We start from the raw sequence: 57,671 nt of genomic DNA, 5'->3' as shown, positions 1-57,671 counted from the left end.
CCGGAACCATAACAACCAATATCCCCATACCCTAAATCGTCCATGATAATATAGATGATATTGGGTTGAGATTCTTTAACCTGACTTTTTGCCGATAAAGCAAATACGGATAGTCCGATATAGATTTCTATTCTTTTCATGCTAAGTTTCTTTTTTTAATCCCATTTATAATTTACGTCTACCTCCTTTTTCAGGGCAGGGCCGAATGAATACCCCTGTTGTTCGAACCATGGTTGCTTCAGAAGAACTTTACCGTAAAACTCATCGAAACTCAACGGTTTGCCGGAATACCACATTTGTTCGGCAAGCGCAAGAATACGCGGAAAGACACGACGGTCGATCCTATCTTCCGTTACTCCATCGTCTGTCCACAGTGCAGAACTCATTCCGAGGATAAGCGGGTTTTCTTCCCGTGGCCTGTAAGAGGGATTATGCAGATACACATCTTCCAGATCGAAAGTGCGGTCTTTGGCATATCCCCTCCAAGGAGTGAGCGGGAAGTTCAGATAGGTGTAATAGTTCGTACCGCAAATCACCGGGTAATTATGCCTGACAGCGTTCTTCAAAGCCAGATCCTTGTGCCCTCTCCAGTTCCACCACTGTATAACCACATTATCCGGCAACGGATAACCGTCCTTATAAATCACATCGCCCCAAAAGATAGCCTTCCGTCCTTTCTGTTTCAGGTAATTTGCCATTCGGGCCGAAAACCATAATTGCAGGTCATGGCTGTCCTTCAGTTTTTCTTTCGCAATCCGTGCCTGACAATCCGTACATTTATCCCAGTTTCCCTTAGGAGCCTCATCACCTCCGAGATGAATATAAGCGGATGGAAACATCCGGCACACTTCGTCCAGTACATTCTGCAGGAAGGTGAGTGTACTGTCTTTGCCGGCGCAAAAAATATTCTGTGTAAAACCGCTTTGGGGCACTTTCACCGGAATGTTGAAACATCCCAACCGCGGATACGAATTAAGTGCGGCCTCCGCATGTCCGGGCATGTCGATCTCGGGAACAACCGTGATACCGAGGTCTGCCGCATAGCTGACAATCTCCTTTACCTCTTCCTGGGAATAAAATCCCTGTTGCTCCGGTCCCTGTCCTACGAAAGCTCCGATCCGTGTCAAAAGCGGATAGCGTTTTATCTCAATACGCCAACCGAGACCCTCGGTCAGATGCCAATGAAAATAATTCATTTTCAGCATCGAAGCCATATCGATATATTTCTTGATGGTAGAGACCTTTTGATACTGGCGTCCCGAATCCAGCATAAAGCTACGCCATTTCACTCGCGGAAAGTCAGTGATTTCCGCACAAGGAAATATAAGTTTGTCCCCTTCCCGTGTACCCCATTGTCTCAGGCTCTGAACGGCATAAATAAAACCGGCGTTATCTGCCGCACGAACAGTCATTTTCTCGGGAGTAACAAGAATGCGATAACCCTCTGCGGGAAGTGTGGCATCTTTCTCCCAGGAGATTTGGCTGTGCCCCTTTTCACTACACCATTCCACAGCACTTTTCGGTATCAGTTTTTCATAAAACAAATGCAGGAAAGAAGCGGAAGCATCTTGAGCATGCATCCGTATCTTGCCTTGGAGTTGCAACTGTCCATTGGCTTTTTCGAGGTAATCAGGTGTAGGTAAGATCGTTTGTCCGCACAGACGGACGGCGTGCGAACCGAGGAAAAGCAGTATTAAAATCAAGTATTTCATTTAAACATAGTATTTATAGTGTGACAAGAAACTGTCCAAAGATAAGAATTTCTCGGGACAGTTTCTTATCACACGGTTAAAACCATTTATCAATCAGGAAGGGGCTACTCTACTCCGTCATCCCAACCCGGATTTTGAGCAAGCTGAGGATTCAGCACCCTTTCATTACGTGGAATAGGATTCAGGTAATAATATTCTGGCCAAGTATGGGTTTGTACAGGATGGAATTCAAGATATCCCTCTGCACCACCTCCGTCAATCGTCACCTTCGTTCCGGCGGGAAAGTCCGATGTCTTAACATACATACCCAACTTCTTCTTTAACGCGTAATGGCATTTCTTCCATCTCCGCAGATCGTCGAACCTGAACCCTTCGGAGAATAACTCGATACGCCGTTCGCGGCGAATCTCCCATAACAAAGGATTGACAGCATAGTCACCCGGATAAGCAGGATCGCCCAGATCGCGTTTAGGATCGAAAGCGGCGTTGATTTCCGCCACTTTCATAGGTGCCACGTTAGCACGGATACGCAGTTTATTAATTGTCTGATCGGCTGCGGACTGATCGAATTCACCCAACTCACACGTTGCTTCAGCATAATTCAGCATCACCTCTTCTACCCGGAAGATGGGCATATCAGTCTCTTCATTTCGCTGCGATCCCATCGACAAATAAGTACAATAATACTTCCAGTTATTATACCCGAAAGCCGACTTGTACCAAGGCTGATTTTCCAAATAGAAATCGAAATGCGGAACTGCCCCCAAAATACCTCCGTCATAACCCTGGCGGAAAGGTAACGTCTTCTGTCTCTCTTTGCCGCTTCCATACCCAATTCCCAACCGGATATTCAGGCTATCGATAAAGCTCCTGTCCTTAGCGACATCGGTAAACTCCCACTTATTCCCCCAGGCATCGGTAGAAGCCGATCGGTCAATTCTGTATGGAGGAGTCACTTGCAGCCAGAGTCGATGATCCCGGCAACTGAACTCACTGTACATATCCTTATCTCCCTGGAACAGCGGACTGTTCCAGCGGGTTTTACCATCCGAACAGAGATAGCTGTCCACCAAGTCACGAGTCGGGTTATAGTAGGACGATCCGGTTGTTCCTCCGATACTGACAGCATGTACTACGTTTTCCGCATTCGAGAACTCCCGATAAAGTATGACTCCCGGTACATCTTTCAGGTCGAGTGAACAAAACAGATCATCGTAGTTACTGCAAATTTCAGGATAACTGCTCATAACCTCGGCAGACACCCGTTTACATTCTTTCAGATAAGTTTCGGCATCATTCAACCCATGATATTTTCTCCATGTTCCTTCAAAAAGACAGAAACGGGACATAAATGCCTGTACGACGGCTCTGTTAATCGTATTACTGCCATCACCATTGACGTTGATATGCTGCTCGGCATATTGCAAATCTTCAAGAATATGCTTCGCGATTTCGTCTCTGGAAGCACGGGGACCGTTGATCAACTCTGTATCATTATCACTTAATACTCGGTCTATCCAAGGTACTCCGCCGTAAGCAGACAGTAATGAAAAATAGCGGTATGAACGAAAGAAGTATCCGACACTTTTCCAATGCGCCTTCTCAGTCTCAGTCATCTGGGAACCGTCTATCCGTCCCAACATCAGATTGACACGACGGATAAAACCATAATAATCCCAAGTCGTATTATTCCTCTTATCAGGCACAGTGACCAGTCCCCTGATCCAGTTGCTTTCGCTGCTTCCCCGCGTCTGATTATACGAGATATCGTCTGTTGAAGTATCACCGTATCCTAATTTCGGAAGTGTTTCATACAATCCCCAGGCATATGCCTTAAAGTTATCATACGTCACAAAGGCCGTCTCTTCCGTCGGATTGCCCAACGGATACCTTTCCATAAAATCATTGTTCAGGCAACCGGTAAAAGCGATCGCACTGAGTATAAACAAGGCAAATGTATATTTCTTCATACTATTTCGGTTATTTAGAATGTGACATTAAATCCAAGTGAAAATTTCTTCATAAACGGATACTCCCATGCTCCTTTTGAAAGCATATCCGACTCCAGACCTTCCGGTAAATGATCCCATGTATGAAGGTTTTCCCCACTGAAGAAGACCTTGACTTCGTCAAAGTAAACTTGTTTAGACCACGCTTTAGGCAATGTATAAGACAAGGTGATATTTTGCAGTTTCACATAAGCCGCATTGGCCAGATACTTGGTTTGCTTCCAGCGATTCGAACCGGTATTCACACCATTGTTTGCATATACTCTCGGAAAATAAGCATCTGTATGCTCCGGTGTCCAGAAGTTAAGGGTTTCTTTAAACAAACTTCCCCATGTGCCTGTAGGCCATGCAATCTGGTCAGTACGCCAAAAGTCACGCTTACCCACACCACGAAGAAAAATGGAAAGATCGAATCCCTTCCAGCTCAAGCCTGCATTGATTCCGTAATGGAAACGCGGTGTAGAATTACCGATAATACGTTGGTCACCCGGATCGTCTGCTGTCCCTTTTCCAGTCCAGATGGTACTGGCATCATCATCAAAATTCTTATAAAGCACATCCCCCGGATACACTTTTCCAACTCCCTTCGGGATAGGAATACCTTCTTTAAGGGTTCCGTCGGCATTGAAATCGTCTTCTTTATAAAAACGGTCGGTTACATATCCCCAGATCTCACCAATCTTCTGTCCTTTCCGATAAGTACCCAACAAATTGGTTTCATTGTTAAACTTAGTAATCTCACTCTGTGAATCATAGAGATTAAATCCGATACGGTAACTGAAATCTTTGATACGGTCTCTCCAGTTGAGTTCCAGTTCCCAGCCATAGGTCTTCAGATCCGCGGCATTTTGCTTGGCGGCAGCTACTCCCACCACCCAAGGCAAATCCATACCCGGTGCCAGCATACCTTTCGTATCACGCCGGTACCAGTCGAAAGTTCCGTTCAGCCTGTTATCAAAAAATCCGAAGTCGACACCGAAGTCAAGCGTATATACTTTCTCCCAGGTAAACGCATTGCTGACCATAGCCGGCGTAGACAGAGTCGTAGGTCTTTTGCCGTCTACCAGCCAATTGGTTAGTCCCGGAGCCATTTCCGGTATATACGGATAATTGTCCGGTGTACCGTCAGACAGCAAAATGATCTGATTTCCTATCGATCCCCAGGACGCACGAAACTTTAAATTAGACAGAACACTCCGGGTTCCTGTCATAAAAGGCTCTTCCGAAATGCGCCACCCTCCCGAGAAAGAAGGGAAAAAACCGAAACGATTGTTTTTAGGGAAACGTGAAGTTCCGTCATAACGTCCGTTAGCTTCGACCATGTACCGATCCTTGTACGAATAATTAACGCGGTAAAAGAGTCCCCTAAGGGCATATTCATTGAATGTGTCTGTAGCCGTTGTAGTTCCGGTAGCTCCCGATATGGACGGCAGGTTGCTCAACAACACATCTTTTCTTTCCGTCCACTGTGATTCAGCATGATTCTCTTCCTGGTTGAATCCACCCATCACCCCTATATTATGATTACCTATTGAAAAGTCGTAATTTGCAAAAACGTTGATCGCATTGTAGTTGTTAAATCCCTGAGTCAGTGCATACCGCGTGTTCTCCGTATTATTCAGGACACCGGTAAAATTCATTCCGATGTATTTATACTGGTTCACATACATGCGGTTGTAATTCGTCACCCTGTTATATGTGTATTCACCTGTTATCTTCAGGTTCTTCAGAGGTGAAATAATAATACGTCCCAAAGCTCTGAAGTCAGTTTTTTTAACGATGCGCGGTTCTCCATAACGGATGTAAGTGGCAGAAGTTTCAGCGGGATAAGTAATCCCATCCTCTTCATAAGGCGAAATATTCTGATAAGAAGGGAGTTGCATGGCACTTCCCCAAATTCCGTTCCTTCCGCCTTGTTCCACTTTGTTCTGGGTAGAATTGGCATACCGTATATCCAATTGGGTCGTCAGCCATTTGTTGACCTCCACACTAAGGAAGCTCGACAGATTGGCACGTTCATATCGGTCCTTATCGGTAATCAGGATTCCGTCTTCGTTGGTATATCCCAAACCGATGCGGTAATTCGTTCTGGACCCTCCTCCCGAAACCGAGAAGCTATGGTTTTGCATAAAGCCATAATTGTCCATCATATCCGCAAACATGTCGTTTTCTCTCATCAGGAACAGATTCCCGTTTTCGTCGAAAACATACCCTTGAGGATATTTGGAAGGATTATCCATATAATCACGTATATACGTTTCCCACTGAGGTATATTCTTACCATCCACATACGTATCATTAGGCCATCCCATTTCCTTATATGCCAATATGGACTCCAGCGGGTTCGCCTTTTGCGGTAATTCCAATGCCTTGGAGAACGAGAAATTGTTATTATAATTAAACTTAGGCGCCATGTCCTTTTTTCCCTGCTTAGTGGTGATAAGAATCACTCCAAACGCTGCACGCGCCCCGTAAATGGCTGCAGAAGCCGCATCCTTCAAGACAGAGACCGATTCAATATCCTGCGGATCGATCATATTGATATCCATCGGAACATTATTAACCAATACCAGAGGACCGCCACCATTGATAGAAGTAGTTCCACGGATGTTATACGACAAATTGTCACCGGGTGTACCGGTTGTACCTTCAATTTTTAATCCCGGAACAACTCCCTGCAGAGCTGCCGTAACATTCGTTATCGGACGGTCACCCAGTGTCTCCTGTATATTGACGGAGGTAACGGCTCCCGTCAGATTGACTTTCTTTTGTGTTCCAAAGCCGACCACTACCACTTCATCCATCAACTTTGAATCCTCTTTCAACTGAATGACGAGTTGGGTTTTCCCATTGGTACTGACCTCTTGTGGCAGATAACCGATATACGTAACCTGCAGTTTGCCGTCCGCAGGAACTTCTAACGTGAACTCTCCGTTGAGATTCGTGATCGTAGCCTGCTTACTGCCTATGGCAAGTACATTGGCCCCTATGAGAGGTTCACCGGTAATGCCGGTTACCTTACCCGTTATTTTTTTCATCTGGACAGTTTGTTTGGCAGCAGCTTTCTCTTTTGGCTGCACAGAAGGAGTAATAACTATATGTTCAGGTTCATAGTTACAAGTAAACCCGGTATTCTTCAAAAGAGCATCCATCACAAAAGAAAGCTTTTTGTCTATAAAGTTTTCCTTAATTTTCTTGTTTACATCCAGCTTGGTCTGATTGTATGTCACACTTAACTTGGTTTGCTGCTCTATCTGTTCGAATACTTTTTGCAAAGATTGATTGTTACCATATACACTTATTCGCTGATTCTGCCCGTAAGCAGTGTTATAAATGCATAAAGCGAGAAGTAAAAGGACTATTTTATGAATTTTTACGGATAGAATATTCCTTAAATTGATTTTTAATTTCATAATTTTGTGAGTTAATCAATTAATACTGTTTAAAGTCTCTAAAGGTTAAAAAGTTTTTGATTGATTTCGGGGATCGGAAATGGGTGTGGTAATTTGTTTCCGGTTCCCTTTTTTTCATATGGCAGCTCTCCTTTCTTTTATTTTAGCGGACAAATAGATATGGTTTCGTCCTTCTCCACTTTATAGGTGATACCTCCTACAGTTTTTGTCACAATGTCCAAAACATGAGAGATACTATCACGATACTTAAACTTTATTGTATAAAGATCCGAATTGATACGGTCCGATTCTGTCAGATCGGATGATAACCGGATGGATACGGCATATCTTCTTTCCAGCGTTTTCAGGATTTCCCTAAATGATTGAGAGACAAAATTCATTTCACCCTTAGTCCAGCCCGAATAGACGGAGGCGTCTATATTCCTTTTATAAAACTTTCCATCCCGGTTTTCATACTCCAGTTGCTGGTTGGGTTCCAAAGTAACAAAACAATCCGTCTGATTCTTCTTCCTAACGGCAACAGAACCGGTCTCCAATGTGGTAATCGTTCTCTTATCCAAAGGATACGCCTGCACATTAAACTGAGTACCCAGCACACAGACATCCAGGTGATTAGTCTCTACCACAAAAGGAAGTTTCTTGTCTGGTGCAACCTTAAAATGCCCCTCGCCCGAAAGATATACGGAACGAGTGTCGCCTGTAAAATGTGTGGGATATAAAAATACAGACCCGGAATTCAGGGTGATGACCGAACCATCGGGAAGTGTGACCTCTTTTTGTTCACCCTTGGGGACAATACATTCGACAAAACGGACATCGTGCGTATGCAGCCTGACATATACATAGGCAGTAGCAATGGACACCAACGGAATAAGTAGAAAAGCTGCTATGCGTGCCCACCGATAAAGGTTTGACGGCTTACATAAAGGAAAGCCTGCTTTTTTTTGAAACTTCCGTAAAGAATGTCGGGTACAGGCATCTGCCGCAGGATGATAATCATCCCATATCTGATGGAGTGCTTTTTCTTTCCGTTCCTTGCCGGACGAATCAAGAAGCCATGTCCAGACTTTGCTTTTAAGATCCGAACTGGCTGTAAAAGCCATAAAGTTGCGTATAATTTTGTATGCGTCAGACATAGTATATTTTATGGGTTATGTATATAAGATACGTAACCCGCCAAACACACACAGTCCGAAAGAGATTTTTTTTATATAAACTACTAAGTTTATACGATAGTAGCCATAATAACCAAGAGCAATATTTTGCGTATATCGGCCAGAGCCTGGGTCAGATGATTTTCAACCGTACGCTTACTAATGTTTAATTCACGGGCTATTTTCTCATTACTCAGTCCCTGTTCGCGACTCATCCGGTAGATCTTCTTCCTTTGGGCAGGCATTCTCTCCACAGCGATGGCTATGATCAGTTCCAACTCCTTTGCATCAAGTTCCGCCTCTGTTTCACAATGTTCCGGATGATCATCCGATGTTTGCCAGGATTGATAATTCTGAAATAGCAGGGAGCGTTCGATATGCCGGAAAACCGCATTCCGGGCAATACGGAACAGGTATGCATCCAGATTGTCTATCAATTTCAAGTTTCCCCGATTTTGCCACAATAATGCAAAAATATCCTGAGAGATATCTTCCGCCTCTTCAGCATTCTGCAACAAGCCATTAATGAACCCTTTTATTCGAGGGTAATAATCCAGAAAAAAAGCCTCAAACTTTTGAGGACTTTCCAGATTATCCGTATCGGCCGGAGACTTCTTTATAAATTTCATCATACAGATATTTTAAGATTGCTCTATGCACACATATCCCACAAATCAAGACAGTTTTTTAGAGATAATCCACTTAGGTTAACTTTATATTTGTTTTTTATGCCCTTATAATTTTTTTATTATCAGCATTTACAAAGTTAAGCCCGGATTATCTCCGGGCTTTCTCCATATGACTGATACTACTGGTGGATGATCAGTGCCGACTGTGCCGGAACCATTATCTCCGGACCGTACAACAGCCCCAAACCTCGCTCATCAATTACCCCATCTTTGCAGACAACGGTGTATTTGCCTTCAGGTATTGTCAGTTTGGCCGGAACGGAACGAGCATTGAGCACTACGATTATATTGTCCCAAGAGTCTCCGTTCGCACGATCTTTCAAACGAAAAGCTATCAGATTAGTGCCCTCCACTGGAAGAAATTCCAGATATTTACGCACCATCTCCGCATCGCCCATACGGAAAGCGGGATGTGCCTTACGAAGACTGATCAGACGTTTATAGTAAGTGAATACATCTTCATGGAGGGTTTTGCGGTTCCAATCGATGGCATTAATGGAATCGGGACTTTCAAAACTGTTATGCACCCCTTTCTTATCGCGCATCACCTCTTCACCGGCATAAATGAACGGAATACCTTGCGAGGTAAACACCGCCGTTTGTGCCAGTTTATCGAGCCGTGCAAGCTGTTCGGGAGTAATATCGGGAATACTTGACTTCAGACGATCCACCAGGCACATATCATCATGGCAGGATACGTAACTGATCATTTGAGTCGGCTGGGCAGCCCAAGGAGCTTTGCTGTAATTCACAGAGTCGTTGTTGACTTGAGGATGCTGGATAGTTCCGACAATTCCGAATTTAATGCTTTCTTCTCCACCGGGAATTCCGGCGAGAAAAGCTCCTTTATGATTATCATTGAAAGGACCACGCAACGCATCACGCAGTTCGTCGGAGAAAGCAGCAATACCGGGCATCTCGAAAGTATTGGCCTTCATAGCCAGCGAATCTCCCGGATACTGTGGTGCCTCCGCAGCCCAACCTTCACCATAAATAATGATAGAAGGATCAATGGCATTGACTGCCTTGCGGATTTCATTCATTGTCTCGATGTCGTGAATGCCCATCAGATCAAAGCGAAAGCCGTCTATATGGTATTCTTTAATCCAGTGGAGCACAGATTCGATCATATACTTACGCATCATGGGACGGTTGCTTGCCGTTTCGTTGCCGCAAGCCGAACCATTTGCCAGCGAACCATCGGGTTTCTGACGGTAGAAATATCCCGGCACCGTACGCTCAAAGTTGCTTCCGTCAGTATTGTACGTGTGATTGTACACCACGTCGAGTACTACCCGAATACCGGCTTTGTGGAGCGCCTGCACCATCTGTTTGAATTCACGGATGCGAACAGCCGGATCATAAGGATCAGTAGAATACGAACCATCGGGCACATTGTAATTTTGCGGATCATATCCCCAATTGTATTTATTTTCATTCAGTTTGGTTTCATCCACTGAGGCATAGTCATAAGATGGCAGGAGATGTACATGGGTGACTCCCAGTTCCACCAGATGGTCAATACCGGTAAGCAACTTGGCAGGATTCAGTGTCCCATGTTCGGTCAGAGCCAGAAACTTCCCTTTGTTCCGAATGCCCGACGTGGAGTCAACAGAAAAATCACGATGGTGCATCTCGTAGATGACTGCATCCGCAGGTGATTTCAACGGCGGACGCTGATCGTTTTCCCACCCCTGCGGATCGGTGGATTTCAGGTCGATAATGGCGGCACGCTTTCCGTTTACCCCCACCGCTTTGGCATTGATACCCGGCGTATCTCCCATCCATTTATCGTTTACCTTGACATTGAATGTATAGAATTTCCCCATCAGATCTTTACTGACCGTTGCTGTCCAAGTGCCTTCTTCCCCCGGCTCCATAGGAATTGTTTTGTAAGCATGCCCTCCTTCACCCGAATCAAACAACATCAGACGAACTTCATCGGCGGTAGGTGCCCAAAGGATAAACTTAGTAGCCTCCGGTGAATACTCCATCTCCGTGAGACTGCCCGAACGCACCGGATACAGCTCGTAAGACGCATATTCTTTCTTGGCAGGAGTACAACTGACTACAGCCGTGGCCGCAGTCACTCCAATAAAGGCAAGATAGTTCATTTTCATGGTTTTTCTCTCTATTAAATTATTATCTGATTAATTAAGTAGCCCGCGGCTACTTCACCCTTTCCGGGTTCTTGGCTATAAAATCTTTCCAACCGCTATACCCTTTCTCCATCACAGGACGCCCCATCTGCAGGAAATGACAATAGGCAGCTGCCAGTCCGTCGGTAGCATCCATAAAGACAGGCATGTCTTCTTTGGCAAAATGCAGCATGCGTTGCAGCATGTCGGCCACTTGCTCTTTTGAAGCCTGCCCGTTACCGGTAATAGCCATTTTTATTTTAAGCGGAGCATATTCGGTAATAGGAATATCTCGACTCAGCGCGGCAGCCATTGCCACTCCTTGTGCACGTCCGAGTTTCAGCATAGACTGCACGTTTTTCCCGAAGAAAGGGGCTTCAATCGCCAGTTCATCCGGCAAGTAGCTTTCAATGATGCTCAGTACCCGTTCATGTATATGGCGCAGTTTAAGGTAATGATCGCCGAATTTACGCAGGTCGATAATCCCCATAGCAATCATCTCCGGCTTAGTCCCCCGGACACGCAGCACTCCGTATCCCATGATCGTTGTACCGGGATCGATGCCCAGAATAATCTTCTCTTTAACCGGCTGAATCACTCCAATACCTCCATCAATGTCGGAAATCCGACTACTTTATCCTTGAATATCTTTACCAACTCTTGGTTAAGCCGTGCACCTTGTTCCTGATGCCAGCGATGCAAAAGGCTGGAATTATCCACCTCCCATTGGAGTGAATAAGAAGTGCCCTCGTCACGATGGCTCAACACACGGCAGATACGTGGTGTACGGAGTGCTCCGTGTTTCTCTACTTCAGGGATATAACTTTCTTTGATCCAGATCAGAAAATTGTCATGAACCTCGTCATCCACCTGAAAAGTGGTATTGTATATCAGCATATTTTTTATCTTTTGATGATTATTTCCGCAAACATAGCAATTATTTCAGAATAATGCATTATATTTGCCGCATCAAAACAGATAAACGTTCGCAAACGTTATCATGAAAACAACGGGGGGTTAGCTCATCTGGCTAGAGCGTAACACTGGCAGTGTTAAGGTGATCGGTTCGAGTCCGATACTCTCCACACCCAATTAATAAAAATAGTAAATATTTCATCATTAAAATGGGGAAATCCGTGAGGACTTCCCCATTTTGTTTTTTATCCAGTTCTACATCAGTTTGCCATAGATCATGGACCAATGTTCCTTCCACACTCGATAGCCTCTCCCCTATCTCTACAACACGAAAAGTTTTCGTTTTATTCGGAACTGAGGATCAAGGGGAAAAAAGAGCAACTACACAATTAATGACCGAACCGGAAACGAAGTTTATGCCAAAAGCCATCTTCTTTCTTTTTTCCTTCCACCGATGCAACCTCGGAGTCTGTATGTGTCGTGGTCTCTGCTTCCACTTCTGTTACCACTTCTTGTATAGAGACCTTCACCTTTTTCTCAAAATTCCTTTTAATCCAAACTTCAAGGACTATTCCGGCATAATCCCAACTGCGTATAATTTTCAAATGATTTTCCAATAGCTGTATCTCCCACTCGATTTTTCTTACCTCTTCACGCAAACTAATGATCCGGTCATACAGCTTTGATTTGCAGCATTGCAATTTCCCCACTTCAGAACGTTGACTGCGCAGGTCTGTCGGCACCTCCGATGTCTCTACAAGCGCTTCTCCGGAGCTTGCGGCATCTTCGTCCTTTTCCGGCCCGGCTATTTTTATACGCTCCCGTCCGCCAAGTACCTCTTCCAGTGTTTTTAGACGATTAGACAATTCATCTTTCTCTTTCTCCAAGCATCTATTCTGCTTGGACAGACTCTCATTTCTGTTCCACAAATCGGTATTACGTCTGCGCGCAGCTTCTATCATTTGCCACTCTTCCATCTGTTGCTTCTTGAACCACTCAACGCTCTTCCGACTTCTGGAAAGTTCTGATTGAAGCCCATTGATGATTTCGTTTGTACTTGCAGGCAGATCACTCAACGTCTTCCTGAATTCCTTGATGTATTCGCATACAGAATCGAATCCCATTCTGGCGGCCACCTTTGAAAGAGGAGAGGCGGCAAAGGCACTATTAAACAGTTTTTGCTCTTCGGTACTCAAGCCACCCACCACCATAGACAATATCCGGCGCACGATGGGCGCAAAGTCATCAAAGAGGCGCATCTTAAGCGCGGCATCTTCGTCCTTCTCAAGTTCCGCCTCGATGCGCCGTTCAAACTTCCCACAAAGTTGTTCGTAATTAGTGGTCAGGCGCGCCAACCGCTTCTCGTTTCCGATCAATCTCTGCACACTCTCGTCGTCAATCAACACCACGCTGCCCACAGTCGAAGAGGTTATCTCACACTCCCGTATCCATCCGAGCACCCGCGATTCGCTGATCCCATACTTATCAGATATACTTTTTACTGACATCCAATCGGCCATATCCATACAATTTAAGGTCTGCAAGATTGTACATAAGATCCGAAGCATCCGTAATTCACCTTATGACGAAAAGAATAGCTATCGTGCCCAATCACTCCCTCGCATCGGCTAAAATAATCATTTTTCACAGAACAACCTATTATTTGTAAAAAAAAGAAAGTTATTTTTATTTTATCTCTTATATATGTCAATATGGTAGCGGTTGGAAAACCATTGAAAGGCATGCACGTTACCGACTCACTGCCCGAACTTATCTTGAAGTATCAACAAACCGAAAAAAGAAAGAAAAACATCTCTACCCTTCTGATTATTATACACCAATGAAAAACTGAAAAGCCACAGAAGTCATAAAGTAATTACCAAAGAAACATCTTTTTCCTTTATCATAGAGTTTCACTTCTTTGTTTCTCCTTTGTGTACCCCAAGTACTCTGTGATGAATTCAGCCGACTGACACATTTTATTTCTTTCTATCTCCTTTGATTGCAATATTATTGTTACTTTTGCAGCAATTTAAAGAAAAACCGAATAACAATAAATCGCAAGATATGATAGCTAAGATTAATCAACTTCTTGAAGAGGTAGCAGCCTTGAAGGCTGCCAATGCCGAAGAACTCGAAGCTCTCCGCATCAAATACCTTAGCAAGAAAGGAGCCATCAACGACTTGATGGCAGATTTCCGTAACGTGGCTGCCGAACAGAAAAAAGAAGTCGGCATGAGGCTCAACGAGCTGAAAACTAAAGCACAAGAGAAAATCAACGCACTGAAAGAACAGTTCGACAACCAAGACAACGGACAGGACGATCTGGACCTGACCCGTTCGGCTTACCCTGTGGAACTGGGCACACGTCACCCGCTCTCCATTGTACGCAATGAAATCATCGATATCTTTGCCCGTCTGGGATTCAACATCGCCGAGGGTCCGGAAATCGAAGATGACTGGCACGTGTTCTCAGCACTTAACTTTGCCGAAGATCATCCGGCACGCGACATGCAGGATACATTCTTCATCGAATCACACCCCGACGTGCTACTACGCACACACACTTCGTCGGTGCAGAGTCGCGTAATGGAAGTTTCACAACCACCTATCCGCATCATCTGCCCGGGACGCGTTTACCGTAACGAAGCCATCAGCTATCGTGCACACTGCTTCTTCCACCAGGTGGAGGCACTGTATGTGGACAAAGATGTTTCTTTCACCGACCTGAAACAGGTGTTGCTTCTCTTCGCCCAGGAGATGTTCGGTGCCGATACAAAAATCCGCCTGCGTCCATCCTACTTCCCGTTCACAGAACCCAGTGCTGAGATGGACATCAGCTGTAACATCTGCGGCGGAAAAGGTTGCCCTTTCTGCAAACATACCGGATGGGTGGAAATCCTGGGATGCGGCATGGTAGACCCCAATGTGCTTGATGCCAACGGAATTGACAGCAAAGTCTACAGTGGCTATGCCTTAGGTATGGGTATCGAACGTATCACAAACTTGAAATATCAGGTGAAGGACCTCCGGATGTTCTCCGAAAACGATACCCGTTTCCTAAAGGAATTCGAAGCGGCATATTGATTTACGATCAGGCGATTTACAATTTACAATTGAAATTACTTCCCGACATGAAGGAGGTAAGAAAGATGTGTAGAGAGTAAATCGTCTAATTCGCTTCAAACTTCGTGTTCTTCACAGGATGAAGTGGCTTCCAATCGCAAATCGTCCAACTGTTAATTATGAAACCATAATGAAAGATAGGCTTGTCACTCCCGGTTATGTCTTGATACTGGCAGCAAACTTCCTTTTGTACTTTGCCTTCTACTTGATTCTGCCTGTACTGCCTTTCTATCTGACTGAAGTTTTCCAAACCGGAAATGCGGCAGTAGGCGTTATTTTATCATGCTACACTGTGGCCTCGCTCTGTATTCGCCCCTTTTCAGGCTATCTACTGGACACACTGGCACGCAAACCGCTCTATCTGATCGCTTATTTCGTGTTCATAACCGTGTTCGCGGGATACATCCTGGCGGGAATACTGTCATTATTCATTATGCTCCGTGTAGTGCACGGACTGGCCTTCGGTATGGTGACCGTAGCAGGAAACACCATTGTAATCGACATCACTCCTTCTTCACGACGAGGAGAAGCAGTAGGCTACTACGGACTGATGAACAACACCGCCATGAGTTTCGGACCGATGATCGGGCTTTTCATGCACGACACTTGTTCATTCGAAACCATCTTCCTCTGCTCACTCCTCTCCGGCACAGCCGGTTTTGTAGCTGCATGTCTGGTGAAGACTCCTGTCAAGCAACCGGTCAAGCGGGAGCCAATCTCACTTGACCGCTTCGTTTTAATAAAAGGTATACCGGCCGGCGTTGCCCTGCTCTTGCTATCTATCCCCTATGGCATGACAAGCACTTACATAGCCATGTATGCCAAAGAAATAGGAATCACACTCAGCTCCGGTCTGTTCTTTACGTTCATGGCAATAGGCATGGCCGTCTCACGTATGTTCTCCGGACGGCAGGTGGACAAGGGACACATCACGCAGGTTATCACTCTGGGACTTTATCTGGTGTGCATTTGTTTCTTCACTCTTTCTGCCTGTGACAAACTGATGCAGATAAATCCCGAACTAACCGATGTGCTTTTCTTCATGGTAGCACTGCTGCTGGGAGTCGGGTTTGGCACCATGTTTCCAGCCTTCAACACGCTGTTTGTCAACTTGGCTCCGAACAGCCAACGCGGCACAGCCACTTCCACCTATCTCACCTCGTGGGATGTAGGCATCGGAATCGGTCTGGTTCTGGGCGGCTATATCGCCCAATTTACCTCGTTTGACATGGCCTATCTCTTCGGAGCCTGCCTGACAGTGATCTCCACCTTCTATTTTAACTTGAAAGTCGCACCTCATTATCATAAGAACAAATTAAGATGACAAAGAAAGAACGTTATGAAAAAGTAATCGCCTGGTTTCAGGAGAATGTACCCGTAGCCGAAACGGAACTGCATTACAACAACCCGTACGAACTGCTGATTGCCGTTATCCTCTCCGCACAATGTACTGACAAGCGGGTGAACATGATCACCCCGAAAATCTATCAAGACTTCCCCACCCCGGAAGCACTGGCCGCTACTACTCCGGAAGTGATATTCGAGTACATCCGCAGTGTCTCTTACCCTAACAATAAGTCAAAACACTTGGTAGGCATGGCACGAATGCTGGTGAGTGACTTTAACAGCGAAGTGCCCGGTACCCTTGAAGAACTGATCAAACTGCCCGGAGTGGGACGCAAAACAGCCAACGTCATCCAGTCTGTCGTATTCAACAAGGCGGCCATGGCTGTAGACACACATGTATTCCGAGTGAGCCACCGCATCGGACTCGTGGGTGATGCCTGCACGACTCCTTTCAGTGTAGAAAAAGAACTGACGAAAAACATCCCCAACGAATTGATTCCCATCGCTCACCACTGGCTTATTCTACACGGACGTTATGTCTGCCAGGCACGTACACCCAAATGTGAAACCTGTGGTTTGCAATTAATGTGTAAATATTACTGTGAGAAGTATAAAGTTAGCAAAGACACACCGAAGAGGAAGAATAAATAACGATTTCATAGCAAAAAAGAGAAATTAATACTAACTTTGCGGTCATCATAAAAGAAACTAACACTTTTAAAGTAAATAAATAAAGTATTATGCAGACAATTGACAATTTCAATTTTGCCGGTAAAAAGGCATTCGTTCGCGTGGACTTCAATGTACCCTTGGACGAAAACTTCAACATTACAGACGACACTCGTATCCGTGCTGCACTTCCTACGCTAAAGAAGATTCTGGCAGACGGTGGCAGCATCATCATCGGCTCTCACCTGGGCCGCCCGAAAGGCGTTGCCGACAAATTCTCTCTGAAACATATCGTTAAGCACGTGTCAGAACTGCTGGGCGTTGAAGTTCAGTTTGCTAACGACTGCATGGGCGAAGAAGCTGCCGTGAAAGCTGCCGCTTTACAACCGGGCGAAGTGCTGTTGCTCGAAAATCTCCGTTTCTACGCTGAGGAAGAAGGCAAACCGAGAGGACTGGCTGAAGACGCAACCGACGAAGAAAAAGCTGCTGCCAAGAAAGCCGTGAAAGAAAGCCAGAAAGAATTTACAAAGAAACTGGCTTCATACGCTGACTGCTACGTAAACGACGCATTCGGTACAGCTCACCGTGCACACGCTTCTACGGCGTTGATCGCCAAATACTTCGATGTGAACAATAAGATGTTCGGTTACTTGATGGAGAAAGAAGTGAAGGCCGTTGACAAGATATTGAACGATATCAAACGTCCGTTTACAGCCATCATGGGTGGTTCTAAAGTGTCTTCTAAGATCGAAATCATCGAAAACCTGCTGAACAAGGTAGACAACCTGATCATCACAGGCGGTATGACATATACTTTCACCAAAGCTATGGGTGGACAGATCGGTCTGTCTATCTGCGAAGATGACAAACTGGATCTCGCCCGCGAACTGATGCAAAAGGCTAAAGACAAAGGTGTAAATCTGGTATTGGCTGTTGACGCTAAGATCGCCGACTCTTTCTCTAACGATGCCAACACTAAATTCTGTCCTGTGAATGAAATTCCTGACGGATGGGAAGGTCTTGACATCGGTCCTAAATCAGAAGAAATCTTTGCCGAAGTGATCAAGAATTCCAAGACTATCCTTTGGAACGGTCCGACAGGCGTATTCGAATTCGAAAACTTCACTCACGGTTCACGCTCGGTAGGCGAAGCTATCGTAGAGGCTACTAAGAACGGGGCTTTCTCACTCGTCGGCGGTGGCGACTCTGTAGCTTGTGTCAACAAGTTCGGTCTGGCAAACGGTGTATCTTATGTTTCTACCGGCGGTGGAGCATTGCTTGAAGCAATCGAAGGAAAAGTTCTTCCGGGTATTGCCGCTATTCAGGAATAAGACTAAAGTGAATCACTATAAAACAGAAAAGGCAGCCCCTCACGGAGTTGCCTTTTTTAAAAGGAAAAAGTCAAGAGTGAAACCCTTTTTCAGCATCATACTACTGCTTCTTTTATCAGCCTGTGCAGACAAAAAAGAGGGACATACACTGTCATCCGAACTTCAGCCTCTGACTTTCGGACTAATGCCTTCTTTCGACGGACTGTCTCATCTGATTGCCGCCCGTTACGGTGTTTATGATTCGCTGGATATAAAAGTCAACTTCATCACTTATGCCTCGGCAACCGATCGTGACGCTGCTTTCTTATCGGGCAAACTGGATGGTATGCTCACCGACTATCCGTGTGCCGCCCTTTTACAGACCAAAGGAGCCCGTTTGCGTCTGGTTATGGAAAATGATGGCTGCCTTAGCCTGATAACAAGCAAAAAATATGATGTCAGGAATCCGGAAGACCTAAAAGGGAAAAACATTGCCATCTCTTGCAATACCCTGATAGAGTATGCCACCGACGAAGTAATGAAACAGGCCCGTCTTACTCCCGGTGAAGCGAACAAACCCGAAATCAACAACATTTTTTTGAGGCTGATGATGTTGGAAAACGGACAGATCACAGCATCTTTCTTGCCCGGTCCGGCAACGGCAATCGCGGTAAACGACGGACACACAGTATTGCTAAATACAGTCCAAATGGGGATACATTCCGCCGGAACGGCCTTCACAGAAGAGGCCATCAAAGAAAAAAACGAAGAAATAAGGAGGTTTATCACCGGATACAATCTAGGCGTGAAATACCTGCAAACCTATCCCCGGGATAAATGGGGGGAGATATTAACACAAGAATTCGGACTGCCGGAAACAGTGGCTGCCCAGGTGGACTTGCCCGATTATCGACCTGCCATGTGTCCGTCTTCTCACGACATAGAAAAAGCTATTGCCTGGCTGAAGAACAAAGGAGCAATCCCCGGTAACTATCAGGGTGAAAACTTAGTAGATACGACCTTCATTCCCGGCCAATTCAAACCATAATAAATACAACAAAGTAAAGATGAAAAACACATTCCTATTAACACTTGTGCTGCTGCTACTGGCAAGCGGCAACCTGAATGCACAGGAAAAAAAAGAGGGTATGACGGTAAACAAAGTCGTCAATACGCTAAAAGAACGGATCACCCTTGCCGGATATGCGCAACTGGGATATACTTATGACGATGCAGCGAAGAAAACCAATACATTCGACATCAAACGAATCATCTTCATGGCTCACGGACGAATCACCGACCGTTGGACCTGCGATTTCATGTACGACTTTTACAATGGAGGTATGCTGCTCGAGGTTTATACCGATTATCAGATTCTACCCGGACTGAAAGCCCGCATCGGAGAATTTAAAGTCCCTTATACGATCGAGAACGAATTATCACCCACGACAGTGGAACTGATTAACTGCTACTCACAATCTGTGTGTTATCTGGCAGGGGTAAGCGGCAGTGACGTAGCTTGTGGCATGACATCGGGACGCGACATCGGTGCGATGATCCACGGAGGATTACTGAACGACCTGCTATACTACAAACTGGCGGTGATGAACGGACAAGGACTCAATATCAAAGATAAAAACAATCAAAAAGATATCATCGGCAATCTGATGGTAAATCCACTGAAATGGCTGTCGGTAGGCGGTTCGTTTATAAAAGGAACAGGACATGCCGTCGCCGATTCGGAAATAACCGGTATCCCGGCAGGGGAAAACTACACCAAAAACCGCTGGAGTATAGGAGGTATCATCACGGCAAGCCCGTTCAGCCTCCGTTCCGAATATCTGGCGGGAAAAGACGGAACTGTGAAAAGTGACGGTTTTTATGCCACCGGAAGTTGCCGGCTCCTACGCAACTTCGACCTCGTAGCTTCGTATGACTATTTCAACGCAGATAAAGCCATCGGCCGAAAACAGACGAATTACATAGCCGGACTGCAATATTGGTTCTATCCCAAATGCAGATTGCAAGCACAATATACTTTTTGCGACCGGAATAAGGGAAAAGACAGTAACCTGTTTCAGGCGCAGGTACAGGTAAGATTCTAAAACGATAATCAATGGAACATAAAATCAGCGAACCCAATGCCCGTGTAGACGTGGCCGATGTACTGAGAGGACTGGCTGTGATGGGGATCATCATCCTGCATAGTATCGAACATTTTAATTTCTACTCCTTTCCGGATGCCATCCCCGGCGAATGGATGAAATTTACCGACAGAGCTATCTGGAACGGGCTCTTTTTTGTCTTCAGCAACAAAGCTTATGCCGTATTTGCCCTGCTGTTAGGCTTCAGTTTCTATATTCAGGATAACAACCAACAACGCCGTGGTAAAGATTTTCGCCTCCGGTTCATCTGGCGGATGGTGCTACTGTTCATCATCGGACAGTTCAACGCTGCTTTTTTTACAGGTGAAATACTGACGATGTATGCCATGCTCGGTCTGATACTCCCTCTGTTCTGTCGCCTCGGTAGCCGCAGTGTAGCCATCTTCGCCACCCTGCTTATCCTGCAACCGATAGATTGGTTCAAAGTGATCTATGCTCTCTGCAACCCGGAATATGTACCCGGTCCCAGCCTGGCTTCCCACTACTTCGGGATTGCTTTCGACGTGCAGAAAAACGGTACCTTCCTTGAAACGATCCGCATGAACCTCTGGGAAGGGCAACTTGCCAACCTGACTTGGGCATTGGAGCACGGACGCATTCTGCAAACGCCTGCCCTCTTCCTCTTCGGTATGCTGGTGGGACGTAAGGGACTATTCCTTTATAGCGAACAGAACGAACAACGCTGGCTCAAAGCATTAGGTATGTCACTCTTATGTTTCTTTCCATTATATGGTCTGAATAACATGCTGCCGGGATTCATCACGCGCGATGCCCTCCTGATTCCCTTGCAACTGATCATAAGCTCTTTGAGCAACCTCAGCTTCATGGTATTGCTGGTCAGCGGACTGCTTATCACTTTCTACCGTATCAAAGACCGCAGATTCCTGATGCGTTTCACCTCGTATGGCAAGATGAGTCTGACAAACTACATCGGACAATCCGTCATTGGCTCACTTCTTTTCTACCACTGGGGGTTTGAATTAGGACGTTTCTTAGGAATTACTTACAGTTTCTTTTTTGGCATTCTTTTTGTACTTCTTCAAATGGCCTTCTGTTCCTGGTGGCTCGGTCACTTCAAACATGGTCCCTTCGAAGGCCTATGGAAACGCCTCACTTGGATTGGAAACAATAAACGAAAGTAAATTATGAACGAACAACTTATCAACGAACAATATCAATACATCCTCCGCCTGATCGGACAAAAACGACTGAAGGAGGCGCTGACTCAACTGGAATCATTCCTCTGGAAGTGTCCGGAATGGTCGCTCCGTACCCGCCTGGAGCAGATACAGACTTCGTACAACTATATGCTGCAATACATGCGCCAGGGGGTAGAAGACCCGGAGCGTAAGAAATTATATCAAAGATTGCTGGCCGATACTCTTGAAATCACCGATCAGGCACGTATTACACTACTCGACAGTGTATCAAGCCATTATTATCATCAATATCGTACGCGACGTACTGAGGAACTTTCTCCCCTTACCCTGGAGATGCTGATACACACGCTTGAATCGTTCAATGATGACCTGGCCGTAAGCGGATTCATTTCGGATCAAAACATGGATGAAGTTTTAAAACGTCACGAAGATAATCTGCGGATTCTGTTCCTGCAAACCTGGACCAATAGCAACTGGAGTACGGAAGAAAGTACAACTGCACAATCCATGCTTCAGTCCGAATTACTTCCGGTGAACGATCTTTGCCTTTTTACAAGTGCCGTTACCCTTAGTCTGATGGAATGTTTCGATCTCCGAAAACTTCTGTGGCTGATAGATGCTTACCGTCACCCCAATGTACAGATCAGCCAGCGGGCTTTGGTAGGAATCGCTTTCATTCTCCATACCTATTCACCACGTATCGATTTCTATCCGGAAATCAATTTACGTATCACGGCACTGATGGAAGAAACCGCGTTCGAAAAAGAACTGTTACGCGTACATATCCAAATACTTCTCAGTCAGGAAACGGAAAAAATCGACAAAAAAATGCGTGAGGAAATCATTCCCGAAATGCTGAAAAGCATGTCTCCCATGCGCAACATGAAGTTTGGTTTCGAAGAGTCCGATGAAGAGAAAGATGACACCAATCCCGACTGGGCCGATGCTATAGAGAAGTCCGGACTGGGTGACAAGTTGCGTGAAATGAACGAATTGCAACTGGAAGGTGCCGATGTATATATGAGCACATTTGCACAACTCAAAAGCTATCCGTTCTTCAGGGAAATCTCCAATTGGTTCTATCCTTTCGACAGGCAACAATCGGCTGTCATTAAAGAGTTTCGTAATCGGGAAACAGAAGGAGGAAGTCTGTTGGAAATCATCTTGCAGTCGGGTTTCTTCTGTAACAGTGACAAGTATTCGCTGTTCTTCACCATGCAGCAATTGCCGCAATCACAGCGTGACATGATGTTGAGCCAACTCACGGAACAACAAATGGAAGAATTGGCAGATCAGTCGAAAGCCGAAACACTGAAGAAATTTTCCGAACGCCCCGATACGGTAAGTAACCAATATCTGCACGACTTATACCGCTTCTTCAAATTGAATATGCGAAGACAGGAATTTCGCGACTTGTTCAAAGAGGTCATCTGCCTGTACAGCAATCCGGCATTGGAAGACATGTTGTTCAACCCGGATGCCCTGCTGGCTTTAGCCAACTTTCACTTCAGAAAAGAGCACTGGGAAAAAGCAGCCGAAGCCTATGACAAAGTCGCCTACATGGTCCCACGAGAGAATGAAGCTGAAGTTTACCAAAAGCAGGGCTACTCTCTGCAAAAACTGAAACGATATACACAAGCCATCGAAGCCTATCGGAAAGCAGATACCCTCAAACCGAACAACTTATGGACTAATCGCCATTTAGCCATTTGTTATCGTCTCGACCGACAATTCCGCAAAGCTTTGGAATATTACCGAAAAGTGGAAGAAGTATTGCCGGAAGACACAAAAGTAATTTTCTATATTGGCAACTGCCTGGCAGAGACATGGAACTACGAAGAAGCACTGAACTACTTCTTCAAACTCGATTTCCTGGAAAGTGATTGCATCAAAGCATGGCGTGCCATCGGTTGGTGTTCGTTCATGACAGGAAAACGTGAACAAGCCATGAAGTACTATGATAAAGTGATTGCCCAAAAGCCGATGCCGGTAGACTACCTGAATGCCGGTCATGTGGCATGGTCATTGGGAGATATAGAGAAAGCCGTGCCTTTCTACTCCAAAGCCGCAGAACTCTATGGCAGTAAAGAGCAGTTCCTTGAGATGTTCCGCAAGGACGAGGATATCATCATAGGAAAAGGTATTACCTCCGATGATATTCCATTGGTTCTCGATCTGATTTAGAACAAACAAGAAAGAAAAAACGAACAGGGTGTCCGATTGTGGACACCCTGTTTTTTTATAATCTATTAATAATGAAGCTTCTAAATTCTGGCATACCTATTGATTCTTACTCTACAGAAAATAATCTGAAAAAAGATTGTATACCCGTGCAACTTAAATTCAAGTAACAACGTCTAATAAACAAAGAAAGATATAAACTAATTAAATAATAAAGGATATGAAAACAATTACATTTTTCAAAAGAGTATTAGCCTCTGCAGCATTAGTTTCGGTATGTGGATTTGCTTGTGCAACAAACAACGGCAAACAGTTTGTCCATAATGATACGATGGAAAAGGGAAGACTCGTCTGCCGTGAAATATATTCTATGGACAATCCTGTTTCCGGCATACTCAGTCCGGTAAAAATGCATAAATACAGCTACGATACCGACCATCAGAGAACGGTGAAATCCACCTATACATGGAATGTATTTAAAAACGCATGGGAAAAAGAATCTTTGACGGTTGTCTCCCGGTATGAAACAGAAACTTCGGTAGAGTATTCTGTATGGAATAAAGAAAAAGAATCATTTAGCCCATCAGAAAAATATATATACATTACCAACAGTGATAACCAACTGATAGCCCAATACGCATACAAAATGAACTCCCGCACCAACCAATGGATATTGGAGAAAGACGCCTTAGTACCCATTTACGAGAACATTTATGCAACAACCCGTTAATGGAGATTCCGGATTTCACAGATACGGAAAAATCAGGTAACATAATCAAAGAAACCAGAACATCAAAGAGAAAGAATTTAAATCCGGAAGTTGATAAAAAAGTAGTTATCCCCATCTCCTCTTTGCCAAGACTCTCTTGGGAGTTCAGAACATCGAATCAAGACAAAGCATTTATAACCAAACAGATAAATACACTTGGTATCTAAGTATAGAAAGTTAGTTTTAACACTGTATTAAAGTTGGTTCTTCAAACACAGACAACAAGTCTTTTGCATGCAAAAGACTTGTTGTTTATATTCGTGAAAGTAAAAACGGAAATTATGCATTAACAATGTTAACGATCCACAGGTTGACTTACTTTTACCCAGTCTATCTCCATCTTCGCAGGCAGTTCACTATCCATTATAGTACCAGGCCAAGTACCTGCACCGCCCAAAGCATAATTTAAAATCAAATAAAAAGAAGTATCGAACGGCCATTGCTTTTTGACGCTCTCATCGGCCAAATGCAAGTTAGGATAGACTAAAGTGGTAGCTCCATTCACTTTAAAAGTAAGAGACTCGGGAGTCCACTCGATACCAAATACATTGAATTGCCCTTTATTGTAAGGAACTGTTTTTGTTGGAACAGGCTTAGTGAATCCCAAGTCATTTTTGTAGTGGCTGTGAATTGTTTGATATACAATGCCGTCATGATTCAACTGCTCCATAATATCTATTTCACCGCAAGCAGGCCATCCACTGTAAACGGGTTTGGCAGGCATCATCCAGATGGCAGGCCATCCACCCTTTGCCGTCTTGGTGAAACGGGCACATATCTCTATTTTACCATATTGAAATTCTGCTTTACCTAATGACTGCACCCCTCCCGTCTTATATACTCCATTCACTTTCTCGGCAATCAGTACTAACTTCCCATCGTGTACATAAGCCTGATCATAACTTTCGGATAAATATTTGCTCCAGACAGGACTGCCTTTTTTGCACAAGCCCCATTTTGTTTTGTCGGGAATACTATCTGTCTGGTTGAAGTCATCTTGAAAAACTATCTTCTCCGAAACAGCATCTGACCTTGTCAGAGGTGTAACCATCGAATCATCAGAAGACGAACAAGCATAGAAAGAAAGTACCGACATGACAGCACCGCATAATAAGACAAGAGATCTTTTCATAATACTAAGGTTTTAGAGTTAAACATAAAATTACTGATAAATAACAAACTGTATATTTATTTAGTTCATCAACTCTCTGTGATTTTTTATACGATTTAATAGGGACAATCTAATCTGACTTACCAGAATCCATAAAAGGTATCAATAAAGAGAGCGTCGTTTATGTCATTCAAAACTATAAGAAACATTACACCAAGCTATTTCATCATTCTCAGATGTCATCTGATTAAGATCTTCAAATACAGGATAATAATAAAAAAAATCAGAATAGTTGGCTATAAAGCCGCCATCATGTCCCCTCCCAAAAGAAGTGAAATGCCCGGTTGAACTGTAAGTCCAGAAATGAATTGAGTAGGTCAGCTGTAATTGATCACTATTGACATTATGATTTACCTTACCATAAAATTCCCAACGATTTTCGGCATGGGAACGCATGAAAAGAGAATCATTCCGCATCTGAAAATACTTTTCGTATGAAAGTGAAGTACCATCTTCAAAGTCGGAAGAGAATCTCAACTTATCAACAGATATAAACTCAATCTTATCATTTGGAAAACCCTTAATAAATCCATCCGAACTATTGAAACGGCTTTCCCAATAACTGTCCATCTCCAGAAAGATTTCTACGCCTCCTTTACTACTGCCTTGATAGCATCTGAAACCTTCAAGGCGGTATTGTCCGCTATAAGCCACAGACCGGGACGCAACAGCCACCGGAATAATATGCTCTTCTCCCCGATAAGATACACAGATATGAGTTTTTCCAACCCCAGCCACACGAACTTCAATGCATCTTTTTCCTAAGTAATCCGGATTATACGTAGCGTCGACCACCGCAGTATCTTCCGAACGGACTTTTATCTGATCTCCGGATGCAGCTTTCAGAAAAATCATAGCCGGTGTTTGCAAAACATCCATCAAGAGTCCCTCTTCTCCCAGGAGACGCTCTTCAGAACCATTACCGGTATAAAAACGAATTTCATTTTCATCATCTTTCTCACAACCGCTAAGCACTATCACAACTACCGTAGCAAAGAGAACATAGTACAGACTTTTAAATAAGGGTAAGGTTACAGGTTTCATATTATTTTCAGTTTTAGTAAAATCCCTATTCGGATAAAATGCAAATATAACGAATTAAAGAAGGAAAGCAAGGTTAAGAATGCGTTATCACACAATTAACGTTCTTTAATTCATTGCCCGTAGGGAGATCAGTTCATTTCCCTGTCTTTTTAATAAATGATCTCAAGAAGATAGAAGGAATTCCTAAACCCAAAACATGAATAAAAACTAATGGATATGACAACATCTCCCCGGAAGGATATTACCAATGATATTCTTTCCGCCATGCAACGTTATCCCGAAAACGAAGCATTTATCATTGACGATAAACATTATACTTATGCCCAACTTGGCAAAATAACAGCCTCCGTCGCCCATTCGCTATCAGAGATAGAAGATGAAAGAATCGGGATCATTGCGGAAAACCGGATTGAAACCTACGCAGCCATTCTGGCGGTACTGGCCAGTGGAAAAACATATGTCATTCTGCATCCTGCTTACCCGGAAGAACGTAATCTCAAAATAGCCGGACTGGCCGGATTGCATACTTTGCTCTGCACAAGCCATGTCGAACGCCCGGCATTCGGAACCGACCTCTTCAGAGTAATCAACACAGACAAGCTGTCGGAAAAAGCACCGTCGGAATTGTCAAGGCTGCAATTCTACCCGCCGGAAGAAGAAAGAAACGCTTATATCATTTTTACATCGGGAAGCACAGGCGAACCCAAAGGAGTCCCCATCACACGTGCCAATCTGAACACTTTTTATCAGGCATACGATTCTCTTAACTGGAACCTGGATGAACACGACCGCATGTTACAAATGTTTGAGCTGACATTTGACGTATCCGTCGTATCGTTACTTTATCCCCTGACTTTAGGAGCTTCCGTTTATACAGTGGCCCATCAGGATGTAAAGCATTTCAAGGTGTTCGAACTTCTGGAGAAGTACGAGCTGACCTTCGCCACGGTCACCCCCTCTCTATTACAACTTCTTTCACCCTATTTCGATGAAATCAGCCTGCCTGCTCTGAAATATCTGGGAGTATCGGCAGAGGCGTCGCAAACCGAACTGTTGGAACGATTCAGAAAATCGGTACCCAACGCAGAGTTCGTCAACCTGTACGGCCCGACAGAGGCTACGATTTACTGTACCTGTTACCGTATTCCAGCTTCCGGCACATGCAAGCATTACAACGGAATGGTGGCTATCGGAAAACCATTTCCCGGTATCCGCGTCATCATTGTTGACGAAGAAGGAAATGATCTGCCTCAGGGAGAGACGGGAGAACTTTGGGTATCCGGTCGGCAAGTAATGAAAGGCTATCTGGATGATCCGGAAAAATCGGCATCGGCTCTAATACACCGTCCTGACGGACAAATTTATTACCGGACCGGAGACCTGTGTATTTTAGACAACGATGGGGATATCATTTATTGCGGCCGTAAGGACTATCAAGTGAAAATACAGGGCTTCAGAATAGAACTAAGCGAAATAGAATACACCGCCCAGTCGTTTTTCAAGACTCCTTGCAACGTGGCTGCCCTTCCGTTAATCTGTGACGGAATTTGCAACGAACTGCATCTGGCAGTCGAAACGACCGAATGTGACCAAAACAAATTGATAGAATATCTGAAAGAAAAGCTGCCACAATACATGTTACCGAAACAAATTCATTGTATCCCTCAGTTTCCGGTAACCAATAGCAATAAAACAGACCGAAAAAAAATTGTTGAACTGATAAGAGAGAAGGAACTCTAAAAACAATATAAATATGAACCGAGAAGAAGTATTAAAACAACTACAAAGCATTTTCCGTGATATTTTAAAGAAGGACAACGTCTGTATCAGCGAATCATCCACCTCTCAAGATGTAGATGGCTGGGACTCACTGACCCATATGCAAATTATAGCCCAAATCGAGAAACGTTTCGGAGTACGTTTCAACTTTCGGGAAGTAATTAAATTCAAGAATGTCGGCGACCTATGCAGTGCCTTATTAACCAAAATGGAATAAATCATGCAGTTTCTCTCCTTTAGTTTCCTGGCTCTGATTACTCTCTGTTTCTTTCTCTACTATGCAGTCAAAGGACGTGCCCGCAACTTCATACTACTGGCAGCCAGTTGCATCTTCATCGGATGGTATTATCTGCCATTCCTGTTGACGGCAGTAGTGGTGGCACTGTTCACCTTCTTCTGGGCACAATGGATGGAAAACAGGGCGAAATCCGGGAAAAAGACCAAAGTAATCTATATCGCAGGAATCATCGGTCTGATAGGCGGATGGCTCCTACTCCATGGCACAGTGATAGATAACATCATCTTTCCACTGGGAATGTCATTCTACACATTCCAGGCCATCGGTTATCTGACAGATGTGTACTGGCAGGAGCAACGTGCCGAAAAAAACTGGGTAGATTTCCTGATCTATATGCTTTTCTTCATGAAATTCCTCTCCGGCCCCATCGAACGGGGTGGAGACTTGTTGCCACAACTGAAAGATCCTCGCCCGTTCATCTACTCGAACGCAGTGACCGGACTGAAATATATTTTGCTGGGACTGATAAAGAAACTGCTTATAGCCAATCAGATAGCCCCGCAGACGGATATCATGTTTCATTCGATCCATGACCTTTCGGGTGTCCAACTACTGATGACCTGCCTGCTCTATCCTATCGAACTGTATGCCGATTTCTCCGGCTATACGGACATTGCCATCGGAGGAGCCTACCTGTTCGGCATCAAGCTATCGCCAAACTTCAACCGCCCGTTTGCCGCACGTTCCACCGCCGATTTCTGGCGCCGTTGGCACATGTCACTCTCTTTTTGGGTACGCGATTATCTCTATGTGCCGTTAACCGCCGGTACCCGTAACTGGGGACAGTGGGGAGTCTACTTCAGCCTTATCATCACCTTTCTGGCATTGGGATTATGGCATGGCTCCGGATTAACCTTCGCCATATACGGACTGATTCAGGGCATATTGATCTGCTGGGAAATGAAAACCTCTGCTTTTCGCAATAAGTTGCCCCAATATATCGGGAAATATGCATCCGACAGCCTGTTGATAATCCGTACCTATCTGTTGTTTGCGCTCTCACTTATTTTCTTCCGTGTACAATCATTGAGCGATGCCTGGTATTTTTTACGGAACATCTCGTTCGAAGTACATTCTTCCTGGAAGGAAATGAACATCGGCATACGCGACCACAATTGCATTGTAGCAGGTTCGGCCCTGTTACTGGTATTGATCTATGAATATTATGCATCTAAATATAACCTGATGGAAACACTCGAACGCCAGCCCGCATGGCTACGGTGGAGTGTTTACTATCTGCTGGTATTCGCCCTGCTGATGTTAGGTAAGTTCGATACGGAAACTTTTATCTATTTACAATTTTAACCGAAACCAATTACACCCATGCTACATTCACCGAAAATCTCTCCCAAAACACGTTTCTGCCTGAAACTCCTGTTATTGGCATTACCGCTTTTCCCGATAGTGGCCATCTATTTCATTTTCGACCCTTATATGGTGCTGCACTCCTACAAACGATTCGATAACTCTCCCGTACTGCTCAACGAAGCGCATGTGGGATGGCAGAATTATCTTCAGAATCGTGATTCGATAGCCTATAACTCGTTTATACTCGGCAACTCCTGTACCATGGCATTCCTGACAGGAGAATGGGAGAAGTATCTGGATAAGGACGATCATGCCGTGCGCTTTTATGACAACTGGGAAAGCTTGGGCGGTGTGCGCCAGAAGCTTCAAGCGCTCGATTCCGTAGGTGCCCCTCTGAAAAATGTATTAGTCGTTTTGGATAAAAAAGCACTGGACAGAAGTAAGCCCCTGCCGGGAAACGACCATCTGTTTTCGGCTGAGGCAGCCGGTATCAGCCAGTTGGGATTCCATCTGAGATTTTTGCAGGAATTCCTCTATCCTGACAAAACAATTCCTTACATAGGCTACCTGATCGGACATAAGTATGCTCCTTATATGAAAGGGGTCATAAATCCGGGAGATCCCATTCGGGAACCTTACACGAACAACTTTATCAATCCCAGAGAAAAAGAGATCGGACAGGATGGCGAATTGTACTGGACCCATCATGAAAAAGAATTCAAAAAACGAACGGATGCAGGCAAAGAAGAACTGCCGGCTGTGTCTGTCAGCCAGATTCAAGTACTTCGTGCCATTAAAAAAATTTGTGATAAGCATCATACAAACCTGAAATTCATCATCGGCCCGGATTATTTTCAGAAAAAAACGAACCGGGAAGACATCAAAAGAATGAAGGAGATACTGGGTGCTTCTGCCGTATGGGATTTCACGGGAACTAATGAATATACAGCCGATATACATCATTACTATGATCCCGGTCATTATCGTCCTCTGCTGGGGGCACGCCTGCTGAAAGTTATTTATCAAGATTCGGCACCTGCCGGCAATGAAAACAACCCCATAGCAACATCAAACAACCCCAAAACGTCTTTTACACAAAACAGATAAATATATCAGAGAAAATAATTATATAACATCAAAAACTTAATTTATGAAAAAGATTTTATTATTAGTATCCATCTGCATTTCATGTTCATCTTGCTGTACACTATTCAGCAGTTCCAAACAAGACATCACCTTTACGGGAATGAATGGAACTAAAATCTACGAAGCATCGACCAAGCAGAAAATAGCGGAAATCAAAGAAGACAACAGTGTTACCGTCCAGATCAAAAAGAAAAGAGAAGACAAACAGTTATTGGCCAAAAAGGAAGGATACCAAACCACTCCCTTTGTCCTGGAATCTACTTTCAACAATGCCTGCCTGTGGAATATTTTATTCTGGCCCGGCTTCTTAGTCGACCTGGGCACGCAAAAGATGAACAAATGGGACAACACGATTATCAACATCGAAATGGAGAAAGAGAATACAGAAAACAAATAATCAACTCTCAGGATAATGACCGTTACACAACTCAAGTTACCATCCTGATCCCTCCAAGGCAATAAACACGTATGGCATTCTCCTCCTTCCGATGAACGAGGAAAATGCCATACGAAATCAAGCGATATGAAGTTAGCGTCAGAAACAGCCTCCTACAGTTGTTTCAACTCCCGGTATAGCCTCTGGATAGGAAGCCCCATTACATTGAAGTAACTGCCGGAAATGGATTCAACCCCGACAAAACCGATCCACTCCTGCACGCCATACGAACCGGCTTTGTCCATTGGCTGATAGTGATCGACATAATAAATAATTTCGTCTTCATCAAGTGTTGCGAAACGGACATCTGTCACAGCAGCGAAACTCTTTTGCCACTCACAGGTGGTGAGGCATACCCCGGTGATCACCTGATGGGACTTACCGGAAAGATTTCGCAACATCTCTATGGCATCTTCACGTCCGGAAGGTTTCCCAAGTGCCTTACCTTCGTGCCAGACTATGGTATCGGCAGTTATCAAAAGTTCCTCCGGGTGCATCGCAGACTGATAAGCGGCCGCTTTCTCACGGGCTATGAACAGCGGAATCTCTTCGCCTTGCAGAGAGTCGGGATAAGACTCATCGACATCAGGCAATGTTTTTACCACATAATCTACCCCCAAGCCGGTCATCAACTCTTTCCGTCGTGGAGAATTAGATGCCAATACGATTTTATAACGATTCAAGTTAGCAAGCATACTAATAAATTAAAGAGTTATATACTAAAAATCACCACCCGAAAGCATCATCCGACAACCATTTGCCTTGCGCTTTAAGTACTTGCTCCACCACATCACGTCCGCAACCGTATCCGCCGTCGGCATATGAAATGTAGCGGGCAACGACTTTCACCTCGGGAGCGGCATCTTTGGGACAACAGGGCAATCCGCACTCACGCATCACTTCCATATCGGGAACGTCATCGCCCATGTAGAGTATTTCCTCGTCCGCGAGTCCGTGCTTGTCACGGAAATCACGATAATCGTGTATCTTTATGGCAGAGCCTAAATAGAGATCGGATACCCCCAATCCGGCAAAGCGCTTCCGCACCGCATCGGTCCGTCCACCTGTGATAATGGCAATATGAAGACCTTTTTTCACAGCCAGCTGGATCGCATAGCCGTCTTTTATATTTACCGTACGCATCGGTTCACCCGACGGATGGAGTGGAATCACATCTGCACTCAACACTCCGTCTACATCAAAAGCAAGTGCTTTAATCCGGGTGAGGTCGTAATTGATAGTACTCATTCTTATTTATATTTGGGGTTAATGTCTTTCGTGGATACTTCGGCTAAGTAATTCATATAATTGTTGCATCCCGGGATCATCGGCAAGCATCCGCAAATGATTGCCGATGACGTTCTCGTCATAACGGATCGCAGGTCCCGTCTGTGCTGCTTTAGGTTCCAATTCGTGCACTTTACGAGCCGTTTCATCAATTAGCGGCAACATCACGTCGAACGGCAAGTTATATTTCTTAAGCAGTTCGGCGGCAAGGGCATACATGTGATTAGTGAAATTGCATGTGAACACAGCAGCCAGATGAAGGCTCTTGCGTTGTTCCGAATCGGCATCATATACACGGTTCGACAAGGTAGACGCAATAGCTTTCAGAAATGCGGCATCTTCGGTCGACGAAGCTTCTATAAAGAAAGGAATCTCCTTAAAATCGACTTCCCGTTGCTTACTGAAAGTCTGCATAGGATAGAACACCCCATAATGTGACGCATGTCCTTCCCAAATACTCATCGGAATGCTGCCTGCCGTATGCACCATCAATGCCTCTTTCCGTTTACCGGCTACGATAGCGGGAAGAAGTTCGGCAAAGGCGGAATCTTTGAGCGAAATGATATACAACTTTGCATATGGATTCACCTCTTCAAGGCTCGTCGTATACTCAGCTTCTACTTTCTGCGCCAGCTCACGGGCCGACTCTTCCGTACGGCTATATACCTGTACGATACGGAATCCTTTCCGATAAAGAACCTTTGCCAGATTTGTGGCAAGATTTCCGGCACCGATAAACACAATCGGTGTATCTTCTATACTTCTTTTCATCGTGTTGAAATCAAATACAATATACCTCCGATTATCAATAAAGCCAAGGGCAGCAGGTAACCGGACATCGAACCAAGCAGTGAGACAATCAAGCCGATATTCAGTACCAACCACAATCCGAGCAGCACCAGGCCGACGGATTTGTCCCGTTTGATAAACAGGAAAATAACCGCAGTGTAGAGCAAAAGATTATCTTTATTCATCACCCAGGGTATACCCAATGCAGAAAAGTGTATCAGTTTGTCTATCAGATAGAGCATCCCTATCACAATAAGGGTGACTGCCGTGGCTTTATATGTATCTTTATTGTTTGCTTTTACCGCACTCACCGCTACTTGCCTCCAAACTTATTAATATGGATTTTCTCCCATTGCAGATTATCTTCATTGAAGGGCTTGCGCTCCATGCCTTTGTGCCCGATCGCAATAATGGACAACACCTGTAATTGCAAAGGAATGTCGAGCACACCACGCACAAACTCATCGGAAGGCATTCCGGCAGCAGTATAACGCTCGCGTACCTGCACCCAGCAACTGCCCAATCCCAAGTCTTCGGCCTGAAGCTGAATCATGATGGAAGCAATGGAAGCATCTTCAATCCAAACATCGCTTGCCAAAGGATCGGCAGTAACCACAATTGCCAGCGCGGCATCGGCTATGAAAGCAGAAGCCTGCTCTTTACAGTGCGAGAGTTCGCTAAGCAGCTTTTTATCATCGACCGCGATAAACTGCCAACTATTGCTACGTTTAGAAGTGGGAGCCATCAGAGCCGCTTTCAGCAAAGCGACTACCTCCTCCTGAGAAAGTTCTTCTCCTGTAAATTTCCGCATACTGCGGCGTTTCTTTATCAGTTCACTGAAATTTTCCATATACTATAAATGCATTGTTTTTAATAAACGAACATTTACCGCAGACTTATACAGAATCATAATAAAAAGTCCGATCTGTATGAATCGGCATAACCGGTAATGATTTCCCTGCAAAGATAGGCAATTTATTCCACTCTCGTCAATTCACCGGTCAGTGAATCGATGATAAAGCCATGCACCCGGACGTCTTTCGGGATCAGCGGATGGTTCTCGATAGAACGGACCGTCCCCCTGACAGACTCAACCGGATCGTCGAAACCTCCCAGCCACGAACTGAAGTCAACACCGCAGTAGCGTATCATGTCGATCGTTTCAGATTTGATTCCCCGCTCTTTCATGTGGGCAATCATTTCATCACTGTTCATGTGGCAAGCACCGCAATCCGAATGGGCAATGACCATAATTTCTTCCACCCCCAGTTCGATGATGGCTACCAGCAAGCTACGGATGACACTGCCGAAAGGATGGGAAATGACGGCACCGGCATTCTTTATAATCTTCACGTCTCCGTTGTGGATTCCCAAAGCAGCAGGCAGCAACTCAGTCAGACGGGTATCCATACATGAAAGGATGGCGATCTTCTTATCGGGGTACTTGTTAGTAATATACTTTTCGTATCCCTTGTTCTCAACGAACTTTTTGTTGAATTCAAGAATTTCTTCTAACATAATCGAAACGGATTTTATTGTAGTATATCTACAAAGATAATCACAAAATAACAGGTCAACAAAATAAGCCCCGCAAATGTTGTAAAGAGAAATAAAAAATGTAAATTTGTCCCGATATGCCATTAAAACTGACTACATATTACCAAGGGAGTGAAATTCCGGATTTTCCCGGAACCAATACATTTCATTCAAAGGAGTTATTTCAGATTTATGAAGAAACTCCGGGCTACACTCCGCTCCTGATCATGGCTTCGGAAGATGGAAAACCAATTGCCCGGCTACTTGCCGCCATCCGCAAAAGCATACGCATGTTTCCTCCTTCCCTTATCAAGCGATGTGAAGTTTATGGCACCGGCGAATATCTGACAGCAGAAGCCGATAAGGAAAAAATATTCGGTGAAATGCTGGAGCATCTCACCACAGAAGTATTGCGGAGTTCGTTCCTGATAGAATTTCGCAATCTTGAAAATGCCATGTTCGGTTACAAATACTTCCGGTCGAACAAATACTTCCCTGTCAACTGGCTGCGGGTACGCAATTCACTACACGGCACCGAAAGTGCGGAACAGCGTTTCAGCCCTTCCCGTATCCGCCAAATCAAGAAAGGGCTGAAAAATGGCGCATCGGTAGACGAAGCACACACGATAGAAGAAATCCGCGAATTCTCGAACATGCTGCGACATCTCTACTCGTCCCGCATCCGTAAACACTTTCCCAATATCATCTTTTTCCAGCACATGGACACACGGCTGATCCACAGCAAGCAAGGTAAAATTTTCATTGTCCGCTACAAAGGAAAAATCATCGGAGGATCTGCCTGTATCTATTCAGGCAACGATGCCTACCTGTGGTTCTCGGGAGGTATGCGGAAAACCTATGCTCTGCAATACCCGGGTATACTGGCTGTATGGAAAGCTTTACAAGACGCACATCAAAACGGGTTCCGTCACATGGAATTCATGGATGCCGGACTCCCCTTCAAGAAACACGGTTACCGCGACTTCGTACTCCGCTTCGGCGGCAAACAAAGCAGTACCCGGCGCTGGTTCCGCTTCCGCTGGCAGTGGCTGAACAATCTGCTGATCAAAATATATGTCTAAAAATCAAGCATCCTCTGGGTTTAAAACCAAAGAAGAATTGGCTTGAAACCAACAATGCCTACCTTTTAAAGTTACGCCCCTTGGGTTTTAAACCTATTTTCACCATAATTAATTGCAGAAAAATTTCTTTATTAAACAAGAATTGATTTTCTTTGTGCTGTTTTATACCATTCCAAAAAGACGATTAAAACCAAAATTAAAAAATATAGTTATGAAGATTTCACACATTGAACACTTGGGCATTGCCGTAAAAAGTATCGAGGAAGCCCTTCCGTATTATGAAAACGTATTAGGTTTGAAATGCTACAACATCGAAACTGTAGAAGATCAAAAAGTAAGAACAGCCTTCCTGAAGGTAGGTGATACCAAAATCGAATTACTGGAACCGACATGTCCGGAAAGTACCATCGCCAAATTCATCGAAAACAAAGGCGCAGGTGTTCATCACGTTGCATTTGCCGTTGAAGACGGTGTGGCTAACGCTTTGGCAGAAGCCGAAAGCAAGGAAATCCGCCTGATCGACAAAGCCCCGCGCAAAGGAGCCGAAGGTTTAAATATCGCTTTCCTTCACCCGAAATCAACTTTGGGCGTACTGACCGAACTCTGTGAACACTAAAAAAGAGATACGACTTGACAAGCACAGAATGTATGATTGAAAACACCTTTGGTTATCAATTTTCAACCGTACATCGCAAATCGTCTAATCGTAAATATTATAACCCTTTAAATTAAGAAAAACTCATGAGTAACCAGCTTGAAAAAGTAAAAGAGCTTATTGAACTTCGCGCTCAGGCTCGTTTAGGTGGTGGCGAAAAGGCTATTGAAAAACAACACGCCAAAGGCAAATATACGGCCCGCGAGCGTATTGCACAGTTGCTTGACGAAGGTAGTTTCGAAGAACTGGATATGTTTGTTCAACACAGATGTACTAACTTCGGACAAGACAAGAAACATTTCCTCGGCGACGGTGTAGTAACCGGTTATGGAACAATAGAAGGTAGATTAGTATATGTTTTCGCACAAGATTTCACCGTATTCGGTGGTTCACTGTCGGAAACCATGGCACAGAAAATCTGTAAAGTAATGGACATGGCCATGAAGATGGGTGCTCCTGTTATCGGTATCAACGACTCGGGTGGCGCACGTATTCAGGAAGGTATCAACGCTCTGTCCGGTTATGCTGAAATTTTCCAGCGTAATATCATGGCATCGGGTGTTATTCCACAGATTTCGGGTATTTTCGGTCCGTGTGCCGGAGGTGCGGTTTACTCTCCTGCCCTGACAGACTTCACGCTGATGACCGAAGGTACATCTTACATGTTTCTCACCGGACCTGCTGTAGTAAAAACAGTAACAGGTGAAGACGTATCTCAGGAAGACCTGGGAGGTGCAAGCGTACATGCCAGCAAGTCGGGTGTAACCCACTTCACAGCCGAAACCGGAGAAGAAGGTCTGGCGATCATCCGCAAACTTCTCAGCTTTATCCCGCAAAACAATCTGGAAGAAGCCCCATTGGTGAACTGTACCGACCCGATCGACCGTATGGATGACCTGTTGAACGAAATTATCCCCGACAGCCCGAACAAACCGTACGATATGTACGAAGTGATCGGTGCCATCATCGACAACGGTGAATTTCTGGAAGTACAGAAAGACTACGCCAAAAATCTTATCATCGGTTTTGCCCGCATGAACGGACAGTCGGTAGGTGTGGTTGCCAACCAACCTAAATATCTGGCAGGCGTGCTCGACAGCAACGCATCACGCAAAGGCGCCCGTTTCGTTCGTTTCTGCGACGCATTCAACATCCCGCTGGTAACATTGGTAGACGTCCCGGGATTCCTTCCGGGCACAGGTCAGGAGTACAATGGTGTGATCCTGCACGGAGCCAAATTGCTGTATGCTTACGGCGAAGCCACTGTACCTAAAGTGACCGTAACCCTGCGTAAGTCTTACGGCGGTTCACACATCGTAATGAGCTGCAAGCAACTCCGCGGTGACATGAACTATGCATGGCCGACAGCCGAAATCGCCGTAATGGGTGGTGCCGGTGCAGTAGCGGTATTGTATGCCAAGGAAGCCAAAGATCAGGAAAACCCTGCTCAATTCCTGGCAGACAAGGAAGCCGAGTATACCAAACTCTTCGCCAACCCGTACAATGCGGCCAAATACGGCTACATCGACGACGTTATCGAACCGAGAAACACTCGTTTCCGCGTGATCCGCGCTTTGCAACAGTTGCAAACTAAGAAATTAACCAACCCTGCTAAAAAGCACGGTAATATTCCATTGTAACAAATAAAAATCGATTGTTATGAATAAGAAAAGAATCGGGATATTTATCGCTCTGCTGGCAATGGTTTGCATGGGGCTCAGGGCGCAAAGTGCCACCAGTCTGAAAATCAATGAAGTTTTGGTCATCAACGACCAGAACTATCAGGATGATTACGGACTGCACAATGCGTGGATAGAGATATTCAATACCTCTTTCGCTTCGGTAAATCTGGAAGGTTGCTTTCTGACGAACGATAAAAACAATCCGACCAAATATCCTATTCCCAAAGGCGACGTGCTGACGTTAATCAAGCCACGCCAACATGCTTTGTTCTGGGCAGACGGGATGCCTAACCGGGGTACGTTTCATGTAAACTTTACGCTCGATCCGGACAAAGAGAACTACATTGCTCTGTATGATTCCAACGGTAAAACTTTGATTGACGAGGTAACCATCCCTGCCGGTCAGCTTGCCGACCGTTCATACGCCCGTGAAAAAGACGGAAGTGCTAACTGGGTAGTAAAAGGTGGTGGAGAACATAGCTATGTCACTCCAAGCACCAACAATATGACTATCGACAAAAACCCGAAGATCGAGAACTTCAAAAAGCACGACTCTATCGGTATTGGTATGGCCATCATTGCCATGTCAGTCGTATTCATTGGTTTGGTACTTTTGTATCTTTCATTCAAGGCGGTAGGTAATATCGCTGTCAGACTGGGTAAGAAAAACGCAATGAAAGCCACCGGTATCACCGACAAGACGGAGGCGAAGGAGAAAAACCTGGGTAGCCACACAGGTGAAGAGACTGCCGCTATCGCCATGGCTTTGCACGAATACCTGAATGACGCTCACGACGTTGAAGACATGATTCTGACTATCAACAAAGTGAAACGCACCTACTCACCGTGGAGTTCGAAGATCTACACACTGCGTCAGACTCCGAGAAGATAATTACTAACCCTAATAAAATGAAGCAATGAAACAATATAAATATAAAATCAACGGCAACCTTTACAACGTTACAGTGAACGATGTAGAAGATAACATAGCCAATGTTGAAGTAAACGGAACCTCTTACAAAGTAGAGTTGGATACTCCTGTCAAAGCTGCTCCGAAACCGGTTACCCGTCCGGCAGCCGCTCCGAAAACCGAATCGGGAGCTCCGGTAGTGACCAAACAGCCGACAGCTTCCAAGAGAGACGGCGTGAAATCTCCGCTGCCGGGTGTCATCCTCGACATCAAGGTGAAAGCAGGAGACACTGTCAAGAAAGGCCAGACTATCATCATCCTTGAGGCTATGAAGATGGAAAACAACATCAATGCCAATAAAGATGGAAAAGTAGCAGAAATTAAAGTTAATAAAGGAGATTCTGTACTTGAAGGTACAGACCTCGTAATCATTGAATAATTATGGGAGATTTCGTATCATTCTTAGGGAATAACCTTGTTGACTTCTGGGGATACACCGGTTTCGCAAACGCGACACCCGGACATCTTTTCATGTTGCTAATCGGTCTTTTCTTTATCTACCTTGCCGTAGCCAAAGAATTTGAACCGATGCTGCTGATCCCCATTGGCTTCGGTATTCTGATCGGTAATATTCCATTCAATATGGAAGCCGGATTAAAAGTGGGTATTTACGAAGAAGGTTCGGTACTGAACATCCTTTATCAAGGTGTAACCTCCGGTTGGTATCCGCCGCTTATTTTCTTAGGCATCGGGGCCATGACGGACTTCTCGGCACTGATCTCCAACCCCAAACTGATGCTGATCGGAGCTGCCGCACAGTTCGGTATCTTCGGTGCTTACATCATTGCCCTCCTCATCGGATTTGAGCCTAACCAAGCCGGTGCTATCGGTATCATCGGTGGTGCCGACGGACCGACGGCGATCTTCCTTTCGTCCAAACTGGCTCCGAACCTGATGGGTGCCATCGCCGTATCAGCCTATTCTTACATGGCACTGGTACCGGTGATACAACCACCTATCATGCGTGCGCTGACCACTAAACACGAACGCCTGATCCGCATGAAACCACCAAGAATCGTATCGCATACCGAAAAAGTGATTTTCCCCATCGTGGGTCTGTTGCTCACTTGCTTCCTGGTTCCGTCGGGTCTGCCTTTGCTGGGTATGCTGTTCTTTGGTAATTTATTGAAAGAAAGCGGTGTAACCCGTCGCTTGGCAAATACTGCCAGCGGTCCGTTGATCGATGTCATCACTATCCTGTTGGGACTGACTGTGGGAGCTTCTACACAAGCCTCACAATTCCTCACCTGGGATTCTATCCTGATCTTCATCCTCGGTGCATTCTCTTTCATCATTGCCACTACCTCGGGCGTCTTGTTTGTGAAGTTCTTCAATCTCTTCCTGAAGAAAGGCAACAAGATCAATCCGCTGATCGGTAATGCAGGTGTATCTGCCGTACCCGACTCGGCACGCATCTCACAGGTGGTCGGTTTGGAATACGATCCGACCAACTATCTGCTGATGCACGCTATGGGTCCGAACGTGGCGGGAGTAATCGGTTCAGCCGTAGCTGCCGGTATCCTGCTCGGATTCCTTATGTAGTTTAAAAGCTTTTTCATAAAATAGAACCGGGGCGTCTCTCTTTGCGAAAAGAGAGGCGCCTTGCATTTTACGTTAATCTATCTAAAAGACGTTACGAACCCTTCGTAGAAACGATATTTTTACTAACTTGCAGGCAATAAAACATACGTCCTATGAAAACAAAAGCTATGAAACCACTCATCTTTATCTTTTGCTTGTGTCTTAGCCCCATACTAACGGCACAGAACACGAATCAAAACAAGATTCAGGAAGCAATGGCAAACTATGATTACGAGACTGCCATTGAACTGATCAACAAAGAGAAGCCTACCATCCCGCTATTGATGCAGCAAGCCAAAGCCCTGAAAGGAATCGGCAACAACGCCGAGGCTCTCCGTGTCATCCGCCAAGTAATTACGGCAGATTCTACCAACCAACAGGCACACATCGAAGCCGCGGAATGTTGCAAAGCAATGGCTAAATATAACGATGCATTGGACTATTACCGGAAAACCATCACCTTGAATCCCAAGAACAAGTATGCCCGCTTGCAATTTATCAACTTGCTTTGCAATACGAAAAATTATGCCGAAGCTTTTGGAGAGAGCTCAATGATGTCCGAAACGGACAGTTCGGCCGTGGTACTCCACCTACAGGCACAGAGCCTTGAAGGAATGCAACAAATACTGCCTGCCATCGGCTGTTATGAAATCATTCAGGACAAATACCCGGACGACTATTTAGCAGCGGCCAAACTGGGAAATCTGAACATAGCGGCAGGATATCCCGAATACGCGATCAAAGCGACCGAACGCTACAGAGAACGGGATTCAACCAACCTGATCGTAAACCAGCAAAACGCACTTGCCTATTGTCGTGCCCAACAATACCCGATGGCCATCAAACGTTACGAAAATCTATGCCAGCAGGGAGACAGCAGTACACAAACTTTATACTATCTGGGAATCAGCTATTACGCAGATGAATATTATTATGAAGCACACGCATGCTTCAGCAAACTGTACAAAGATATGGAAGAAGATCCGAACTTGCTCTATTATCTGGGACGATGTTGCGCCAAGACTTCCTGGAAAAAGGAAGGCATAGAACATCTGGAGAAAGCCATCGAACTGACCATCCCCAAAGACAGTGCCATGATCCGTCTTTACAAAGGCTTGGTCGATTGCTGTAAACTGGCAAGAGACACACCCAAACAAATCCAAGCCCTCAAAGAGCTGTATAAATATGATAAGACGAACCATAAACTACTTTATGACATCGCCTGGAATTATTCATATCAGCTAAAAGACCACAAATCAACCGAACGTTATTTGCAGGCCTTCTTAAAGACCCGGAACAAAGACGCCAAAAAGGAGGAAGCCACCGCCGAAACAGGAGAACTCGTTCTGGGACTTGAAAACTACTACAACGCTGCCGATAAGTGGCTGAAGGACTTACAGAAAGAAAAATTCTTCAACGAGGGAATACCGGAACAAAGCCCGAAATAACAAAACCTATATTTACTCATATGAAATACCTCCTGATCCTCCTCTGTCTGGGCTTCAATGTAGCATTGTCCGCTCAGAACGTAACTTCTATCCAGGAAGCAATGGCAAACTATGACTACAAAACGGCCATCAGACTGATCGATGGAGAAACTGCTTCATCGCAATTATTGTTACAAAAAGCCAAGGCTTTAAAGGGATTGGGACACACTGCCGAAGCCTTGTCCACTTTACAACATATCATTTCCGAATTACCCGAAAACCAGCAGGCATTGATAGAAGCCGCTGAATGTTGCAGGCAACTGAGCAAGTACAACGAGGCCTTGGAATACTATCGGAAAGTTTTGAAGTTAAATTCGGAACATACTTACGCACACCTGCAATACACCCGTCTACTATACAACCAGCAACGATATGGAGATGCACTGCACGAAAGCGTCACATTGGCCAAAAAAGACAGTTCCGCTACCGTATTACGATTAATGGCAGAAAGTATGGAAGGACTTAACATGCCGATAGAAAGCATGTTATGTTACATTTCCATCATCAGAAAATATCCTTCCGACTATCTGTCTGTTGCCAGATTGGGCAGCATACTCAATACAATGCAGGATTATGAAGGGGCAATCTCCCTGACAGAAGGATATCGCCAAATGGATAGTACCAATGTAAAGGTAAACCGACAGAACGCCCTGGCTTATTGTCTGCACAAAGACTACCCCATGGCAATCAAACGTTATCAAGATCTGACAAGCCAGGGAGACAGTACCCTGCTGACATGTTATTATCTGGGGGTCAGCTATTATGCCACGAAAGAATACTTTAAAGCACGCGATTGGCTGCTTAAAGCAAAATCCCGCCAGTCCCCCAGCGCCAACCTGCTCTACTACTTGGGACGCTCCTGCTCCAAGACTTTATGGAAACAAGATGGGATTGAGTACCTGAATCAGGCCATCGACCAGACTATCCCCACCGACAGTATAATGGAACGTCTCTATTTCGGACTTGCGGATTGTTATAAAGAGGCCAAACAGACCCGCGAGCAGATAAAAGCAATCAAAGAACAATATAAGTATGCCCCCGACAGGCATATATTGCTTTATAACATGGCCTTTCTATCCGATAAACTCAAAGATACAAAAGCCACAGAGCGCTACTTGCAAGCTTTTTTACGAACAAAGTCCCAACAGAAGGCAATAGAGCTGCAACAAGATAGCGACGTCGAAGAAGAGGAGCCCGCACCTCGCATAGACTATTATAAAAGTGCCGCCAATAAACTGGAAAGTATCCGAAAGGAAAAATTCTTCAAAGGAGAAAAGTAGGTATCCAAAGTGGCTTTTGTGCACATTACAAATGCCCGATTCAGGTTTAAGCATCTCCTATGAAAACGTTTGCATAAATAGATGGCGGACAGTAAGGAAGAAAACAGGAACCAATCCGATGATTTATCCTATATTAGCAGCATCTAAATAATAACGAGCTAATATCATGAAAAAATTATTGTTCTTCTTAGGTTCTCTCTTACTTTCATTAAGTACTTATGCAGCCATGAACGTATCAAAAATCGATCCGCCCTTCTGGTTCACCGGCATGAACAATCCGGGACTCCAGTTAATGGTATACGGCGAAGGCATCGGCCAGGCATCCGTATCAGTAAACTATCCCGGAGTATCACTCAGCAGCGTCGTGAAGCTGGAAAGCAACAATTATCTGCTTGTCTATCTTCATCTCGATAAAGATGTTAAACCGGGGAAAATGCCTATTACATTCACTCTCGGAAAGAAAAAGCTGGTTAAGGATTACGAATTGAGAGCACGTAGCAAAGCAGGAGCCGACCACAAAGGCTTTGACGCATCGGATGCCCTATATCTGTTAATGCCGGATCGCTTTGCCAATGGAAACCCGGACAACGACCAGATAGAAGGCATGGCAGAATATAAAGTAGACCGCAATGACCCGAACGCCCGCCACGGCGGTGACCTCGCCGGTATTGAACAAAACCTGGACTACTTTACCGACCTGGGAGTGACCGCACTCTGGTTCACCCCGGTACTTGAGAACAATATGAAAGGCGGTTCGTACCACGGCTATGCCACGACCGATTATTACAAAGTAGACCCACGTTTCGGTACCAACGAAGAATATCGCTCGCTGATAGACAAAGCTCACAACCGGGGCATTAAAGTCGTAATGGATATGATCTTCAACCATTGCGGAGTAGAACACCCCTGGATCAAGGATATGCCTTCGAAGGACTGGTTCAACCACTCCGATTTTAAAGACAACTTCGTACAGACGTCTTACAAACTGACTCCTCACGTAGATCCGTACGCCTCACAGTATGACTTCGACCAGATGAATGACGGCTGGTTTGTGGAAGCCATGCCCGACTTGAACCAGAAGAACCCTCACGTATACAAATATCTCCTGCAAAACAGTTTGTGGTGGATTGAATATGCCGATATCGACGGCATCCGGATGGATACTTACCCGTATGCCGACTACGATGCCATGAGCAACTGGATGAAGGAACTGAATGAAGAATATCCCAACTATAACACGGTAGGCGAAACCTGGGTAACCGAACCTGCCTACACAGCCTGGTGGCAAAAAGATTCCAAACTCTCCGCACCACGCAACAGTAACCTGAAAACTGTGATGGACTTCAGTTTCTTCGACAAAATCAACACTGCCAAGAATGAAGAGACCGACACCTGGTTCAAAGGTCTGGATCGGGTATACAACAACTTTGTATACGATTATCTGTATCCCGATCCCGCATCCGTGCTGGCTTTCATAGAGAATCACGATACCGACCGCTTTCTGGGTGAAGGTGAAAATCTCGACATGCTGAAACAGGCCTCTACCCTTTTGCTGACCACCCGGCGCATTCCGCAGCTCTATTACGGAACCGAAGTCATGATGAACGGAGTAAAGAGCAAAAGCGACGGTTATGTCAGAAAAGATTTCCCCGGCGGATGGGCCAATGATAAAGAAAACGCTCTTACTCCGGAGGGACGTACCAAACTACAGAACGAAAGCTATAACTTCTACCGCAATCTGCTGAACTGGCGCAAAGGCAACGATGTGATTGCCAAAGGCAGCATGAAACAGTTCATGGTTCAGCACGGTGTATATGCCTATGCACGCGAATATAACGGAAAAACAGTATTTGTCCTGTTGAACGGTACGGATAAGGAGGTGAAACTCCCTCTAAAATATTACGCTGAAGTACTGAAAGATAAAACTCAAGGCAAAGACGTCATTAGCGGAAAAATGATAATGCTGAACGAGGAACTGACAATGGCTCCACGCCAGTCAATGGTCATAGAGCTTTAGCCCCGTTCACCCCAAAGCAGGCTCGGGGTGTCAAAAGTCTTTTTACCACGGAGTAACACAGAGTAGCACAGAGAATTTACACTAATAATCAACAACTTAACTCACCTCTGTATTACTCCGTGTTACTCCGTGGTGAATTTTGTCACGAATAATAATAGTCAAACATTTGACTATTATCGAAGAATATCGCTACCTTTGCACCGACTAAAAGAATACAACGATGACAAACAACGAATCGGCACGCGAGCTTATTCTACAAATCCTGCGAACCCGGATGGCTTTCCGTCAAACCCTTCAACGGGTGCTCAAACGGCACAACGTAGATATGACCTTCGAAATGCTGCAAGTAATGAATTGCCTGTGGAACGAACAAGGCATCAGCCAGCAGTCTCTGGCAGAGAAAACGGCAAAAGACAAAGCTTGCCTGACTAACCTGATCAATAACCTGGAGAAGAAGAATTGGGTGATACGGAAAGAAGATTCATCCGACCGGAGAAACCGGCTGATTTTTCTTACAGCACAGGGCGAGGAACTTGCCCTTACAGTGAAACCGCTGATCAACGATATCTATACCCAAACGGGAATAGAGATGGAGGTCAGCCGGATAAACGAATGTACCGAAGATTTAAAAAGACTGTACGAAGTTCTCAACGAAATCTAAAATCAACTCAGGCCATGTCCACCCATCAAGCGAAACAAAAAGAATTAAGAAAGCTGAAGCACAGAAACATCTTTCTCAACACGGTATGCATATTATTAGCACTGGCAGGTATCTCGTGGACAGTAAACTATTTCTGGAAATATGCCCGCTACGAAATAACCAATGATGCCGTAGTGGACCAATACATCGCTCCGCTCAACATCCGGATACCGGGATATATCAAAGAAGTACGTTTCACCGAGCACCAGTATGTACATGCCGGCGACACGCTCCTGATTCTGGATGACCGTGAATACCGGATCCGACTCAAAGATGCGGAAGCCGCTTTGATGGATGCCTTAGGCTCCAGAGAGGTTTTGAACTCGGGCATCCGGACCTCAGGGGTGAACATTGCCGTACAGGACGCCAACATAGCCGAAACCCAAGCACGGCTTTCACAGCAGGAAGCCGAATTGAACCGATACACCCGGCTCCTGAAAAAACAGGCCATCAGCCAACAGGACTACGAACTGGCAAAAGCAAATTTTGAAGCGACCCGGGCACGTTACAATGCCCTCCTGCGCCAGAAAGAAGCCGCCCAATCGCAGTACTCTGAAACCAGTAAACGCAGTACCAGTGCCGAAGCCAATATCCTCCGTAAAGAGGCCGAAGTGGATATGGCTAAACTGAACCTGTCATATACCGTCGTCACCGCACCTTATGACGGATACATGGGACGGCGCACCCTTGAACCGGGACAGTTCGTACAAGGGGGACAGACTCTCTCGTACTTGGTACGAGGCAATGATAAATGGGTAACTGCCAACTATAAAGAGACTCAGATAGCCCACATCTACATCGGACAAAAGGTTCGCATTAAAGTAGATGCTTTCAGCGGCCGGACTTTTCATGGAACCGTCACGGCCATTTCCGAAGCTACCGGGTCAAAATACTCCCTGGTGCCTACCGACAATTCGGCCGGGAACTTTGTCAAAGTACAGCAGCGCATTCCTGTCCGCATTGACCTCAACGATGCCTCACCCAAAGAGATGGAATGCCTCCGTGCCGGAATGATGGTAGAAACGGAGGCGGTCCGCCCATAAGCCTATGGTAAAGCTCAACCTCCCTACCCGCCCCTGGGTGCCCCAATGGTTGGGCATCGTAACGATGTTCATCGTCATTTTTCCCATCACCCTGCTCAACGGAGCTTACACAGGCAGTATGATCGAAGTGTCGAACACGCTGGGAGTGATGAGTGAAGATATCACGATGGCCTATTATTCAGCTTCGGTGGGGATGGCTGTAGCCTACCCCATCGTACCGAAAATACGTGCTATAGCCACTTCGAAGACCTTGTTGCTCACAGACTTATTGCTACAGGTTTTCTTCAGCCTGATCTGTGCACAGACAGGCAGCATGGACGTCATCATGGGATGCTGTTTCTTCATGGGATTCCTCAAAGGTTTCGTCATGCTCGAGTTCATCATCCTGATCCGTCCACTTTTCAGTCCCAAAAACATACGAAGTGAATTTTACGCCTACTTCTATCCCATTGTCTTCTCCGGAGGACAGTTGTCAATGGCTATCACGGCACAATTGGCCTATCATTATCAATGGCAGCACATGTACTATTTCGTCACCATCCTTCTACTGGTTGCCATTCTGTTTGTATTGTGTTTTTTCCGTTACGCACAACGCCCCGTCCACATCCCGTTCAAGGAGATGGACGGAAAGAGCATGTTCATCATTGCCTCTGCCTATCTGCTGACACTCTATACCTTCACTTATGGCAAAACACTCGACTGGTTCGCATCCCCTAAAATAAGAGTATACGTATTCATCATCCCTCTCCTGATAGCTCTTTTCATCTACCGGCAACGGACACAGCCGAAGCCTTTCGTCAGTCTGAAACCACTTACTCTGCATAAATCCATCATCGGATACGGCTTCATGGTACTCGCCATGTTTCTGACAGCCACCAGTTCACTGGTGACCAACTACATGAACAGTATTATCCGGGTAGACAGCATTCACGCCAATTCACTCAGCCTGTGGCTGTTGCCCGGCTATGTCGTGGGAGCGATTATTTGTTTCTGGTGGTTCCGATGGCAACGGTGGCGGTTTCGCTTTCTGATTTCAGGCGGCATGTTCTGTTACGTCATTTATCTGGCAATTCTCTACTTTGGCATAACCCCGTATGGCACTTACGAAATGCTCTACCTCCCTATTTTATTCCGGGGAGTGGGCATGATGGTCCTGTTTATCGCATTCGGCGTTTTTGTCGTCGAAGATTTAGACCCGCGCCTGACACTGTCCAACGCTTTCTTCCTGATTTCCTTCCGGTCGGCACTGGCACCGGTCCTGTCGGCCTCGTTTTTCAATAACATGCTCTATTATCTTCAGGTGAAAGGCATGAATGTTCTTTCGGAAAATATGACGCTGACCAATCCAATAGCCGAACAGAAATATAACCAGGCACTGAACAGCGCCCTGGCACAGGGGCACGAATTCAGCGAAGCCGGCCAGTTGGCAACCAACAGCCTGTACTCCACTTTGCAACAGCAATCTCTGTTACTGGCACTGAAAACACTGATCGGTTATGTGCTGATACTGGCACTGGTGGTTGCAGTCGTTGCAGCTTTTATCCCTTTCCATAAGACATTGAAAGTGGCTGTCGTAAAGACGGGAGACGATATGGTATAACGAACGAGGAAATAATAAAGATTCATCCGGCAAATATGTAGTTTGACAACCGTCCCGATAAATTTGATAATCAACAGATTATATTTACCAATATTTTTCTTTCAATGTAAATCCATTTATCCCGGTATGTAAAGACATTATCTCCGGTATGTAAAGGCTTTTATCCCGGCATGTAAAACCATTTACCCCGGTACGTAAAACCATTTATCCCGGCATGTAAAACTTTGATAAGCCAGTCCCGGAAACCCGGTGAATTTGATTATTCACCACAGAAGAGAATAACCTCTCACAGAAGAGAATTTCTCTCCGGAACCTTTCATAAACAAAAGATGAAAACTCTGTGCCTTCTGTACCCCTTCGTAGTGAATCAAAACCCGAACCGGATGGCAACCGGATTTTCGGACCGGCCTAAAAAAAGCCACTCAATCGCTTGAGTGGCCTTCCAAAAATGTAAATTAAATAAACATGAACAACATCATGTTTTTTTATTCAGCCAACTTATTGTCTGAACCCAGCACATTGATGATTTTGTGCTTGTAGAGTTTTTCCATGTTGTCGCGAGCCGGTCCCAGGTATTTACGTGGGTCGAACTCAGCCGGTTTTTCTGCAAATACCTTACGGATAGCAGCAGTCATAGCCAAACGAGAGTCTGAATCGATGTTGATTTTGCAAACAGCAGAAGCAGCAGCTTTACGCAACTCGTCTTCAGGAATACCGATAGCAGCTTTCAGCGCACCACCAAATTGGTTAATGGTTGCAACTTCTTCTTCAGGAACTGAAGATGATCCGTGAAGAACGATAGGGAATCCCGGAAGTTCTTTCATTACGCCATCCAATACGTTGAATGCCAACGGAGGAGGAACCATACGGCCAGTTTTCGGATCGATGTGGCACTGTTCCGGAGTAAATTTATAAGCACCGTGAGAAGTACCGATAGAGATAGCCAATGAATCGCAACCTGTTTTAGTTACGAAATCAACTACTTCATCCGGTTCAGTATATGTGTGGTGGTCTGAAGAAACTTCATCTTCTACACCGGCCAATACGCCGAGTTCACCTTCTACAGTTACATCGAACTGGTGAGCGTAGTCAACAACTTTCTTAGTCAGAGCAACGTTTTCATCATAAGGAAGGTGAGAACCGTCGATCATTACAGAAGAGAAGCCTGAGTCGATACAGCTTTTGCAAGTTTCGAAAGTATCTCCGTGGTCGAGGTGCAAAACGATTTCAGGTTTTTTGCAGCCCAATTCTTTTGCATATTCTACAGCACCCTGAGCCATGTAACGCAACAGTGTAGCGTTAGCATACTGACGAGCACCTTTTGATACCTGCAAAATAACCGGAGACTTAGTTTCTACAGCAGCCTTGATGATAGCCTGCATCTGTTCCATATTGTTGAAGTTGAATGCAGGGATTGCATATCCACCCTTGATAGCCTTAGCAAACATATCTCTAGTGTTTACCAGACCTAAATCTTTGTAATTAACCATTTTGTTTAAAAGTTTATTGTTAGTGAATCAAAAATTCTACGCAAAAGTAAGAATAATCCTTTGAATAGAGAAACCGTCGGACGGAAATATCCGCCCGACGGGTGCAATTCAATCCTATTTCAATTTATTTCCCATCCTTTAAGAGCCGTTTGTAATGTCTACGTAGCAAATAAAGGGTTTTATTGTTTCCTCATATATATTATGGTAGGCAAGTGGTCACTGTAACCGTCCAACCATACCTTACCGCCGTAGGTGCGCAACGGTGAACCCTTGTATCTGCCCTCCTGCTGGAACAGGTATTCACGCAGAAAGACTTCGTTATGATCATATTTCAGTCCTTTTGCAGCCTGAAGCAGACTGGGTGAAATAATAATCTGATCGAACAGATTCCATTTGCCGCGATACAGCAAAGTGCCGACTCCTTTATCTTCCAGCGTCACCCACCAAGGATTATAGAGGTCATCCTCCGTCATATCTTCGACGTGTTTCTTAGCTCCCAGCACGGCAAGGCTCTGATCCATCGGGTCGTCGTTAAGATCACCCATAATAATCAGTTTCAGGTCTTTGTCCGAACGCATTAACGAATCCTTCAATGCCTTCACCTGCATGGCGGCATGCATACGCACAGGCTCTTCCGCCCCACGGGATGGCCAATGGTTTACAATCATACATACCTTATCGCCTGCCAGTTCACCACCGACGATCAGGAATCCACGGGTCTTGTGAATCGTATCTCCTTCGAACGGAGTGGAAAGAACCAATGCCGTCGTACGGGGAGTAAACTGTTTGGGATCATACAGCAACGCACAGTCGATTCCCCGTTTATCGGGTCCTTCGTAATGTATGTAGCGATAACCTCCCGCAGCCATTTCCGGTTGGCGAATCAGGTCTTCAAGTACATTCCGGTTTTCAACCTCGGCCACCCCAATGGCGGCAGGTCCGGCAGGTACTTTATCGCGCGATAGTTCACCCAGCACTTTGGACAGTTTTTTCAGTTTGGAGTGATACTTCTCCGAGTTCCATCCCTTAGCAGCATCCGGCAGATATTCATAATCGTTTTTTCCGGCATCGTGAATGGTATCAAACAGGTTTTCAAGATTGTAAAAGGCAACGCTGTACAGCCCGTCTTTGTGCTCCTGCGCACGGACACCGACAGACAGCAAAACTAAAAAGCCGAATGCAATAATCAGTTTCTTCATAATTTTGTTTTAAGTTTGATTCACCACAGAGCAACACAGAGCCTTAAGTTCTTGTTATCAGGATATTGGAAAGAAGAAAAAATCTCTATAAAACTCTGTGTTGCCCTGTGGTGAATTTAGTTCATTTCTTAACTATTTAATGTCCTTTTGGGATTTCAAACCAGCGGGACCTTGACTTTAAACCAACGGATTTTCTCCGTCAACCCTGCAAAAGTCTTAAAAAAAAGCGAGAATACGACTTTTTTTCCGAAACTTTTTTCCTAAGAAACAAAAAAGCATTATCTTTGCGCTCTGAAAAATGACCATTACACTATTCTTACCAAATAGTAAACGATATAATAATTTAAAAAACAAATATTGAAATGAAAAAAGGTCTTCATCCTGAATCATACCGTCCGGTAGTATTCAAAGATATGTCAAACGGTGATATGTTTTTGTCTAAATCAACTGTGGCAACTAAAGAGACCATCGAATTCGAAGGTGAAACTTATCCGTTGCTGAAAGTCGAAATCTCAAGCACTTCTCACCCGTTCTACACAGGTAAATCTACATTGGTAGATACAGCCGGACGTGTTGACAAGTTCATGAGCCGTTACGGTAACCGTAAGAAATAATCAAACGGACTTCCGATTGATAAAAATAAGCTGCCTCCTTTGCGGAGGCAGCTTATTTTTTTTGCCCGTTAGCTACCTTTCAAGGATAATTATCCAAACAACGACCTGTTTTAGTTTATTAACTATAAAAACACGTCATACAACTAAAACATTTAGTTAATTTGTCCCAACCAACAAAAGTTACCCAATTCCCCCTCCCCCCCCTTAAGTAACAAAGAGACTGAAAGAGAGTGGAGCCGGACGAGAGTAACCGGATAATCACAACCCAAAAACGGAGGAGGGAGTAACTATGAAATATCAACGAGTATGGCTTTTATTTTTGTTTTGTCTTTCTTTCTGGAATATAAATGCACAACATTTCGTTATCGAAGGGCAAACGAATGGATATATCCCGGACGGCTCCATTCTTTATCTGGGATATTGGAACGGAATGGGCCCGACCTTTTGTTTCACATCCGATGTTGTCCGCAACGGTACCTTCCATCTGGAAGGAGAAAGAAAGAAAACACCGGATCTCATCTACCTGTATGGAACGGAGAAAGCAATCGGCACACTTGGCCTGCGTTTGTGGGTCGGTGATGATACGATAAGGATATCCGCCAATTCGGAAGTACCCGAAACATGGATTGTGAAGAACAATATGCCACAACAATCGGAAGAAGATTTATACCGGCAATTGAAGGGAAAGGACAACATGGTAATGACGAGCCGGATGAACAGCAGGCAATTATGGGATAAATCTCTTTCACCGGACAGCATCCGGATACTATCGAGCCAGATGATACAGAATGATTTACCCGGACAGATTCGTATACTCAACAATCTGCATGAACAGCCGCAATTGACAGATGTCGGCTTAGTGTGGCTGTTTTTAACGAGTGCTTATGCCTCCTGGATGACAAGCCCGGAACATCTCCGCACAGGGAAAGAGACCTATGCCAAACTAACAGGAAAACAAAAACAAACCTATTATGGGAAATTAATCAAATCTTGTTTTTACCCTAACAAAGCGCCCGAAAGGGGAGATCAATACATCGATGCAGAACTGACCGACTTGGAAGGAAATTCCTGCAAACTGTCAGATTACCTGAATAAAAACAAATACATTCTACTGGATTTCTGGGATCAATATTGCGCACCTTGCGTAAAATCTGTTTCCGGATTAAAAGAACTGGCATCTTCGTGTCCGGACAAACTGGCAATTATCAGTATAAATGTAGGCAGTCGTGAAAGTTGGGAAAAGGGTAGCCGGGATTTTCTATGGGACAACCTCAGCGACGGGCAGGGACTGGCAGGCATTGCAGCTCGTTACGGAGTAAAATCCATACCATTTTTTATCTTGATAGCGCCGAATGGCCGGATAGAAGAATGCTGGAAAGGCTATGCCATACACCGCTCCCATATGGAAGAAGAGATTATGGAAATCATCCTTCCGAATTCCTCATTAACGGAAGCACCAGAGTAAAACGACTGCCTTTTCCGACCTGAGACTGCACTTCGACACGTCCGGACAGCCGTGTGGCAATCACCTTGCAGATAGACAATCCCAATCCGGTGCCCTGCGCAAATTCATCCGCTTTATAAAAACGGTCGAAAATGGCGTTCAGGTGTCCGGTGTCGATCCCTTTGCCGGTATCTTCCACATAAATGCCTACTTCGGCCCGCCCAGGATCCACTTCACATCCCAGCGTAATGCTACCCTCCACAGTAAACTTGTTCGCATTGCTGAGGAAGTTGGAAATGACCTGTATCAGGCGGAGCTTATCCACTGCCACATACACAGTCCAGCTATCGTCCATCTTCAACCGGAACTCTACAGGAGGATGAATGATCACCTGATGGGTACGATAAATTTCAGAAACAATCTTCGCCAGGTCATACCGTTCTATGACAAATTCCTGATTATTGGAGTCCAGTCGCGAAATATCCAGCACATCACTGATCAGCTTGAGCAACAACTCGCTGTTATGATTCACAATTCCGATCATATCCTTCTTCTCCTCCTCGTCAAGCTCCCCGGCCGTCTCGTCTACCAGGATGTTGGTGAAGCCGACGATGGCATTTAGCGGTGTACGTATTTCATGGCTCATATTAGCCAGGAACGACTGCTTCAGTTCAGCGTTTTCCGCAATCTCTTTCGCCCTGATCAGTTCGTCCTCCCTTCGTACCAGTTCCTGTACATTCTGTATGACACCTGCTATCACCAATTCTCCCTGATTATCCTTCAGGCTGTCGCAACGGCATTCAAACCACTCGTACCCTTTCGCCTCATCAAAGCAGAACCGCAGCCGCTGCAGAGCCATCACCTGCAACTCTTTCGTCTCCCTGAATAATTTCTCAATACACTGCATGTCATCGGGATGCAGATACTTTAAGAATTGCCTGAAAGCATAGCGCCGGCACTTGATACCGGTGAGTTGTACAAAGTTCTCGTCCAGGTTCAGCTCTCCCCTGCGTATATACCACAAAGAGATATTTCCTCCCGAGGTGGAAAGAGACAGATGCTCGTGTGCGCTCTTCAAAGCCTGTATATCTTCATGTTCACAACGGACTTTGCGGCGGATGCGCAGCAGGGCAATAAACAAGACAATAAACAAACAGACAAAGACAGCTCCGGAGACATATATTTCACGACGATATTTATCGTAAAAAGGCCGATTGAGTATTTTTACATTCTCCGGTACATTGGCTACATCAAAAACTTTAAAAGCAGAAAAAGGGGTCCAGTCCAAGATATATTCCTTGGCAAGCTCGCGGCGTTTAGGCCCTTTAACTCCATTCCCCACCCAAAGTTCTTCTGCCAGCAAAGCTACGACCCCTGCCGATATTGCATCGGTAGCCATATATCCACCTACAATGCCGATATTTTCATTAAACCCCTCACGGATGCAACTGAATGAAGGAATATTCAGCACGCGGGAAACAGGCATGGTCGAAACATCCCATTTATCCAGCAAAAAAGCCGTATCATGTTGCCGTTCTTCGGGCATGCCGGTAATCACAAGCAGAGACAACCCTGCCATATAACGGAAAGGAAACATCTTTATCGTAAAATCCTTGGTATCCTCATTTCGGGAAAAACGGTCCATTATGGCCAGATTTTCTTTCTGAGCCAGACCATAAAGAGTCTGATAGATGTTCGAATCAAAAATACCTTTCTGTCTCCCCCATATAACAATATTCTTTTTATCCTCCTCCTCCAGTAACCTCTTCATAGAACATTTTCCCAAAAATGTTAAATCCAGGTTATATACCACAGTGATATTGTTACGGCCAAACAGCCGCTTCATGAATTCGATGTTCGTTTTGAAATCGGGTCTATCGGAAAGTAAATATACCGGTGCATCCTCGTATTGCCTCAACTGCTCTTCGTTGGGAAAATGAATGTTACTCAGCACAACAGGACGCTTCCGCAGCAAAGGGTGTGCCGACTTCAAAACCGAATAAGCAGCCTGATCTCCTACAACCAGCAGCATATCCACACTTTCGTCACCAACAGAATCCAGATAACCGCGCATGCGTTCTACTTCCTCCTGCTCGTTGTAAAACTCACAATTTAAATAAAATTCTGTAATCCGTGGAGTAATCCCTTTTGCTTTCAGTTCCTCTTCCAGATTTTGCCGGAACTTACCATATCCTATATCATTTGGACCGAACGAATAAACCAATTGTATATTCTTCTCCATCTGTTCCGTCTGGTGACTTTGTACAGAATATGCCCAACCGGCGGCTAAAATCAGGATAAGGCCGATAACGGCAATGTATAGAATTCTGGAACGTTTCATTAAGACTCTTGCTGACGTTTGTTTTCCCTTTCAATTTTAAAATGTACAAATATAAAGTATATTATTTATATCTAAATACAAAGAGGCATATTCTTTATAGGGAAAATCCTATTGCACAATAGGGAAAAAAGCTGTGACAGAGGGAACTTCTTTTGTATCTTCGTAACATCTAAATAATAAATTTACTAAAAAAGATACGACTATGAAACGACTTGCTATTCTGTTTGTGCTTGTTCTGACATCGTGCATCCTGTATGCCAGAAGTGGAAAAGGGGATAATCTCAGCGGTCCTATCGCGCTGAAAGGCGAATTGACGGAGAAATATCAAAACTACTCAAAAGGGACTCCGGTCGTCATACGCGGAGTGCGAAAGATGAGAATTTCACCCAACGATGCGGTGGGCATCACTTACGGAGTGGAAATCGACGGACTGCAATATCCTATCGGAGAGGAAGAAGCCAACAAAATCATCCGATTGAAACCGGAAACGGTCCTTGAGTACTGGCAGGGGATTTACCTGTCACAAGGCATGTACGATTACTACGACCGGAAAGGATACCGCTATGACATGCGGCAAGAGCTGGACGAGGAGTGCCTGGACTATCTGGACAAATTAAACGAAATCAGTTATAAAGACGCTTACATCGAGGATTACGTACAAGCCATTTTTGCCAAAGTCAATCCGGGAGAGGTGGATTCCAAACGTCCGGAACGCCTGAATGTACGCATCATCCAGTCGCCCGAACCGGATGCTTATATGTTGCCCAACGGCGCTATGCTGGTAAGTACCGGTTTACTGTGCACACTCGACTCCGAAGAGGAGCTGGAAGCCGTCATTGCCAACGAAATGGTTCACTTCATCCTCGATCATCAGGTGAACAACGTGTCACGTGCCGAAACCCGTGCCAAACGTGCCGCTTTCTGGGCAGACGTGC

Annotated in this window: 50 protein-coding genes and 1 tRNA gene (2 of these 51 cut by a window edge); 30 read left to right on the top strand and 21 right to left on the bottom strand. The window is 45.0% G+C overall.

Annotated features, from left to right (window positions below; all coding sequences use genetic code 11):
* The 9 genes from QK890_RS12465 to QK890_RS12425 form a co-directional block, all read right to left on the bottom strand.
* A protein-coding gene (locus tag QK890_RS12465; RefSeq protein ID WP_032540108.1) for an arylsulfatase crosses the window boundary here: on the bottom strand, positions 1-140 show its start. The gene continues 1,375 nt to the left of window position 1, outside the view; only the first 140 of its 1,515 coding nucleotides appear in the window; its start codon is at positions 138-140; its stop codon lies beyond the left edge, outside the window.
* A 15-nt stretch (positions 141-155) separates the two neighbouring features.
* Positions 156-1,712, bottom strand: a complete 1,557-nt coding sequence (locus tag QK890_RS12460; protein ID WP_005780558.1) for a beta-N-acetylhexosaminidase — start codon at positions 1,710-1,712, stop codon at positions 156-158.
* A 104-nt stretch (positions 1,713-1,816) separates the two neighbouring features.
* Positions 1,817-3,682 (bottom strand): RagB/SusD family nutrient uptake outer membrane protein, encoded by a 1,866-nt coding sequence (locus tag QK890_RS12455; RefSeq protein ID WP_032540109.1) that lies wholly within the window; start codon positions 3,680-3,682, stop codon positions 1,817-1,819.
* 14 nt (positions 3,683-3,696) lie between these two features.
* Positions 3,697-7,134 (bottom strand): TonB-dependent receptor, encoded by a 3,438-nt coding sequence (locus tag QK890_RS12450; protein WP_234191129.1) that lies wholly within the window; start codon positions 7,132-7,134, stop codon positions 3,697-3,699.
* Positions 7,135-7,271: 137 nt separating this feature from the next.
* On the bottom strand, positions 7,272-8,270 hold the full coding sequence (locus QK890_RS12445; RefSeq protein WP_234191128.1) for a FecR family protein: 999 nt from the start codon (positions 8,268-8,270) through the stop codon (positions 7,272-7,274).
* An 89-nt stretch (positions 8,271-8,359) separates the two neighbouring features.
* The gene (locus QK890_RS12440; protein ID WP_101604344.1) at positions 8,360-8,917 is read right to left on the bottom strand and encodes an RNA polymerase sigma-70 factor; all 558 of its coding nucleotides are present in this window, start codon (positions 8,915-8,917) and stop codon (positions 8,360-8,362) included.
* 179 nt (positions 8,918-9,096) lie between these two features.
* Positions 9,097-11,097 (bottom strand): type I pullulanase, encoded by a 2,001-nt coding sequence (gene pulA / locus QK890_RS12435; RefSeq protein WP_234191127.1) that lies wholly within the window; start codon positions 11,095-11,097, stop codon positions 9,097-9,099.
* A 49-nt stretch (positions 11,098-11,146) separates the two neighbouring features.
* Positions 11,147-11,713, bottom strand: a complete 567-nt coding sequence (gene ruvC, locus QK890_RS12430; RefSeq protein WP_005780571.1) for a crossover junction endodeoxyribonuclease RuvC — start codon at positions 11,711-11,713, stop codon at positions 11,147-11,149.
* Entirely contained in the window at positions 11,710-12,012 is a 303-nt protein-coding gene (locus QK890_RS12425; RefSeq protein ID WP_122296185.1) for a DUF4286 family protein, read from the bottom strand. Before QK890_RS12425 ends, ruvC begins: the two co-directional genes overlap by 4 nt.
* 114 nt (positions 12,013-12,126) lie before the next feature.
* Between QK890_RS12425 and QK890_RS12420 the strand changes: the two genes are divergently transcribed.
* Positions 12,127-12,200, top strand: a tRNA-Ala gene (locus QK890_RS12420).
* Positions 12,201-12,419: 219 nt separating this feature from the next.
* On the opposite strand, the gene QK890_RS12415 is transcribed toward QK890_RS12420, so the two are convergent.
* Entirely contained in the window at positions 12,420-13,550 is a 1,131-nt protein-coding gene (locus QK890_RS12415) for a hypothetical protein (protein WP_337466756.1), read from the bottom strand.
* A 547-nt stretch (positions 13,551-14,097) separates the two neighbouring features.
* Here QK890_RS12415 and pheS point away from each other — a divergent pair.
* The 9 genes from pheS to QK890_RS12370 all read left to right on the top strand — a co-directional run bounded on the left by pheS (position 14,098) and on the right by QK890_RS12370 (position 24,718).
* On the top strand, positions 14,098-15,117 hold the full coding sequence (pheS, locus tag QK890_RS12410) for a phenylalanine--tRNA ligase subunit alpha (protein ID WP_005780578.1): 1,020 nt from the start codon (positions 14,098-14,100) through the stop codon (positions 15,115-15,117).
* Positions 15,118-15,286: 169 nt separating this feature from the next.
* Complete coding sequence (locus tag QK890_RS12405; RefSeq protein ID WP_234058523.1) at positions 15,287-16,480, top strand: MFS transporter; 1,194 nt, start codon at positions 15,287-15,289, stop codon at positions 16,478-16,480.
* The gene (gene nth / locus QK890_RS12400; protein ID WP_005780583.1) at positions 16,477-17,154 is read left to right on the top strand and encodes an endonuclease III; all 678 of its coding nucleotides are present in this window, start codon (positions 16,477-16,479) and stop codon (positions 17,152-17,154) included. The genes QK890_RS12405 and nth overlap by 4 nt, the downstream gene beginning before the upstream one ends.
* A gap of 89 nt (positions 17,155-17,243) precedes the next feature.
* Positions 17,244-18,503, top strand: coding sequence for a phosphoglycerate kinase (pgk, locus tag QK890_RS12395; protein WP_005807633.1), 1,260 nt, complete (start codon positions 17,244-17,246; stop codon positions 18,501-18,503).
* A gap of 7 nt (positions 18,504-18,510) precedes the next feature.
* Positions 18,511-19,530, top strand: coding sequence for an ABC transporter substrate-binding protein (locus QK890_RS12390; RefSeq protein ID WP_367627408.1), 1,020 nt, complete (start codon positions 18,511-18,513; stop codon positions 19,528-19,530).
* A 19-nt stretch (positions 19,531-19,549) separates the two neighbouring features.
* Entirely contained in the window at positions 19,550-20,587 is a 1,038-nt protein-coding gene (locus QK890_RS12385) for an OprO/OprP family phosphate-selective porin (RefSeq protein WP_220576899.1), read from the top strand.
* Between the two features lie 11 nt (positions 20,588-20,598).
* Positions 20,599-21,789: a DUF418 domain-containing protein gene (locus QK890_RS12380; RefSeq protein ID WP_367627367.1), complete on the top strand. Its 1,191-nt coding sequence runs from the start codon at positions 20,599-20,601 to the stop codon at positions 21,787-21,789.
* A 3-nt stretch (positions 21,790-21,792) separates the two neighbouring features.
* Positions 21,793-23,991, top strand: a complete 2,199-nt coding sequence (locus QK890_RS12375; RefSeq protein WP_367627366.1) for a tetratricopeptide repeat protein — start codon at positions 21,793-21,795, stop codon at positions 23,989-23,991.
* 217 nt (positions 23,992-24,208) lie between these two features.
* The gene (locus QK890_RS12370; RefSeq protein ID WP_220390709.1) at positions 24,209-24,718 is read left to right on the top strand and encodes a DUF3836 domain-containing protein; all 510 of its coding nucleotides are present in this window, start codon (positions 24,209-24,211) and stop codon (positions 24,716-24,718) included.
* A gap of 334 nt (positions 24,719-25,052) precedes the next feature.
* On the opposite strand, the gene QK890_RS12365 is transcribed toward QK890_RS12370, so the two are convergent.
* Both QK890_RS12365 and QK890_RS12360 read right to left on the bottom strand, forming a co-directional pair.
* Positions 25,053-25,889, bottom strand: a complete 837-nt coding sequence (locus QK890_RS12365; protein ID WP_367627365.1) for a glycoside hydrolase family 16 protein — start codon at positions 25,887-25,889, stop codon at positions 25,053-25,055.
* A 165-nt stretch (positions 25,890-26,054) separates the two neighbouring features.
* The gene (locus tag QK890_RS12360; RefSeq protein ID WP_367627364.1) at positions 26,055-26,972 is read right to left on the bottom strand and encodes a hypothetical protein; all 918 of its coding nucleotides are present in this window, start codon (positions 26,970-26,972) and stop codon (positions 26,055-26,057) included.
* Between the two features lie 216 nt (positions 26,973-27,188).
* Here QK890_RS12360 and QK890_RS12355 point away from each other — a divergent pair, with 216 nt between their 5' ends.
* From QK890_RS12355 to QK890_RS12335, 5 genes are read left to right on the top strand one after another with little or no spacing between them, the layout of a single operon-like run.
* Positions 27,189-28,712 carry an amino acid adenylation domain-containing protein gene (locus tag QK890_RS12355; protein ID WP_367627363.1) on the top strand — a complete coding sequence of 508 codons (1,524 nt, stop codon included), beginning with the start codon at positions 27,189-27,191 and terminating at the stop codon, positions 28,710-28,712.
* A gap of 13 nt (positions 28,713-28,725) precedes the next feature.
* Complete coding sequence (locus QK890_RS12350; protein ID WP_005807656.1) at positions 28,726-28,968, top strand: acyl carrier protein; 243 nt, start codon at positions 28,726-28,728, stop codon at positions 28,966-28,968.
* A 3-nt stretch (positions 28,969-28,971) separates the two neighbouring features.
* The gene (locus QK890_RS12345; protein ID WP_223126647.1) at positions 28,972-30,354 is read left to right on the top strand and encodes an MBOAT family O-acyltransferase; all 1,383 of its coding nucleotides are present in this window, start codon (positions 28,972-28,974) and stop codon (positions 30,352-30,354) included.
* Positions 30,355-30,372: 18 nt separating this feature from the next.
* A complete protein-coding gene (locus QK890_RS12340) occupies positions 30,373-31,464 on the top strand; it encodes a hypothetical protein (protein WP_367627362.1) in 1,092 nt (363 codons plus the stop codon).
* Positions 31,465-31,507: 43 nt separating this feature from the next.
* On the top strand, positions 31,508-31,900 hold the full coding sequence (locus QK890_RS12335; protein ID WP_005807659.1) for a hypothetical protein: 393 nt from the start codon (positions 31,508-31,510) through the stop codon (positions 31,898-31,900).
* Between the two features lie 152 nt (positions 31,901-32,052).
* On the opposite strand, the gene QK890_RS12330 is transcribed toward QK890_RS12335, so the two are convergent.
* The 6 genes from QK890_RS12330 to QK890_RS12305 form a co-directional block, all read right to left on the bottom strand.
* On the bottom strand, positions 32,053-32,634 hold the full coding sequence (locus tag QK890_RS12330; RefSeq protein WP_220654094.1) for a Maf-like protein: 582 nt from the start codon (positions 32,632-32,634) through the stop codon (positions 32,053-32,055).
* A gap of 31 nt (positions 32,635-32,665) precedes the next feature.
* Positions 32,666-33,187 carry an HAD family hydrolase gene (locus QK890_RS12325; protein WP_122329861.1) on the bottom strand — a complete coding sequence of 174 codons (522 nt, stop codon included), beginning with the start codon at positions 33,185-33,187 and terminating at the stop codon, positions 32,666-32,668.
* Positions 33,188-33,205: 18 nt separating this feature from the next.
* A complete protein-coding gene (locus tag QK890_RS12320) occupies positions 33,206-33,997 on the bottom strand; it encodes a Rossmann-like and DUF2520 domain-containing protein (RefSeq protein ID WP_005780614.1) in 792 nt (263 codons plus the stop codon).
* The gene (locus QK890_RS12315) at positions 33,994-34,326 is read right to left on the bottom strand and encodes a hypothetical protein (RefSeq protein ID WP_005780616.1); all 333 of its coding nucleotides are present in this window, start codon (positions 34,324-34,326) and stop codon (positions 33,994-33,996) included. The genes QK890_RS12320 and QK890_RS12315 overlap by 4 nt, the downstream gene beginning before the upstream one ends.
* 2 nt (positions 34,327-34,328) lie before the next feature.
* Positions 34,329-34,865: a nitroreductase family protein gene (locus QK890_RS12310; protein WP_367627361.1), complete on the bottom strand. Its 537-nt coding sequence runs from the start codon at positions 34,863-34,865 to the stop codon at positions 34,329-34,331.
* A 125-nt stretch (positions 34,866-34,990) separates the two neighbouring features.
* On the bottom strand, positions 34,991-35,533 hold the full coding sequence (locus tag QK890_RS12305) for a carbonic anhydrase (protein ID WP_005780619.1): 543 nt from the start codon (positions 35,531-35,533) through the stop codon (positions 34,991-34,993).
* Positions 35,534-35,649: 116 nt separating this feature from the next.
* Here QK890_RS12305 and QK890_RS12300 point away from each other — a divergent pair, with 116 nt between their 5' ends.
* The 12 genes from QK890_RS12300 (at position 35,650) to QK890_RS12245 (ending at position 49,648) form a co-directional block, all read left to right on the top strand.
* Positions 35,650-36,633: a GNAT family N-acetyltransferase gene (locus tag QK890_RS12300; protein WP_250713670.1), complete on the top strand. Its 984-nt coding sequence runs from the start codon at positions 35,650-35,652 to the stop codon at positions 36,631-36,633.
* Between the two features lie 211 nt (positions 36,634-36,844).
* Positions 36,845-37,249, top strand: coding sequence for a methylmalonyl-CoA epimerase (mce, locus tag QK890_RS12295; protein ID WP_005780623.1), 405 nt, complete (start codon positions 36,845-36,847; stop codon positions 37,247-37,249).
* Positions 37,250-37,374: 125 nt separating this feature from the next.
* Positions 37,375-38,928: an acyl-CoA carboxylase subunit beta gene (locus QK890_RS12290; RefSeq protein ID WP_005821186.1), complete on the top strand. Its 1,554-nt coding sequence runs from the start codon at positions 37,375-37,377 to the stop codon at positions 38,926-38,928.
* A 19-nt stretch (positions 38,929-38,947) separates the two neighbouring features.
* Positions 38,948-39,862 (top strand): OadG family transporter subunit, encoded by a 915-nt coding sequence (locus tag QK890_RS12285; protein WP_005780627.1) that lies wholly within the window; start codon positions 38,948-38,950, stop codon positions 39,860-39,862.
* A gap of 25 nt (positions 39,863-39,887) precedes the next feature.
* Complete coding sequence (locus QK890_RS12280; RefSeq protein WP_005780629.1) at positions 39,888-40,319, top strand: biotin/lipoyl-containing protein; 432 nt, start codon at positions 39,888-39,890, stop codon at positions 40,317-40,319.
* A gap of 2 nt (positions 40,320-40,321) precedes the next feature.
* Positions 40,322-41,482 carry a sodium ion-translocating decarboxylase subunit beta gene (locus tag QK890_RS12275; protein WP_005780630.1) on the top strand — a complete coding sequence of 387 codons (1,161 nt, stop codon included), beginning with the start codon at positions 40,322-40,324 and terminating at the stop codon, positions 41,480-41,482.
* A gap of 152 nt (positions 41,483-41,634) precedes the next feature.
* Positions 41,635-42,969: a lipopolysaccharide assembly protein LapB gene (locus QK890_RS12270; RefSeq protein ID WP_032531667.1), complete on the top strand. Its 1,335-nt coding sequence runs from the start codon at positions 41,635-41,637 to the stop codon at positions 42,967-42,969.
* Positions 42,970-42,989: 20 nt separating this feature from the next.
* A complete protein-coding gene (locus QK890_RS12265) occupies positions 42,990-44,288 on the top strand; it encodes a tetratricopeptide repeat protein (RefSeq protein ID WP_367627360.1) in 1,299 nt (432 codons plus the stop codon).
* Positions 44,289-44,454: 166 nt separating this feature from the next.
* Entirely contained in the window at positions 44,455-46,305 is a 1,851-nt protein-coding gene (locus QK890_RS12260; protein ID WP_367627359.1) for a glycoside hydrolase family 13 protein, read from the top strand.
* A gap of 220 nt (positions 46,306-46,525) precedes the next feature.
* Entirely contained in the window at positions 46,526-46,966 is a 441-nt protein-coding gene (locus tag QK890_RS12255) for a MarR family winged helix-turn-helix transcriptional regulator (RefSeq protein ID WP_005780636.1), read from the top strand.
* Between the two features lie 14 nt (positions 46,967-46,980).
* Positions 46,981-48,048, top strand: a complete 1,068-nt coding sequence (locus QK890_RS12250) for an HlyD family secretion protein (protein WP_044301030.1) — start codon at positions 46,981-46,983, stop codon at positions 48,046-48,048.
* A gap of 4 nt (positions 48,049-48,052) precedes the next feature.
* Entirely contained in the window at positions 48,053-49,648 is a 1,596-nt protein-coding gene (locus QK890_RS12245; RefSeq protein WP_005780639.1) for an MFS transporter, read from the top strand.
* 485 nt (positions 49,649-50,133) lie between these two features.
* Here the strand turns inward: QK890_RS12245 and QK890_RS12240 are convergent, their stop codons facing one another.
* Together QK890_RS12240 and QK890_RS12235 are read right to left on the bottom strand one after the other, a co-directional pair.
* The gene (locus tag QK890_RS12240) at positions 50,134-51,138 is read right to left on the bottom strand and encodes a class II fructose-bisphosphate aldolase (RefSeq protein ID WP_005780641.1); all 1,005 of its coding nucleotides are present in this window, start codon (positions 51,136-51,138) and stop codon (positions 50,134-50,136) included.
* Positions 51,139-51,317: 179 nt separating this feature from the next.
* Positions 51,318-52,337: an endonuclease gene (locus tag QK890_RS12235; protein ID WP_005780642.1), complete on the bottom strand. Its 1,020-nt coding sequence runs from the start codon at positions 52,335-52,337 to the stop codon at positions 51,318-51,320.
* Positions 52,338-52,699: 362 nt separating this feature from the next.
* Between QK890_RS12235 and QK890_RS12230 the strand changes: the two genes are divergently transcribed.
* Positions 52,700-52,951, top strand: coding sequence for a type B 50S ribosomal protein L31 (locus tag QK890_RS12230; protein ID WP_005780644.1), 252 nt, complete (start codon positions 52,700-52,702; stop codon positions 52,949-52,951).
* 289 nt (positions 52,952-53,240) lie between these two features.
* Positions 53,241-54,416 (top strand): TlpA disulfide reductase family protein, encoded by a 1,176-nt coding sequence (locus QK890_RS12225; protein ID WP_250702728.1) that lies wholly within the window; start codon positions 53,241-53,243, stop codon positions 54,414-54,416.
* On the opposite strand, the gene QK890_RS12220 is transcribed toward QK890_RS12225, so the two are convergent.
* Positions 54,376-56,736 (bottom strand): sensor histidine kinase, encoded by a 2,361-nt coding sequence (locus QK890_RS12220; RefSeq protein ID WP_367627358.1) that lies wholly within the window; start codon positions 56,734-56,736, stop codon positions 54,376-54,378. The two genes, QK890_RS12225 and QK890_RS12220, sit on opposite strands and share 41 nt — an antisense overlap.
* Before the next feature lie 202 nt (positions 56,737-56,938).
* Here QK890_RS12220 and QK890_RS12215 point away from each other — a divergent pair, with 202 nt between their 5' ends.
* Positions 56,939-57,671, top strand: partial view of a M48 family metallopeptidase gene (locus QK890_RS12215; RefSeq protein WP_032540164.1) — the 5' portion only. Its footprint extends 794 nt past the window's final position; the window shows 733 of its 1,527 coding nt (coding positions 1-733); its start codon is at positions 56,939-56,941; its stop codon lies off the right edge, out of view.

This window comes from Bacteroides sp. NGMCC 1.200775 (genome assembly GCF_040798045.1).
GTDB lineage: Bacteria > Bacteroidota > Bacteroidia > Bacteroidales > Bacteroidaceae > Bacteroides > Bacteroides hominis.
The sequence above is the reverse complement of the archived record's forward strand: the minus strand, read 5'-3'. Positions and strand labels throughout refer to the sequence as shown.

What these genes read in the sequence shown, in the direction of transcription:
- QK890_RS12460 (WP_005780558.1), bottom strand. Translation starts at nt 1,712, where the DNA reads ATGAAATACTTGATTTTAATACTGCTTTTCCTCGGTTCGCACGCCGTC.
- QK890_RS12455 (WP_032540109.1), bottom strand. Translation starts at nt 3,682, where the DNA reads ATGAAGAAATATACATTTGCCTTGTTTATACTCAGTGCGATCGCTTTT.
- QK890_RS12450 (WP_234191129.1), bottom strand. Translation starts at nt 7,134, where the DNA reads ATGAAATTAAAAATCAATTTAAGGAATATTCTATCCGTAAAAATTCAT.
- QK890_RS12445 (WP_234191128.1), bottom strand. Translation starts at nt 8,270, where the DNA reads ATGTCTGACGCATACAAAATTATACGCAACTTTATGGCTTTTACAGCC.
- QK890_RS12440 (WP_101604344.1), bottom strand. Translation starts at nt 8,917, where the DNA reads ATGAAATTTATAAAGAAGTCTCCGGCCGATACGGATAATCTGGAAAGT.
- pulA (WP_234191127.1), bottom strand. Translation starts at nt 11,097, where the DNA reads ATGAAAATGAACTATCTTGCCTTTATTGGAGTGACTGCGGCCACGGCT.
- QK890_RS12425 (WP_122296185.1), bottom strand. Translation starts at nt 12,012, where the DNA reads ATGCTGATATACAATACCACTTTTCAGGTGGATGACGAGGTTCATGAC.
- QK890_RS12415 (WP_337466756.1), bottom strand. Translation starts at nt 13,550, where the DNA reads ATGGCCGATTGGATGTCAGTAAAAAGTATATCTGATAAGTATGGGATC.
- pheS (WP_005780578.1), top strand. Translation starts at nt 14,098, where the DNA reads ATGATAGCTAAGATTAATCAACTTCTTGAAGAGGTAGCAGCCTTGAAG.
- QK890_RS12405 (WP_234058523.1), top strand. Translation starts at nt 15,287, where the DNA reads ATGAAAGATAGGCTTGTCACTCCCGGTTATGTCTTGATACTGGCAGCA.
- nth (WP_005780583.1), top strand. Translation starts at nt 16,477, where the DNA reads ATGACAAAGAAAGAACGTTATGAAAAAGTAATCGCCTGGTTTCAGGAG.
- pgk (WP_005807633.1), top strand. Translation starts at nt 17,244, where the DNA reads ATGCAGACAATTGACAATTTCAATTTTGCCGGTAAAAAGGCATTCGTT.
- QK890_RS12385 (WP_220576899.1), top strand. Translation starts at nt 19,550, where the DNA reads ATGAAAAACACATTCCTATTAACACTTGTGCTGCTGCTACTGGCAAGC.
- QK890_RS12380 (WP_367627367.1), top strand. Translation starts at nt 20,599, where the DNA reads ATGGAACATAAAATCAGCGAACCCAATGCCCGTGTAGACGTGGCCGAT.
- QK890_RS12375 (WP_367627366.1), top strand. Translation starts at nt 21,793, where the DNA reads ATGAACGAACAACTTATCAACGAACAATATCAATACATCCTCCGCCTG.
- QK890_RS12370 (WP_220390709.1), top strand. Translation starts at nt 24,209, where the DNA reads ATGAAAACAATTACATTTTTCAAAAGAGTATTAGCCTCTGCAGCATTA.
- QK890_RS12365 (WP_367627365.1), bottom strand. Translation starts at nt 25,889, where the DNA reads ATGAAAAGATCTCTTGTCTTATTATGCGGTGCTGTCATGTCGGTACTT.
- QK890_RS12360 (WP_367627364.1), bottom strand. Translation starts at nt 26,972, where the DNA reads ATGAAACCTGTAACCTTACCCTTATTTAAAAGTCTGTACTATGTTCTC.
- QK890_RS12355 (WP_367627363.1), top strand. Translation starts at nt 27,189, where the DNA reads ATGACAACATCTCCCCGGAAGGATATTACCAATGATATTCTTTCCGCC.
- QK890_RS12350 (WP_005807656.1), top strand. Translation starts at nt 28,726, where the DNA reads ATGAACCGAGAAGAAGTATTAAAACAACTACAAAGCATTTTCCGTGAT.
- QK890_RS12345 (WP_223126647.1), top strand. Translation starts at nt 28,972, where the DNA reads ATGCAGTTTCTCTCCTTTAGTTTCCTGGCTCTGATTACTCTCTGTTTC.
- QK890_RS12340 (WP_367627362.1), top strand. Translation starts at nt 30,373, where the DNA reads ATGCTACATTCACCGAAAATCTCTCCCAAAACACGTTTCTGCCTGAAA.
- QK890_RS12335 (WP_005807659.1), top strand. Translation starts at nt 31,508, where the DNA reads ATGAAAAAGATTTTATTATTAGTATCCATCTGCATTTCATGTTCATCT.
- QK890_RS12330 (WP_220654094.1), bottom strand. Translation starts at nt 32,634, where the DNA reads ATGCTTGCTAACTTGAATCGTTATAAAATCGTATTGGCATCTAATTCT.
- QK890_RS12325 (WP_122329861.1), bottom strand. Translation starts at nt 33,187, where the DNA reads ATGAGTACTATCAATTACGACCTCACCCGGATTAAAGCACTTGCTTTT.
- QK890_RS12320 (WP_005780614.1), bottom strand. Translation starts at nt 33,997, where the DNA reads ATGAAAAGAAGTATAGAAGATACACCGATTGTGTTTATCGGTGCCGGA.
- QK890_RS12310 (WP_367627361.1), bottom strand. Translation starts at nt 34,865, where the DNA reads ATGGAAAATTTCAGTGAACTGATAAAGAAACGCCGCAGTATGCGGAAA.
- QK890_RS12305 (WP_005780619.1), bottom strand. Translation starts at nt 35,533, where the DNA reads ATGTTAGAAGAAATTCTTGAATTCAACAAAAAGTTCGTTGAGAACAAG.
- QK890_RS12300 (WP_250713670.1), top strand. Translation starts at nt 35,650, where the DNA reads ATGCCATTAAAACTGACTACATATTACCAAGGGAGTGAAATTCCGGAT.
- mce (WP_005780623.1), top strand. Translation starts at nt 36,845, where the DNA reads ATGAAGATTTCACACATTGAACACTTGGGCATTGCCGTAAAAAGTATC.
- QK890_RS12290 (WP_005821186.1), top strand. Translation starts at nt 37,375, where the DNA reads ATGAGTAACCAGCTTGAAAAAGTAAAAGAGCTTATTGAACTTCGCGCT.
- QK890_RS12285 (WP_005780627.1), top strand. Translation starts at nt 38,948, where the DNA reads ATGAATAAGAAAAGAATCGGGATATTTATCGCTCTGCTGGCAATGGTT.
- QK890_RS12280 (WP_005780629.1), top strand. Translation starts at nt 39,888, where the DNA reads ATGAAACAATATAAATATAAAATCAACGGCAACCTTTACAACGTTACA.
- QK890_RS12275 (WP_005780630.1), top strand. Translation starts at nt 40,322, where the DNA reads ATGGGAGATTTCGTATCATTCTTAGGGAATAACCTTGTTGACTTCTGG.
- QK890_RS12270 (WP_032531667.1), top strand. Translation starts at nt 41,635, where the DNA reads ATGAAAACAAAAGCTATGAAACCACTCATCTTTATCTTTTGCTTGTGT.
- QK890_RS12265 (WP_367627360.1), top strand. Translation starts at nt 42,990, where the DNA reads ATGAAATACCTCCTGATCCTCCTCTGTCTGGGCTTCAATGTAGCATTG.
- QK890_RS12260 (WP_367627359.1), top strand. Translation starts at nt 44,455, where the DNA reads ATGAAAAAATTATTGTTCTTCTTAGGTTCTCTCTTACTTTCATTAAGT.
- QK890_RS12255 (WP_005780636.1), top strand. Translation starts at nt 46,526, where the DNA reads ATGACAAACAACGAATCGGCACGCGAGCTTATTCTACAAATCCTGCGA.
- QK890_RS12250 (WP_044301030.1), top strand. Translation starts at nt 46,981, where the DNA reads ATGTCCACCCATCAAGCGAAACAAAAAGAATTAAGAAAGCTGAAGCAC.
- QK890_RS12245 (WP_005780639.1), top strand. Translation starts at nt 48,053, where the DNA reads ATGGTAAAGCTCAACCTCCCTACCCGCCCCTGGGTGCCCCAATGGTTG.
- QK890_RS12240 (WP_005780641.1), bottom strand. Translation starts at nt 51,138, where the DNA reads ATGGTTAATTACAAAGATTTAGGTCTGGTAAACACTAGAGATATGTTT.
- QK890_RS12235 (WP_005780642.1), bottom strand. Translation starts at nt 52,337, where the DNA reads ATGAAGAAACTGATTATTGCATTCGGCTTTTTAGTTTTGCTGTCTGTC.
- QK890_RS12230 (WP_005780644.1), top strand. Translation starts at nt 52,700, where the DNA reads ATGAAAAAAGGTCTTCATCCTGAATCATACCGTCCGGTAGTATTCAAA.
- QK890_RS12225 (WP_250702728.1), top strand. Translation starts at nt 53,241, where the DNA reads ATGAAATATCAACGAGTATGGCTTTTATTTTTGTTTTGTCTTTCTTTC.
- QK890_RS12220 (WP_367627358.1), bottom strand. Translation starts at nt 56,736, where the DNA reads ATGAAACGTTCCAGAATTCTATACATTGCCGTTATCGGCCTTATCCTG.